Origin of the sequence: Croceibacterium soli, from assembly GCF_009828065.1 — a bacterium.
GTDB lineage: Bacteria > Pseudomonadota > Alphaproteobacteria > Sphingomonadales > Sphingomonadaceae > Croceibacterium_B > Croceibacterium_B soli.
Map to the genome: position 1 here is coordinate 1 of NZ_WTYK01000005.1, position 57,671 is coordinate 57,671.

Annotated in this window: 29 protein-coding genes, 1 pseudogene and 1 riboswitch (1 of these 31 running past the window's edge); of the genes and pseudogenes, 9 read left to right on the top strand and 21 right to left on the bottom strand. The window is 67.2% G+C overall.

What is annotated here, in order from left to right; genetic code table 11:
* Nucleotides 1-283: 283 nt before the first annotated feature.
* Together GRI75_RS09555 and GRI75_RS09560 are read right to left on the bottom strand one after the other, a co-directional pair.
* A complete protein-coding gene (locus GRI75_RS09555) occupies nucleotides 284-2,443 on the bottom strand; it encodes a S46 family peptidase (protein ID WP_160746755.1) in 2,160 nt (719 codons plus the stop codon).
* A 178-nt stretch (nucleotides 2,444-2,621) separates the two neighbouring features.
* Nucleotides 2,622-5,408: a M16 family metallopeptidase gene (locus GRI75_RS09560; protein ID WP_160746756.1), complete on the bottom strand. Its 2,787-nt coding sequence runs from the start codon at nucleotides 5,406-5,408 to the stop codon at nucleotides 2,622-2,624.
* A 337-nt stretch (nucleotides 5,409-5,745) separates the two neighbouring features.
* Between GRI75_RS09560 and glf the strand changes: the two genes are divergently transcribed.
* From glf to GRI75_RS09585, 5 genes are all read left to right on the top strand, one after another.
* The gene (gene glf, locus GRI75_RS09565) at nucleotides 5,746-7,977 is read left to right on the top strand and encodes a UDP-galactopyranose mutase (protein ID WP_160746946.1); all 2,232 of its coding nucleotides are present in this window, start codon (nucleotides 5,746-5,748) and stop codon (nucleotides 7,975-7,977) included.
* Nucleotides 7,967-9,415 carry a glycoside hydrolase 5 family protein gene (locus GRI75_RS09570; protein WP_160746757.1) on the top strand — a complete coding sequence of 483 codons (1,449 nt, stop codon included), beginning with the start codon at nucleotides 7,967-7,969 and terminating at the stop codon, nucleotides 9,413-9,415. The genes glf and GRI75_RS09570 overlap by 11 nt, the downstream gene beginning before the upstream one ends.
* 58 nt (nucleotides 9,416-9,473) lie before the next feature.
* The gene (locus GRI75_RS09575; RefSeq protein ID WP_160746758.1) at nucleotides 9,474-9,710 is read left to right on the top strand and encodes a hypothetical protein; all 237 of its coding nucleotides are present in this window, start codon (nucleotides 9,474-9,476) and stop codon (nucleotides 9,708-9,710) included.
* A gap of 437 nt (nucleotides 9,711-10,147) precedes the next feature.
* Nucleotides 10,148-10,600: a DUF983 domain-containing protein gene (locus GRI75_RS09580; protein WP_160746759.1), complete on the top strand. Its 453-nt coding sequence runs from the start codon at nucleotides 10,148-10,150 to the stop codon at nucleotides 10,598-10,600.
* A 54-nt stretch (nucleotides 10,601-10,654) separates the two neighbouring features.
* On the top strand, nucleotides 10,655-11,962 hold the full coding sequence (locus GRI75_RS09585) for an aminotransferase-like domain-containing protein (RefSeq protein ID WP_328597962.1): 1,308 nt from the start codon (nucleotides 10,655-10,657) through the stop codon (nucleotides 11,960-11,962).
* Between the two features lie 27 nt (nucleotides 11,963-11,989).
* Here GRI75_RS09585 and GRI75_RS09590 read toward each other — a convergent pair whose 3' ends face one another.
* Entirely contained in the window at nucleotides 11,990-13,093 is a 1,104-nt protein-coding gene (locus GRI75_RS09590; protein ID WP_160746761.1) for an NADH:flavin oxidoreductase/NADH oxidase, read from the bottom strand.
* Nucleotides 13,094-13,170: 77 nt separating this feature from the next.
* Nucleotides 13,171-13,638: an Lrp/AsnC family transcriptional regulator gene (locus GRI75_RS09595; RefSeq protein WP_160746762.1), complete on the bottom strand. Its 468-nt coding sequence runs from the start codon at nucleotides 13,636-13,638 to the stop codon at nucleotides 13,171-13,173.
* A 167-nt stretch (nucleotides 13,639-13,805) separates the two neighbouring features.
* On the opposite strand from GRI75_RS09595, the gene GRI75_RS09600 reads away from it, so the two are divergent.
* Nucleotides 13,806-14,822 carry a Leu/Phe/Val dehydrogenase gene (locus GRI75_RS09600; RefSeq protein WP_328597963.1) on the top strand — a complete coding sequence of 339 codons (1,017 nt, stop codon included), beginning with the start codon at nucleotides 13,806-13,808 and terminating at the stop codon, nucleotides 14,820-14,822.
* A gap of 20 nt (nucleotides 14,823-14,842) precedes the next feature.
* On the opposite strand, the gene GRI75_RS09605 is transcribed toward GRI75_RS09600, so the two are convergent.
* From GRI75_RS09605 to GRI75_RS14825, 7 genes and pseudogenes are all read right to left on the bottom strand, one after another.
* On the bottom strand, nucleotides 14,843-15,397 hold the full coding sequence (locus tag GRI75_RS09605) for a MarR family winged helix-turn-helix transcriptional regulator (protein ID WP_160746763.1): 555 nt from the start codon (nucleotides 15,395-15,397) through the stop codon (nucleotides 14,843-14,845).
* 125 nt (nucleotides 15,398-15,522) lie between these two features.
* Nucleotides 15,523-16,323 (bottom strand): hypothetical protein, encoded by an 801-nt coding sequence (locus tag GRI75_RS09610; protein WP_160746764.1) that lies wholly within the window; start codon nucleotides 16,321-16,323, stop codon nucleotides 15,523-15,525.
* A gap of 22 nt (nucleotides 16,324-16,345) precedes the next feature.
* Nucleotides 16,346-16,714 carry a DUF6152 family protein gene (locus GRI75_RS09615; protein WP_160746765.1) on the bottom strand — a complete coding sequence of 123 codons (369 nt, stop codon included), beginning with the start codon at nucleotides 16,712-16,714 and terminating at the stop codon, nucleotides 16,346-16,348.
* Nucleotides 16,715-16,732: 18 nt separating this feature from the next.
* Nucleotides 16,733-17,146 (bottom strand): DUF6152 family protein, encoded by a 414-nt coding sequence (locus GRI75_RS09620; protein WP_160746766.1) that lies wholly within the window; start codon nucleotides 17,144-17,146, stop codon nucleotides 16,733-16,735.
* Nucleotides 17,139-18,029: a hypothetical protein gene (locus GRI75_RS09625; protein WP_160746767.1), complete on the bottom strand. Its 891-nt coding sequence runs from the start codon at nucleotides 18,027-18,029 to the stop codon at nucleotides 17,139-17,141. The genes GRI75_RS09620 and GRI75_RS09625 overlap by 8 nt, the downstream gene beginning before the upstream one ends.
* Before the next feature lie 104 nt (nucleotides 18,030-18,133).
* On the bottom strand, nucleotides 18,134-19,744 hold the full coding sequence (locus GRI75_RS09630) for a TonB-dependent receptor (RefSeq protein ID WP_235911453.1): 1,611 nt from the start codon (nucleotides 19,742-19,744) through the stop codon (nucleotides 18,134-18,136).
* Between the two features lie 379 nt (nucleotides 19,745-20,123).
* Nucleotides 20,124-20,549: pseudogene (locus GRI75_RS14825) on the bottom strand (TonB-dependent receptor plug domain-containing protein); the annotation flags it as partial.
* Between the two features lie 252 nt (nucleotides 20,550-20,801).
* On the opposite strand from GRI75_RS14825, the gene GRI75_RS09640 reads away from it, so the two are divergent.
* Both GRI75_RS09640 and GRI75_RS09645 read left to right on the top strand, forming a co-directional pair.
* Nucleotides 20,802-21,455 carry a helix-turn-helix domain-containing protein gene (locus tag GRI75_RS09640; RefSeq protein ID WP_160746770.1) on the top strand — a complete coding sequence of 218 codons (654 nt, stop codon included), beginning with the start codon at nucleotides 20,802-20,804 and terminating at the stop codon, nucleotides 21,453-21,455.
* A gap of 34 nt (nucleotides 21,456-21,489) precedes the next feature.
* Nucleotides 21,490-22,767: a porin family protein gene (locus GRI75_RS09645; RefSeq protein WP_202389695.1), complete on the top strand. Its 1,278-nt coding sequence runs from the start codon at nucleotides 21,490-21,492 to the stop codon at nucleotides 22,765-22,767.
* 3 nt (nucleotides 22,768-22,770) lie between these two features.
* On the opposite strand, the gene GRI75_RS09650 is transcribed toward GRI75_RS09645, so the two are convergent.
* The 6 genes from GRI75_RS09650 to GRI75_RS09675 form a co-directional block, all read right to left on the bottom strand.
* A complete protein-coding gene (locus tag GRI75_RS09650) occupies nucleotides 22,771-23,319 on the bottom strand; it encodes a hypothetical protein (protein ID WP_160746771.1) in 549 nt (182 codons plus the stop codon).
* Entirely contained in the window at nucleotides 23,319-23,999 is a 681-nt protein-coding gene (locus GRI75_RS09655) for a C39 family peptidase (RefSeq protein ID WP_160746772.1), read from the bottom strand. Before GRI75_RS09655 ends, GRI75_RS09650 begins: the two co-directional genes overlap by 1 nt.
* A gap of 84 nt (nucleotides 24,000-24,083) precedes the next feature.
* Nucleotides 24,084-24,545, bottom strand: a complete 462-nt coding sequence (locus GRI75_RS09660; RefSeq protein ID WP_160746773.1) for a hypothetical protein — start codon at nucleotides 24,543-24,545, stop codon at nucleotides 24,084-24,086.
* A 67-nt stretch (nucleotides 24,546-24,612) separates the two neighbouring features.
* Nucleotides 24,613-25,956 carry a hypothetical protein gene (locus tag GRI75_RS09665; protein ID WP_160746774.1) on the bottom strand — a complete coding sequence of 448 codons (1,344 nt, stop codon included), beginning with the start codon at nucleotides 25,954-25,956 and terminating at the stop codon, nucleotides 24,613-24,615.
* A gap of 219 nt (nucleotides 25,957-26,175) precedes the next feature.
* Complete coding sequence (locus GRI75_RS09670) at nucleotides 26,176-29,046, bottom strand: M16 family metallopeptidase (RefSeq protein WP_328597964.1); 2,871 nt, start codon at nucleotides 29,044-29,046, stop codon at nucleotides 26,176-26,178.
* A 120-nt stretch (nucleotides 29,047-29,166) separates the two neighbouring features.
* Complete coding sequence (locus GRI75_RS09675; protein ID WP_160746776.1) at nucleotides 29,167-43,800, bottom strand: autotransporter-associated beta strand repeat-containing protein; 14,634 nt, start codon at nucleotides 43,798-43,800, stop codon at nucleotides 29,167-29,169.
* Between the two features lie 163 nt (nucleotides 43,801-43,963).
* Nucleotides 43,964-44,038, bottom strand: a riboswitch (cyclic di-GMP riboswitch).
* 352 nt (nucleotides 44,039-44,390) lie between these two features.
* Between GRI75_RS09675 and GRI75_RS09680 the strand changes: the two genes are divergently transcribed.
* Nucleotides 44,391-44,861: a DUF4136 domain-containing protein gene (locus tag GRI75_RS09680; protein WP_160746777.1), complete on the top strand. Its 471-nt coding sequence runs from the start codon at nucleotides 44,391-44,393 to the stop codon at nucleotides 44,859-44,861.
* On the opposite strand, the gene GRI75_RS09685 is transcribed toward GRI75_RS09680, so the two are convergent.
* The 4 genes from GRI75_RS09685 to GRI75_RS09700 form a co-directional block, all read right to left on the bottom strand.
* Nucleotides 44,770-47,142, bottom strand: coding sequence for a CHASE2 domain-containing protein (locus GRI75_RS09685; RefSeq protein ID WP_160746778.1), 2,373 nt, complete (start codon nucleotides 47,140-47,142; stop codon nucleotides 44,770-44,772). The genes GRI75_RS09680 and GRI75_RS09685 overlap by 92 nt on opposite strands.
* Before the next feature lie 16 nt (nucleotides 47,143-47,158).
* Nucleotides 47,159-48,469, bottom strand: coding sequence for a FecR domain-containing protein (locus GRI75_RS09690; RefSeq protein WP_160746779.1), 1,311 nt, complete (start codon nucleotides 48,467-48,469; stop codon nucleotides 47,159-47,161).
* 11 nt (nucleotides 48,470-48,480) lie between these two features.
* Entirely contained in the window at nucleotides 48,481-49,167 is a 687-nt protein-coding gene (locus GRI75_RS09695) for a response regulator transcription factor (RefSeq protein WP_160746780.1), read from the bottom strand.
* Between the two features lie 324 nt (nucleotides 49,168-49,491).
* A protein-coding gene (locus GRI75_RS09700; RefSeq protein WP_160746781.1) for an Ig-like domain-containing protein crosses the window boundary here: on the bottom strand, nucleotides 49,492-57,671 show its 3' portion. It continues 4,474 nt past the right edge of the window; only the last 8,180 of its 12,654 coding nucleotides appear in the window; its start codon lies beyond the right edge, outside the window — the gene reads right to left on this strand; its stop codon occupies nucleotides 49,492-49,494.

The following is a 57,671-nucleotide window of genomic DNA, read 5'->3' on the forward strand; positions in this document are numbered from 1 at the left end:
CCCAAGCAACCTCCGCGCCTCGCCGCCCGATGGACCCTGAAACAAGTTCAGGGTGACGACGAGAGTGGAGCTAGGACTCACACTTAGCGTCATGCTGAACTCGTTTCAGCATCCATCCCGCCACCCGCGCAGGTCGTGCGTAGAGGCAGGACCGCGCGCCCCTCGCCCCCAAGCAACCTCCGCGCCTCGCCGCCCGATGGACCCTGAAACAAGTTCAGGGTGACGACGAGAGTGGAGCTAGGACACACTCTCCGTTCTGCTGGGCTCATGCCCGCCCAGCCGGCTATTCGCCGGCCGGGACGCCCATCTCCCGCAGCAGCCGGTGCGCGCCGTCGACTTTGTCCATGGTCCACAGCATGAAGCGGCTGTCGACATGGATCGTGCGGTTGCGCTCGGCGGCATAGGCCCAGTCCGAGATCACGCCGTCGAGCGTGCCGTCGAAGGCCAGGCCGACGAACTCCCCGCGGGCGTTGAGCGTCGAGGAGCCCGAGTTGCCGTTGGTGATGTCCACGGTCGACAGGAAATCGACCGGCAGGGTGCCGAGCTCCGGCGAGGCGTAGCGCCCGTAGTCCTTGGCCCGGATCGCAGCGACCGCGGCATCCGGCGCGTCGAACTCGCCTTTGCCGGTGTGCTTCGCCAGCAGACCTTCCGCGGTGGTGAACGGCGTCCAGATCTCGCCGTCGCGGGTGCGCCCGGTGACTTTGCCCCAGGTCAGCCGCAGCGATCCGTTGGCATCGGGATAGACCGGCTGGTTCATCGCCGCGCGATAGGCGAGCAGGCCCTGCATGTAGACCGAACGGGCTGCCTGGGTGCGGCCGGAACGCTCCTTGTCCGCCCGCTCGCCGGCCATGTCCCCGGGATAGAGCGCAACCGCGAGCCGCATGAAGGGATCGGCCGAAGCCTCGAGCTCGGCCGCCGGGCGGTCCAGCAAGCCCACGCGCGTGGCGGTGTCGGCCAGCTTGGTGTCGGCGTAGAGCCGGTCGAACCCGATCGTTTCCAGCGCCGCTTCGAACGCCGCGTCGCGGTCGGCGGGATCGAGCTGGCGGTATTCCGCCAGGGCGGCCTTGAACAGCTGGCGGTCGATCGCCGGCAGGAAGCGCCGCTCCACTTGCGTGAGCCGGGCCGCGACTTGCGCGCGGTCGCGATCCTGGAACCCGCTTTCTCGCGCGGCATCGGGTTTCTCGCGCTCCTTCGCCCAGCGATAGAGCGTGCGCGCCGACGACAGCAGCTGCGCCCGATTGAGCAGCGCCGAACGCAGCCCCTTCAGCGCGGCCGCGTTGTTCTCCGCCACGACCGCATCCAGCGCAGCGATCGCGGCGCCATAGCGCGCCTGCCGCGCCGGATCGGCGGCGACCCAGTCGCGGTAAGCCTGCTCCTCCGCCTGCTTGCGCGCGTCGAGCCCGATCGCGTCGGCCCCGGCGATGTCGCCGGCCAGCTTCTTCTCGTAGTTCTCGGCGCCCTGCAGGATCGAGGCGTAGCGGATCTGCGCCTCGCGGTCCCCGGCCGTCGCGCGGTCGATCTGCGTGGCGTAGTCGGACAGCAGGCGCTGCCACAGCGGCTCGTACTCGGCGAAGTTGAAGCGCACTTCCTCCGCCGTGCGCAGGCGGTTGGTGGTGCCGGGGAAGCCCGCCACCATCACGAAATCGCCTTCCTTCACGCCTTCGCTGGCGATCTTCAGCCAGTTCTTCGGCCGGTAGGGGACGTTGTCGGCCGCGAAGGCGCGCGCCGATCCGTCCGGCGCCACATAGGCGCGGTAGAAGCCGAAGTCGCCGGTATGGCGCGGCCACATCCAGTTGTCGGTCTCGCCGCCGAACGTGCCGATCCCCTGGGCCGGCGCATAGACCAGGCGCACGTCCTGGATCTCCAGCTGCTGCTGCAGGAAGTACGATGCGCCGCCGTAGTACGGGCGCACGTCGCAGCGGCGGTTGGGCTGCTTCTCGCACGCGGCGATCAGCGCCTTGCGGTTGGCGTCGAGCCGCTCGTAACGGGCGAGGCCGTCGAGCCGGCTGGTGACGCCTTTCAGCATGGCCGCGGTCACGTCGCGCAAGTCCTCGATCACGTAGATCCGCGATCCGGGGGCCGCGGGCACTTCCCCCGCGAGGTCCTTCGCCAGGAAGCCGTTGGTCAGGTAGTCCTGCCCTTCGCGGCTGTTGTACTGGATCGATCCGAGCACGCAGTGGTGATTGGTCGCGACGAGCCCTTCAGGGCTGAGGAACGCGGCCGAGCACCCGCCGAGCGAGGCGATCGCGTTGAGCGGCGCGGCATCGAGCCGGAGCTGCGACGGATCGAGCTCCAGGCCGTCGGCCCGCATCGCGGCGCCGATCTCGTTCGCCTGGCGCGGCATCCACATTCCCTCTTCGGCGCCGGCGGGAGCGGCGCCCGCAAGCAGCGTCAGGCCGGCCCCGGCGGTAACGGCGAAAAGCATGGCGGACTTGCGGATCATCGGGATTCCTTCTGGATTTGCATTCGCCCGTCTTTGCATGAGCGGGTGCCGGATCGGCAACCCAAAGAAAGCAATTCGGCGGCCTGGCCGCGCGGTGCGGTCACCTGCGGCACCCCCCCCCCAGCCGCGGCTGGTGCCCGGACCGGGAAGGAGAAACCCGGCCCGGACGAGGGGCAGCTCAAGGCAGAAGTTTGCCGTCGGGATCGATGACGCGCAGCTCGCCGAGGCCCAGCGCGCGGATCCCGCTCTCGATCTTCGCGCGGTCCCCGGCCACGATCCAGGTTAGCGGCCGGCCGGCGATCAGCGACGCCGCGGCGGCGTTGACCTGGTCGAGCGTGCTGGAGCCGATCGCGGCGGGGTAACCGGCATAGTAGTCTGCAGGCAGGCCGCTGGCGATCTCATCTGCGAGATACTGCGTCAGGCCATTGGCCGTCGACCAGGCGCTCGACAGGCCGAGCGTCAGCGTATCCTTGGTCCTGGCGAGCTCCTCGTCGGTGATCGGCTGACCGGTCGTTATGCCCTCGAGCAGCGCGGCGATCTCGCTCATCGATTCGGCGCTTTTGTCCGCCTGCACCGAAGCACCCACCGAGAACAGCCGCGCGCCCTTGCCGCCCCCGCCGATGCCACTGCCGGCGCCATAGGCCCAGCCCTTCTCCTCCCGCAGCTTCATGTTGACGCGCGAGGTGAAGGAGCCGCCCAGTGCGGTGTTCATCGCCTCGCGCGCCACTTCGTCCCCTTCCAGCCGTGGAGGCGCGAGGAGCGCGGCCGTGATCACCGTCTGCGGCGTGCCGGGCTTGTCGATCAGGTAGACGACGGGTTGCTGCGGAGCCGAGGCTGTCGGTGCGATCGTCGCCGGCACCGGTCCTGGGCGCCAGGCGGCGAAGGCCGCCTCCACCAGCGGACGGATCTCGGCCAGAGTCGTGTCGCCGGCTACGATCAGCGTCGCGTTGTTCGGCTTGAACCAACGCTGGTGGAACTCCACGAGGGCCTCGCGATCGATCGACTGCAGCGTATCGGCCGTGCTCAACCGGCCATAGGCGCTCTCCGGCCCGAACAGCAACGCCGGCACCACCCGCCCGGCCGCTCGGCCTGGGTCCTGCTTCGCTGCCGCGATCGCCGCGATCGACTGGGCCTTGAGCCGCGCGATGTCGATTTCGGCGAACGCGGGGTTCATCACCACGTCGGCATAGATCGCCAGCGACCGTTCGAGCGCCGGCTTCAGCGCCGAAAGCGATGCGAAGCTCGTCTCCCCGCCACCCCCGGACCCCAGCGTGGCGCCCAGCGAGCCCAACTGCTCGACGAGCTGCTCACCCGTGCGCGACTTCGTTCCTTCGTCGAGCAGGTTCATCGCCAACCCGCCCGTGCCGGGAGCGATACTCGCGAAGTCTTCCGGCACGCCGGTGGGCACCAGCATCGTCATGTTGACCACCGGCACCCCGCTGCGCCGCGCCACCACGAGCTTCATTCCGTTGCCGAGCGTCGCCCGCTCGACCTGCGGGAACTCGGCGGCGACCGCAGCGCCCGGCATCGGCATCGTGCTGCGGTCGGCGCCGCTCGCGGCCGCCGCAAGATCGCCGAACGGCAGGATGTTCAGGATATAGCTCCCGCCGTTCAGCCACCGCGCACCGGCCTCCCGGATCTGCGCAGGCGTAGCATCGCGGAAGCGCTGGAAACCGGCCTTCCACCCATAGGCGTCGCCCAGATAAGTCTGGCTCTCGGCCAGGACGGAAGCCTTAGTCGAAATGCTTTCCAGCGAGCGCACATAGCTGGCCAGAGTCGAGGTGCGGATCCGCGCCATTTCCGCTGCGTTCGGTCCGCTCTTGAGCAGCTTCGTCAGCTCCTCCTCGACAATCGCCTCGATCCGCGCCAGGTCTCCGTCCGGCTTGGCTGTCGCGGTGATCAAGAATTGCCCGCCGATCTGGCGGTTCCAGACGCTCGCATCCACGCCCGTGGCAAGCTGCTCGTCGACCACGAGGCGCTTGTAGAGGCGCGCGTTCTTGTCGCCGGCCAGGATGAGCGAAAGAAACTGCAGATAGTCCGTATCGGTCGACGCATAGTCGGAGATGTTCCACACGCGGTAAAGCCGCGGCTGCGCGACGCGGTCGTAAGCGGTTTCCCGGATCGTCGCCGGCAGCGGCACGATCCAGCTCTTCGGCTGGCTGACCGGCGTGCCTGGAGCGATATCGCCGAAGTACTTCTCGACTTTCGCCCTGGCTTCCTCCGGCGTGATGTCGCCCGAGAGCACGATCACGGCGTTGGACGGACCGTAGTAAGTCCGGAACCACTCCTGCACATCGTCCAGGCTCGCCGCTTCGAGATCCTCCATCGAGCCGATCGTGCTGTGGGCATAAGGGTGCCCGGCCGGCGCCGTGGCCCGGATGATCAGGTCCCAGGCCTTGGCATAAGGCTTGTTATCGCCCTGCCGCTTCTCGTTCTTCACCACCGCGCGCTGCTCGTCGAGCTTGGCCTGGTCGATGGCGCCGAGCAGGTGGCCCATGCGATCGCTCTCGAGCCACAGGATGCTGTCCAGCGCGGCCTTCGGCACGGTCTGGTAATAGTTCGTCCGGTCGACGTCGGTCGTGCCGTTCTGGTCCGAGGCGCCGATCTTCTGGGTCGCCTTGAAGAAGTCGTCGTCGAAGTTCTCCGAGCCGTTGAACATCAGATGCTCGAACAGGTGCGCGAAGCCGGAGCGCCCCGCAGGCTCGTTCTTGGAGCCGACGTGGTACCAGATATGCACCGCGACCAGCGGGGCCGAGCGGTCCTCGTGCACGATCAGCGTCAGCCCGTTGCCGAGCACCATCTTCGTTGCAGGGATGTCCAGCGCCAACGAAGCAGTGGGATCGGCGGCGGCTCTTTGCGCAGTGGCGGCAAGCGCAGGCGCCGCAGGGCCGGACAGGAAAGCCACCGCCAAGGCCGCGCAGGCAAGCACGGCCCGGCAGAAGCGGCCGGCACGGAACGATGACATCGACGGAGATCCCCCAGAACACGTGTGTTGCTGGTATAGACGCGCGGACGCCCCGTTTCCGCATCGCTTCCGAGCGTTTTTCGCACCTGGCCGGAGCCCGCGCGCCAGCCCTTCCGCTCCCCACTTAAGTTAAGCCCGCGAAAGATATGCCGAAATCCCGGGAGCCAACCGCGCCGTCCGCGATTGTGCAAGAGCATCAACTCACCTGAGGTTCCGCCACATGCACACGATGGCCGATCGGCCCCATTCGCTCGCCTACATCGGCCGTCCCGCTCCCGTCCTCCTCTGCCTCAGCCATCTGCGGTGGGACTTCGTCTGGCAGCGCCCGCAGCACCTGATGAGCCGCTTCGCGCGCAATCACACGGTCCTGTTCTGGGAAGAGCCGATCTACGACGGCTCCGGACCGCGCATGGAGCAGCGCGTCTGCCCGCAGACCGGCGTCCACGTCCTGACCCCGCACTTGCCCGGCCCTCACGACATCGCCGGAGAGACCGAAATCCTCCGCAGCCTGCTCGACCAGGCGCTCGGCGGGCAGGCCCCGGCGGTGGCCTGGTACTACACTCCGATGATGCTGCCGCTGGCGCGCCATCTCGGTGCCGAATGCATCGTCTACGACTGCATGGACGAGCTGGCGAACTTCAAGGGCGCTCCGCCCGAGCTCCTGGCGCTGGAGGCCGAGCTGATCGCGGTCGCCGACCTGATCTTCACCGGCGGCTACAGCCTCTATGAGGCGAAGCGGGAACGCCATCCCGAAGTGCACCCCTTCCCCTCCAGCGTCGACGTGCCGCACTTCGCCATTGCCCGCGAGCTCGGCCTGGATCCCGCGGACCAGGCCGATCTTCCGCAGCCGAGGCTCGGCTACTGCGGGGTCATCGACGAGCGCATGGACCTCGACCTCGTCGCAGCCATCGCGGACGCGCAGCCCGACTGGTCGATCGTCATGGTCGGCCCGGTGGTCAAGATCGACTGGAGCACCCTGCCGCAGCGGCCCAACATCCGCTACCTCGGGGGCAAGCAGTACGCCGAGCTACCGGACTACTTGCGCGGCTGGGACGTAGCGCTGATGCCGTTCGCGCTCAACGAATCCACTCGTTTCATCAGCCCGACCAAAACCCCCGAATATCTCGCAGCCGGCTGCTCCGTGGTCTCCACTCCGGTGACCGACGTCGTGCGTCACTATGGCGGCGTGGAAGCCGTGCGAATTGCCGAAGGGCCGGACGCCTTCCTGGAAGCCTGCCGCGAGGCGCTTGCCCTGGCCCGAGGCACCTACAACGGCTGGCGCACGGAGGTCGACGCAATCCTCGCCGGCAACAGCTGGGACAGAACGCATGCCGCAATGGCCGCCCTGATCGGCGAGCTCCGCCTGGAGAAAGCCACCGCCGCCGCCGCAGCGCCCGCCGTCCTCCGCAGCCGGCATTACGATGTCGTGGTCGTCGGCGCAGGTTTCGCGGGCTCGGTCATGGCCGAGCGCCTGGCGCGCGGCTCGGGCAAGCGCGTGCTGGTGGTGGACCGCCGCCCGCACGTCGCGGGCAATGCTTACGATCGGCTCGACGAGGCGGGGATCCTGATCCACCAGTACGGGCCGCACATCTTCCACACCAATTCGCCGGAGATCTTCAGCTACCTCTCCCGCTTCACCGAATGGCGGCCTTACGAGCACCGCGTGCTGGCGGAAGTGCGCGGCCAACTGCTGCCGATCCCGATCAACCGCACCACGCTGAACAAGCTCTACGGGGCGGACCTGGCGGACGACGCAGCGGCGGAAGCCTTCCTCAAGGCGAAAGCCGAACCGGTCGAAACGATCCGCACCTCGAAGGACGTCGTCGTCTCGGCGGTCGGGCGCGAGCTCTACGAGCTGTTCTTCGAAGGCTACACCCGCAAGCAGTGGGGCCTCGACCCCTCGGAACTCGACAAGGCGGTCACCGCGCGTGTGCCCACCCGCACCAACGCCGACGACCGCTACTTCACCGACCGCTTCCAGTTCATGCCGGCCGAAGGCTACACGCGCATGTTCGAACGCATGCTCGACCATCCCAATATCGACCTCCTGCTCGGCGTCGACTGGACGGAGCTCGACGGATCGACCACCTGGGACCATGTCGTGTTCACCGGGCCGATCGACGAGTACTTCGGCCACCGCTTCGGCAAACTGCCCTACCGCTCGCTCGCCTTCCAGCACGAGACCCTGGATCGCGAGTGGCTCCAGCCGGTCGCCGTGGTCAACTACCCGTCGGAGAGCACGCCGCACACCCGCGTGACCGAATACAAGCACCTGACCGGGCAGAGCGCCCCGCGCACCAGCGTGACTTACGAGTACCCGGCGGAGGAAGGCGATCCGTACTACCCGATCCCCCGGCCGGAGAACCAGGCGCTCTACAAGCGCTACGCCGCCCTCGCGGATCAGCAGGAGGACACAACCTTCGTCGGGCGGCTGGCGACTTACCGCTACTACAACATGGACCAGGTCGTCGGGCAGGCGCTGGCGACCTATCGCCGCATGGCCGAGCGCATGGGGACACCCGCGGAGGCCGAGCCGGCAGTTCTCGTGGCGGGCCTGAGTGCCGCCTGAGGCGTCGGCGACCCTGCAGGCGCAGCCGGCGCCCGGCAGTGCCGCGATGCCGTGGATCGCCGCCCGCCCCGGCCTGCCCTACTTCGTGGACGAGCGCGGCGAGAGCTGGACGCCGATCGGTGCCAACGAGGCGATCACCTGGCCCGAGCTCGCCCCGCTGTTCCGGCGCAAGGATCCCGCGGCGGTGGAACGGCATCTGCACGAGCTCCGCGAGCAGGGCGTCACCTGCCTGCGGCTGATGCTGGAGTACTGCCACTTCGAGCACCGCTATCTCGAGCGCCCCGTCGCCCGCTTCGTGCCGAACATGGTGCGGCTATGGGACGATCTCTTCGCCCTGCTCGAGAAGACCGGCCTGCGGGCCCTGCTGACGCCTTACGACACGTTCTTCATGTGGACTCGCTGGCGGCATCATCCCTACAACCGCCGCAACGGCGGGCCGTGCTCGAGCCGCCGCCGCTGGCTCACGTGCCCGCAGACCCGCGAGGCGATCAAGGGCCGGCTGGCGTTTGCGAGCGACCGCTGGGGCGGCAGCCCGGCCCTGTTCGCTTGGGATTTGTGGAACGAGATCCATCCCGCGCACGGCGGCGACGATCCGGGGACGATCGCGCCTTTCGTCACCGACCTGAGCGAGTGGCTTCGGGAGCGAGAAACACTGCGTTACGGCCGGGCCCACCCGCAGACCGTCTCGATCTTCGGCCCGCAGCTGACCGAACAGCCGGCGACCGTCGAGCCGATCTTCAGGCACCCATCGCTCGATTTCGCCTCAACGCACCTCTACGAATTCGGCACGATCGACGATCCTCGCGACACTGTCGCCCCGGCGATCGCCACCGGCCGCCTAATACGCGCTGCGGTGAACGAAGCGCGCGACTTGCGCCCGGTGCTCGACAGCGAGCACGGGCCGATCCACCGCTTCAAGGACAAGCGCGTCACCCTGCCGGAACCGTTCGACGACGAATACTTCCGCCACATCCAGTGGGCCCACCTCGCCAGCGGCGGCGCCGGCGGCGGCATGCGCTGGCCCAACCGCCACCCGCATGTCCTCACCCAAGGCATGCGCCGTGCCCAGGGCGTGCTGGCACGGTTCCTGCCGCTGATCGACTGGACCACCTTCCGGCGGCGGAACATCTCGGAGGAGGTCGCCTGCTCCGATCCAGACGTCCAGGTCTTCGCTTGCGCCGACGACGCCCAGGCTTTGCTCTGGCTCCTCTCGCGAGGACCGCTCGAACGAGACGGGCGCCTGGCTCCGCGTGCTCCCCGGCCGGTCGAGGTGCGCATCCCCGGCCTGTCCGCCGGCAGCTATGCGATCCAGCCGTTCGACACCGTCACCTGTGAGCCCGGTCCATGCTCAAAGGCTCTCTCCGACGGGAAGCACTTGCAGGCCGGGCTCCAACTCGCCGGCGACCTTGCCGTCGCGATACGTCGATCCGACGCATAGGGAACGGCCCTCGGCAAGCCCCGTTGCCCTAGCGAACCCGAACACCCGGAGAGCAGCGATGGCCAGCGACAAGAAACCCACGCAAGCGATGCCGAACGACGGCCTCGCGGGCACCGCCGACGGCACGAACCGGCCGGGTGAGGCACCCCTGGACGCCGACCCGCACCGGGCCGAACGCCCGGGAAAAGGCTTCGCCGGCGGCCAATCGGAAAGAGCCTACCACGGCTCGCATCAGCTCGGCGACAAACACATCGAAGGCAAGGACAACCCGAACGCCGCAGCCAGCGAGGACTGACGGAGCAGAGGCGCAGAGGAAAAGTTTGTCACGCAAAGGCGAAAGACGCAAAGATCTCGCGGCGAAGCCGCGCTAATTCCTACCGCCCGCTTTCAGCGGTTGGAGTGTAGTCCCTCCTGGCGCCTTCTTCTTTGCGCCCTCGCGCCTTTGCGGGAAAACCCTCTGCGCCTCAGCGTCTCTGCGAGCGCATAAGAAGGCTCGGGCTGCGTCCTCGCTCCTCAGGATCGAAGTCTTAGGCTGAGAGCCAAAGGACCCGCATCCCTTATCTGCACCATACAATAGTAGATGTTTGTATGGTATAGCTCTACCACCCCCGGACAACCGCTCGTAGTTTCCGCCTAAGCTAATCTACTGACCTTCAGCCCCTTCAATCCCCACTCCTCAGGTGGACTCTCCCCGACAGCGCACCTATGTATGGCCCAGCATCCCGCCATCGTATGGCCCTCCCCGGAGAACGACCCGTGAAACTCCCCGACGACGAAAAGCTCGGCTGGATACTCAAGACAGGCTGGAAGGGCCTGTGCCCGCACTGCGGGAAAGGGAAGATGTTCCGGAAGTGGCTGAAGATAGCCGATCGGTGCGAGGTCTGCGGGCTCGACTACCGCTTCGCCTCTCCCGACGATGGGCCGGCGTTCTTCTCGCTGTGCATCATCGTCTTCCCGCTGGCCTTCTTCGTAGTCTGGCTCGAATTCGCGCACAGCCCGCCTTACTGGGTCCACCTGCTCACCTCGTTCCCCCTGCTCATGATCGGCAGCATCTTGCCGTTGCAGCCCATCAAGGGCTGGCTGGTCGCCTCGCAGTACGTGAACAAGGCACAGGAAGCGGGAACCGAGAAGCTGTGGGCGCAGATGCACGAACGCGAAGCGAAACGCCGCGACGGGCACAAGTAAGTGGAGGGCTGGTGCCCCGACCTGTCCGGCTTTGCCGGGCCCAAGTATCGGGCAGTGGCCGACGCTCTGGCCGACGCGGTCGATCGCGGCGAGCTGCGACCGGGGGAGCGCCTCCCGCCCCAACGCACGCTGGCAAGCCGCCTTGGCTTCGACCTGACGACGATCACGAAAGCTTACGACCGGGCGCGGCGCAACGGCCTCATCGACACGCGTGGGCGGGCCGGCAGCTTCGTCGTCGAGCCGGCACGCGCTTCCGCGCCGGCCGCGCACCTGGTCGACACCGGCATGAACTGCCCGCCGCTTGCTCCGCAAGGGCTGCTGCAGCGCGCCCTGGCCGAAGCCTTCCAGGAGGCTATCGCCGGCGGTGACACGGCCAGCCTTCAATACCAGCGGCTCGGCGGCGCACCCGAGGTGCGAGCGGCCGGCGCCGCCCTGCTCGGCCGCATCGGCCTTGCATCGGCGGTCGACCAGGTCGTCGTCGCGGCGGGCGGGCAGAACGCGCTGCACGCTGCGCTGCGGGCGGGTCTTCGTTCGGGGGACCGCGTTGCCTGCGGCCGGTTCGTCTATCCGGGCTTCATCGCCCTCGCGCAGCGGCTCTCGCTCGAGCTCGTGCCGCTGCCGCAGATGACGGCAGAGGCCTTGGAGGGCGCCTGCCGCGAGGGCCCGATCCAGGCGCTCTACGTCGTGCCGACCAACAACAATCCGACCACCGAAACCGTGCCTGCCGCGGAGCGCGCCGCCATTGCCGAGGCGGCCCGACGCCAGGACATCCAGATCATCGAGGACGATGCCTACGGCCTGCTGCCCGCGGATCGCCTGCCGCCTATCGCCAGCTTCGCGCCCGAACGGTCCTGGTACATCCTGAGCACTTCGAAGATCGTTTCGCCGGCGTTGCGGGTCGCGTTCACCCGCGCGCCCGGCGTGTCGCAAGCCCTGCGGATCGCCGCCGATGTCCACGAGACAGCTGTCATGGCCCCGCCCATCAACGCGGCGATCGTTGCGAAGTGGCTGCGAGACGGCACTTTCGACCGGCTTGTCGCCGCCACCCGCGACGAAGCGGCTGCGCGCCAGAAGCTCGCGCGGCCGCTGCTGGGCTCATCCCACTATGCAAGCCATGCCCAGGGCTATCACCTTTGGCTGACGCTGCCGGAGCAGGTCAGTGCGGCGGAGCTTTCGCGCGAACTGAACGCTGCCGGGATCGGCAGTGTGCCGTCGGACCGGTTCGCCGCCGGCAAGAGCAGCCTGCAGGCGCTGCGCATATCGCTCGGCGGGCCGATCGACCGTGCTGGACTTTGCACTTCCTTGCGGGTGCTGGAAGGGCACGTGAACGGGTCCGTCCAGCGCTGGGATGCGCTCGTCTGAAGCCGACCCGCTACGAGGCGTAACGGTTCACTGCCCGAAGTCGAAAAGATCGCGAAACCGGCTCGGCTGGGAGCGCAGGTACTGTTCCGGAGCACGCACCCGGCCGCCCAGATGCGTCGCGGCGTGCCACGGCCAGCGCGGGTTGAACAGGATGCCGCGCGCCAGCGCCACGAGGTCCGCATCGCCGGTCGCGACGATGGCCTCCGCCTGGTCGAACCCGGTGATGAGGCCCACGGCCACGACGGGAATGCCGACCGCCTGCTTGACCGCGCGGGCCAGCGGAACCTGGTAGTTCGGCCCTACGGGGATGTTCTGCGCCGGATGGAGCCCGCCGCTGGAAACATGGATGGCCGCGCAGCCCCGCGCCTCCAGCGCGCGCGAAAAGGCGATCGTCTGCTCGATATCCCAGCCGCCTTCGACCCAGTCCGTGGCGGACAGGCGCACGCTGACCGGCCGCTCCGCCGGGAAGGCCGCGCGCACCGCGTCGTAGATCTCCAGCGGGAAGCGCATCCGGTTCTCGAGGCTGCCGCCGTACTCGTCCGTCCGCCGGTTGGACAAAGGCGAGAGGAACTGATGCAGCAAGTAGCCATGCGCCGCGTGGATCTGCACGGCATCGAGCCCCAGGCGGGCGGATCGCTCGGTCGCCTCGGCGAACCCTGTACGGATCCGCGCCAGCCCCTCGGCGTCGAGCTCGACCGGCGGGTTCTCTCCCTCATCCCAGGGGATCGGCGAGGGCGCTACAGTCTGCCAGCCGTTCGGCTGCGACGGCGCGATCTGCCGGCCGCCGTCCCACGGCTTCTGCGTCGAGGCCTTGCGACCGGCGTGGCCGAGTTGGATCGCGACCGGCATGTCAGACCAGCGGCGCACGCTTTCCAGCACGCGCGCCATCGCCGCTTCATTGGCATCGGACCAGAGGCCCACGTCGCCATAGCTGATGCGCCCTTCGGGCGTGACCGCTGTCGCTTCGATCGTCAGCAGCGCGGCGCCCGAATGGGCCAGCTGGCCGAGGTGGATCAGGTGCCAGTCCGTCATGCACCCGTCCTCCGCGGAGTACTGGCACATCGGTGCGATGACGATGCGGTTGTCGAGGTGAAGACCTCCGACGTCCAATGGACTGAACAGTGCTGACATGGCTTCCCCGGTATGGATAACTGCTGCAACGCGGCTGCCGGAGGGAAGGTCCCGCCGGCTGCAGGCTCGCCCCCCGCTTACCTGATCGGCAGCGCAGTGGTCGCCTTGATCTCGGACAGCGCCACGGTCGAGTTGACCTCCTGGACCCCGGGCAATTGCGAGAGCCGGTCGAAGAAGAACCGCTCGTACGCCTCGATGTCCGGAGCGACGATGCGGATCAGGAAATCGACAGGACCCATGAGGACGTAACACTCGAGCACTTCGGGGAAGGCCCGGATCGCCTCAGCAAACTCATCGAGATGGGCCCGGCCATGGGCGTTGAGCCGAACTTGCGCGAACACGTGGGCGTTGAGGCCGACCTTGCGGCGGTCCACCAGCGCGACCTTGCGCTTGATGAACCCGTCCTTCTCCAGCCGGTCGATGCGCCGCCAGCACGGGGACGCCGACAAGCCGACACGTTCGGATATTTCCGCCGTGGAGAGCGACGCATCCTCCTGCAGGAGCTCGAGGATTCGCTTTTCGAACTTGTCGAGGGTTTCGGGCATGTCTTACCTCGCATTCGGTATACGCAGGCATGATCCACCCAATCCGGGTGTGTATCAAGCAAACTTAGACCGACAATACCTCTCCAGCCATGGCATCTCTCACACTCCCAATCAGGAGCCGACCAGTGCGAGAGAGCTGCCCTTCCCGATCCGCCATAGCCTGCGAGGTGGTCCCGATCGAGGACCGCAAGGCCGGCCTGCAGGGCGTCATCGTCATCCATTCCACTCGCCTCGGCCCGGCCGGCGGCGGCTGCCGGCTGTGGAGCTATCCGACGATGGCTGAAGCGACCGATGACGGCATGAGGCTGGCCGCCGGGATGAGCTACAAGAACGCCCTTGCCGGCCTGCCGCTCGGCGGAGGAAAGGCCGTGCTGCGCAAGCCAGACGGGGACTTCTGCCGCCAGGCGCTGTTCGAAGCCTTCGGCCTGGCGGTGGAGCGGCTTGGCGGGCGCTATGTGACCGCCGAAGATGTCGGCACGAGCGTCGCGGACATGGCTTTGGTCTCCCGCCGGACCGGGCACGTGGCGGGGCTTGCCCGCCGCGCGAACCGGCCGGGAGGTGACCCCTCCCCGCACACCGCACGCGGGGTGTTCCTGGCGATGCGCTGCGCCGTCGAGCGCCGGCTCGGGCGGTCGCTCGGCGATGTCACGGTTGCGGTCCAGGGCCTCGGCCACGTCGGCTACGAACTGTGCCGTCTGCTCCATGCGGAAGGGGCGCGCCTGATCGTTGCGGAGCCGCGCTCCGACGTGGCGGCGCGGGCCGCGGTCGAGTTCGGGGCCGAAGTGGCGGGAACCGGCAGCATCGTCGATGCTGCGGCCGACGTCTTCGCGCCCTGCGCCATGGGCGGCGTGCTCGACAGCCGTTCCGTTCCGCGGCTGAAGGCGAGCGTCGTCTGCGGCGCGGCGAACAACCAACTGGCCGATCCGGCGCTCGGCGCCTTACTCGCGGATCGAGGCGTGCTCTACGCCCCCGACTACCTCGTCAACGCCGGCGGCATCATCAACGTCGCCGCGGAATATCTTGGCTGGGCCACCGCCGAAGTGGACGAACGGATCGCCGCCATCCCGGCGCGGCTCGCCGAAGTCCTCGACCGGGCCGAACGGACCGAGCGGCCGACGGGCGACGTCGCCGACGAGATGGCGCGTGAGGTACTGTCCGGCGCCCCGGTCACCGCCTTGCAGTAACGGCAGCCGCGTCGGTTTTCCTAGTCGGCTGCGGAGCCGCTGCGCGCGGCGAGCTCGCGTTCCTCGTCCAGCAGTTCCTCGGCCTTGACGTTCATCCGGTCGATGACCCGTCGAAGCGTCTCCAGGTCTTCCGGCGGGATATCGCCGGTCAAGCGCCGATCACGCTCGAGCGCTCGCTCGACCATACGGGCGTAGAGTGTGCACCCCGTCTTGGAGAGACCGATCTCGACCTCCGGGCCGCCCGGCTTGCGCTCTCTGGTCAGCAAGCCGCGCTCCACCATCCCCTTGACCGCCCGGCTGAGCTGGCCCCGGTCCTGCAGCGTAAGCTCCGACAGGCGGTTGAGAGTCAGCGGGGCATGGCGCCCGACTTGCGTCATGATCCGCCACTCGATCTCCGACAGGTCGAACTGCCGGCGAGACGCCAGGATGCCGCTTCTGCGCAGGACGCTGAAGAAGCCGATCATGCGCATCGTCACCAGCTCTCCGAGCGGGTTCGTGCGCTGGTCCTCGCCGCGGCCGGCGAGCGCCTCCTGCGGGCGTACCGACCGGTCGGCCTGGTGCTTCTGTCTCGTCATCGCGTTCCCCTCCCGCGGTTCGGCGGCCAGCCGATTTTGCGGCATCCGAACGCCATATGACGTCTAAATGCCCTGCGTCAGCAATTTCCTGCGGCCGGGAAGAGGGAGACAAGCGGTGAGGAGGGCTAGAGGTACTCGGTTTCGCCCTGCTCGTTGATCGGATTGCGGTCGTTCTCGGAACACTGGAACTCGAGCAGCTTGCCGTAGCGGTCGCGGCGATAACGAACCGTCACTTCGAACGGCTCCGACAGCGCCTCGGGGTCTTCCATGCGCATCTCGTTGATGAGCACGTCGGGGTTCGCCGGATCGAGCCTGATGCGCTCCGTCAGGCGGAACTGCGACGAGTGCGGAAAGCCGGTGTCGATCTCCAGCTCGTCCGAGATGCCGGTGGTTTCGACCACCAGCGTGCCGCCCTCCCAGCGGCCGATCGAGTCGCCCATGAACGTCGGATCGGGGTCTTCCTCGTGCGTGCGCCCGTCGGTCCAGACGGTCCGCGTCTGCATCCATGCTTCCTGGTTGATGGTCACCCGCCCGGGGGCGAAGATGAACTCGTAGGGGTACTGCCCCAGGCGCATGATGCGCGGCATCCCGGGAGGGCTGCAGTTGGAGCGCGTGCGCCGCACGACGCCGTTGTTCGCGCGGGCATCGGCCAGCCACTTCTCCCGCCGCTCGAGGAATTCGCCCTTGAGCTTCGGCGCGACCGCCGCCTGGTGGTCGGACGCGCCACCGATCACGAACCAGATGCCGCCCCAGTCGGGCAGGGCGTCGACTTCGTGGTACTTGCCCTTGGGGTGCCCGGCGCCTTCGCCCGCGGACAGGCCGGGCGGCGGCGGCGCAGCCGGGCCCGGGGCGACTTGCGCCGGGCCGGGCATGGCCAGAGTCAGGAGCAGGGCCGCGGGAACGGCCCGCACTATGGTCATTCGCATCTGGTTCTCCCCCCGCGCCCTGTCAGCCGACCTGGCCCAAGGTGGACCCGTCCGGCAGCCGCACGCCGGCATAGGAACCGCCCCTCGCGCCGCTGCGGAGCGGGTGGACGTATAGCTTGATCTTGTCGCCGGACTTCAGGCTGGTTCGCTTCCAGCCTTCCTGGACCAGGTTGTTGGGGCTGGTCATCTCGATCGACCAGCGCTCCTTCTTGCCACCGGCCGTCGCGTCGATCTCGATGAAGGCATGCGGGTTCTGCCACTTGAAGCGGACGACCGTGGCGTCGAGCGCCACCGTCTTCTGCATGTCGAACATCGCGTAGGAATGGTGCGCCAGCGTAGGGCCAGGGATCGCCAGGAGGCCAGCCAGTGCGAGCCAGGGAGAAATCTTCATGATGACCTCTTGTGCCAGTTAGAGCCGCGGGACATTCACCGGCGTGCCGTTCTTCGGCAGGCCGGAATCGAGTTGCTGGCCGTTCGCTTTCCTCAGGTCGAGGAACAGCCCGCCGGGCTGGCCATTGCGCAGCGGCGCGATGCGGACGCTGACGGTCTCCCCGCCCTTCAGCGAAGTGCGATGCCACCCCTGGCGCTTCAGGTTGTTCGGGCTGTTCAGCTCGATCGACCAGTGCCGGGTCTTTCCGCCGTTCGCCACGTCCAGTTCGATGAACGCGTGGGGATTGGTCCACTGGAATTCGCGAACCGTGCCGCTCAGGGTTATTACTTTGGTCTGGTCGAACATCGCAAAGCTGTGGTGAGCGACCGCCGGCCCAGCGGCGGCGAGGACCAGCGTGCCGGCAATCAGCGATGCGGCGAGAGCCTTAGTCATTGGCAACCCCTTCGATTTCACTTGTCCCGCGCTCTTCGGCGGTTTCCCGGCCGAGCTCGGTCCCAGGCAGGTTGGCGTTGTAGGCGAGGATGCAGTTCGCCTCGTTGATGTCGGTGTAGTCCTGCCGGCTGTAGCGCTTTGTCGAACGCCATTCCCCTTCCCACATGTTGGGGTCGGTCATGATGTATTCGACTTCCATGACGCGGCCATCCTCCACCAGGCGGATGCGCTCCACGATCTCGAACGCATCGGAGATGGGGATGCCGTAGTCGATGTAGTGCTTGTCGGGCTCGAAGTACTTGGAATGCACGACCAGCGTGTCGCCTTCCCAGCGGCCGATGGATTCCCCGTTATAGCTCGGCACCACCAGGTCGGGATCGCTGTGCTGGCGCCCGTCGAGGAAGATCGTGCGCACGGAGTTGTTGAAGCCCGAGATCATGTAGACCGCGGTCGGCAGCTGGATGAACGCGTGGGGCCAGACCCGGGTCATGATCATCGGCATGCCGGGCGGGAAGCACTGGCCGATGGCATCGCGGTACGTCTCCCCGCGGGCTTGGGCCTTGGGCGCCTCGATCAGCGCTTCGCGCCCTTCGGCGTAGAACTTCGGGTAAGGCGGCCCGAACAGGAACTTCAGGAACCCGGCCGAAAGATCGACGAACCAGGTACCGGTGAGATCGAACGGCGGCGCCGGCCGCTCCTTCGCGAGGTTTGCCGGAGCCAGCGCCCCCAGATAGCCGGGATGCTTCGGCACCATCTGCTCGAGCCGCTCCCCGGTCAAAGGCGTGTACTCGCGCACGACGTCGGGCTGGGCCGGCAGATCGCCTTCTGCCGGATACCCTTGCGCGGCAAGCGACGCCGGGCTCAGCAATGCCGCGAAGGCCAATAGAATGTTCCGCTCTCGCCGCATCATCGCTCCACGTTCCAGCCTCTGATCGGGCGGGTAAGACAACTTACGCCCTTCATTTTGATATAGTCAACAAGGTTCGGTCAGAAGTCATACTGCAAGGTCACTCCAAGCTCACGCGGGCGGCCCCTGACTACCGCGAGGGCGGACCTGTCCGGCCGCGCCAACGGATGGAGCCGCGCGGGCGGCCCGCCCTGGTCCCAATAGCCACCGCCGAACCGCTGCCCATAAGTCGCATAAGTGTTGTCGAGCAGGTTGTTCGCAAACGCCGAGATCCTCACCGGCGAGCCTTCCGGAACGAACTGGATCCTGGCGTTGACCAGTTCGATCGCCGGCAGCGTGAAGGACGAGTCGGTGCCGTTCGTCGGGTGGGTGGCCTGTTCGTCGGTGTAGGAATAGTTCAGGTTCAACGTCAGCTCACCGGCGTCGATGATCGTGTTGTAAGTCGCGCCTATGTTGAAGGTGATTTCCGGGACGTCCGGGTAGAGGTTCGGCCCGCTGTTCGCGACCTCGTCCTTGAGATCGTACTGCGTGATGGCGCCCGCAGCGTCGAGGATGAATTCGTCCGTGACCGCCAGCTGCATGTCGAGCTCGCCGCCGTAAATGTCGACGTCGCCCGAGTTCACGACCTGGATTTCGAAGCCGAGCGGGCACGAGGGACTGGTGACGCAGGCGACCTGCCGAGCCGCCTGCCGGTTGGTCCACTGCATGTAGAACAGCGTCGGATTGAAGCGCAGGCGCCGGTCGAACATGCTCACGCGCATGCCGGCTTCGTAGTTCTTAACCGTTTCGGGCGCGATCGTCTGGATGAAGTCGCCGCTCTGGTCGGGGCCCGGTATCCTGTCGAGCGCCGTAAAGCTGAACTGGCCCGCCTTGTACGCCTTGGAGGCGGTGGCATAAGCCATCACGTCTTCGGCCAGATCGTAGTCTACGGTGGCGCGCCAATCGATCTGGTTCCAGGAATCGTCGCTCGTCACATGCGTGAAGGTCGTGCCGGGAGCAGGCGTGAAGTTCGCGGAAGCGTGCTCGGTCTCCGAGAAGTCCTTCTTGTCGTAGGCGAACCGCAGGCCGCCGGTCAGGTTGAGCCGGTCCGTGGCATGCCAGGTGCCGCTCACGAACACGCCGTAGGAATTCGACACCTGCTCGGTGTAGGCGTCGTTCAGACGGAACAGGCCTGCATCGGCGTTGCCGTTGGCGCGGTTGGGAAAGGCGCTCGTGCCGCGGCGGTTGATGGTCAGGGCCGGGCTTTCGGACTTTTCGTAGAAGTAATTAAGCCCCGTCACCAGATCGACGGCCCCGCCGAACAGCTCCGCGTTGAGCTGCAGTTCCTGATAGAACACCAGGGACTTCAAGTCGGTCGAGCGGTCCTCCGTGCCGAGCAGCTGGTAATCGACGGACGCATCGTGATCGAGCTTGGCCACGCCCGTGACGGAGGAAACCTGCAGCGTGTCGCTGATGTCGTAGGCGGTGCGAAGGTCCGCCTGCCAGTAGCGGTTGTTGTCGAACTGTTCGCAGGCTTTGTCGAAATCGGGATCGAAGTCGTCGAGCAGGCAGATGCTCGGCGCGGTGAAATCGTCTATGACGATGCGCGGATCGTTGTACGGCGCCAGCGGGGCTTGCCCCACCCCCCTGAAAGCATCGTTGAGCCAATCGGCGAAATTGCCTTCGATCACTCCCTCGATGCCCGGGCGCATGTCGAACTCGGTGAAGACAAGCGGATCGGGAAGCCTTCGAATTCGAATAGAGGAAGCCGGCGGTGGCCTCGAACCGGTCCGTGGGCTCGAACCGCACGTTGAGCCGGCCGATCACGTCCTCCGATCCGCCCAGGTCCTGCGTGCCGCGCTCGACGAACCCTCCCTGGCTGAGATAGGCCCCCTGCGCCCGCACGGCCACGGTGTCGCCCAGCGGCACGTTCACCGTTCCGATCACGTCGGCGCGATCCATGTTGCCGGCGGTCACCCGTATGTAGCCGCCGAAATCCTGCAGTTCCGGCTGCTTGGTGAAGATGCGGATCGCGCCGCCGGTGGAGTTCCGCCCGAAGAGGGTTCCCTGCGGCCCGCGCAGGACCTCGATCCGGTCGACGTCGAGCACCAGAAGGACGGAACCGCTCGTGCGCGGCACGAAGACCCCGTCGATGTACAGGCCCACCCCGCGCTCGCCGACCGCTCCGCCCCCGCCCGAGATGCCACGGATGGAGAAGCTCGGGATGGCCCCGCCGTTTCCGCGCGACGGCGTGATGTTGAGGTTGGGAGTGAACGATCCGAGATCGGCGAGGTCGTCGATCCCTTTGGCGGCGACGATCTCGTCGGTCACGGCGACGATCGAGAGCGGTGTGTCCTGCAGGTCCGTGGCGCGGCGCTCGGCGGTGACGATGATGTCCTGGCCGAACCGCGGCGCCTCCTCCGCGGGCTCGGCCTCAACTTGCGCCATTGCTGGTGCTGCCAAGGCGCAAGCCGCCACGCTCGCGAACATTGCCGCCCGTCCGCCCAAAACCGACATCCCGTTCCCCTGCTTTTTTGCTTTTCACGCCCGAGCATACGATTGACTCCGTCAAATGCAACTTGTTTGAGTGAATCAACAAAATAGAGGCAGGAGCGCCCTCGGGGTCTCGCGAAAGCGCATCGAAACACTCGATCAGCCGGCTAGCTGTCCGAAAGGGCTAGGATGATCCTCTTATGGGAGGGTGGCGGACAAGCACCGAATCAGCGATCTTGCGCACGCCGCAGGAACAGATTGTTGCCAGGGACTCCTATGCCTCGCTTTGGAGCGGATAATCCGCAGCACGATGCCGGTCAGGGTCTGTATGTCCGCAAGGACGCGCCGATCTATTTCGAAAACGACACAGCAAATCACTGGTACGAGATCATCAGCGGCGTGGTGCGCACTTGCCGCTTCCAGGTCGACGGGCACCGTCACGTCACCGGCCTCTACTACAAGGGTGACGTGTTCGGGCTGGAGACCGGCCGGTACCAGGACACCGCCGAAGCGGTCACCGAAACCGTGATGATCCCTCATCCCCATTGTACGCGGGAAGCGCCGGCGCAGGACACCTCCCGGGCCTACGAATGGAACCGGGCCCTGCGCAAGGCGCTGGGCAGCGCGCGCAGCTGTATCCGTCTGATGGGCTGCAAGACTGCCGAGGAAAAAGTCGCCGCGTTCCTGCTGGAGACGAGAGAGCGACTGCAGGCGGACGATACAATCGTCGTGCCGATGTCGCGCGGGGATATCGCCGATCACCTCGGGCTGACCATTCATACCGTCAGCCGCACTATTACAGCGCTTGTTCGCCAGAAGCTGATCGCGCTTGACGGTCGCCAGAAAATAAAGATCCTCGACGACAAGGGATTGAGCATGATCGCCGGCGAAGCCGGCGGCAGCCGCGCCTCCGGTCCGGGCGAAGGCTAGTGTCCATATGGGGTTTCACAGGGAGGAAATATTCATGAGCACTGTTCCGATGCCAGACGTGCGCTCCGGTTCTCGCCCGCTGCTTGCCATCCTGGCCGGTTGCACCCTGCTCCCCGCTCCCGTTCTTGCGCAGGATGAAAGCGATCCTTCCAGCTTGTCCGAGCTGCGCTCCGAAGTTGCCCGGCAGAAGGAGTTGATCGAACACCAGGGTGCCCTGCTCCGCCTGCAGCAGGAACAGATCGACGATCTTCGGGACCGCATCGTCGGGGAAGACGTGGCCGTGTCCCTGCGTGGGCGCGGGCCGGCGCAAGGGGGTACGCCAGGCGCATCCCAGGCGAACGAACCGGCAGGCGCTCTCCCCGACCGGCCGGTCGGCGTCGCGCCGCCCGAACCGGAGGCTCGGGTCGAAGTGGCGGCCGTGCCCGAAGGCCAGGGCGTCCTCACCCCCGCCGGGCGGTTCGTGTTCGACCCCTCGGTGGAATACACATTCGCCTCCAACACCCGGCTCGTCTTCCGCGGGATCGAACTCGTCCCCGGCATTCAGATCGGGCTGATAGAGGCGTCCGATGCCGACCGGGAGACGCTGACTTCGACCGTCGCCTTCCGCTACGGGCTCACCAACAGGCTCGAGATCGAAGGGCGGCTGCCATACCTGATCCGGTCGGACCGGATCGAGGTGGTGCAGCAGCGCGACGAGGGCATCACGCGAGAGGTCCGGCTGAAGGAAAACGACTTTGGCGATGCGGAATTCTCGCTCCGCTACCAGTTCAACCGCCCGCTCGGCGAAAGGCCCGTGTGGCTCGGCACTCTGCGCGTGAAAAGCAACACGGGGCGCAGCCCGTTCGAGATCCCGATCGACTCGTTCGGCGTCGCCCAGGGGCTGGCGACCGGATCCGGCTTTTGGGGAGTGCAGCCCGGGGTGAGCTTCCTGCTCCCTTCGGACCCGGCGGTCATCTACGGCGGGATCAACTACCTGTACCACATCCCGGCGAACATCGACCGCGAGGTCGGCGGGATCGAGATCGGCCGCGTCGATCCGGGCGACTCCGTCAGCGCCAATCTCGGGTTCGGCTTCGCCCTGAACCCTCGGTTCTCCTACTCGCTTGGCTATCAGCACAGCTACATTATGTCGACCACGACGGAGATCGAAGGCATCATGCAGAGATCGAACAGCCTGCAGGTGGGGCGGCTCAACCTGGGGCTGTCCTACCAGGCAAACAGGAATACGCTCCTGAACTGGGTCTTCGCCTTTGGAGTTACCTCCGATGCGCCGGACGTCAGCGTTACCTTGCGGATGCCGTTCACGCACTGAGCGTCAGCGCGGGGCTCCGGCCATGGACGCATCGAGGATGCCGAGGAGGTGCGACTGCATCAGGCCTTCGCGGAACCCGTCGTAGCCCACGAGGTCCAGAGTTGCCTTCACTTCCTGCGTGGCGTGCAACGAGTCGGCCGCGTTGAAGAGGAAGTTGTGAATGCCGTCCTCGGTTACGGCGTGGGCCAGCGCGGTGTGGCCGCTGTTGGTCAGATAGACGGTCTGGCCGCCGATCGACATCTTCATGCCGCCGGCGCTCGCGGCGGCCAGTGCGTCCGCCTGCGCCGGCTCCAGCACCGGATTGACGTATCGCGTCAGGGTCGATCCCTCGTCGGTCCACTGCATGACGGTCTGGAGCATCAGCTCGCCGTCGATGAAGGTAAGCAGTTCCGCGCCGAAGCTGATGTCCATGCCGGACCAGGAGAAGCCGCCCCGCAGCTCCGCCAGTTCATCCGGCGGCACGCGCTCCAGCTCGCCGAACGGATCGTGCGGCGGAGAAGCGGCGATAAGAGCCGCACCTGCCGAAAGGGCGAACAGACAGCGCCTGAGCATCAGCTACCTCCGTTGAACTCGAGCAGGAACTCGGGAGTGATCTGGTAGACCGGGGGCAGATGGGTGGTCAGGGCGCCGACCGCCTCGGGGGCCGTGCCCTCCCCGATCGGCGCCCTGGACCATGGCCCCCAGTCCCCCGCCCTGTTGAACTGCGGCGGCATGTCGCCGGGCGTGTCGGTCACGACGAGCGCGATGTTGTTCCACATCGCCTCGAATTCCGCGACCGGGTATTCCGTCAGCCCGAGCGCCGGGTCCCCCAGCAGGATCCGATCGCCGCGCAAGCCCTTGACCACCGCGAAGTGCTTGAAGCCGTTGATGTCTAACAAGACGATCATCGGCAGGGACGTGCGCTGCAAGTCCTCGATCCCCATGCGGAACCCTTCGGCCCGGTAGCCCAGGCTGTCCAGATAGGTCTTCATGTCGAACATGGAGAAGCCGACCTTGCGGATAGCCGCCTGATCGCCGGCCCGCCACATCTCCGCGAAAGCCACCCGCTCGGCGGTCGGTTGGTCGTAATGGTAAGTGAGCAAAGTCGCCACGGCGGCCGAGCCGCAGCTGAAATCGTATTGCTGGCGGACCACCGTGCGGAACGGGATCTCCGCCCAGCTCATCACGCGGACATTGTAAAACCCGCCCGCTTCGCTGCCGAGACGGATCTCCGCTGCTGCAGGCGAGGCCAAGGTAGCGATGCCGAGCGCTCCAAGCGCCAGGATACTGGCGCGTCGCAGCCTCCGGCTTGCGGGATACACACCCGACCGCATGTCTTACAATCCGCCGTCGACGTTGATGACGAGGTTCACCCCGCCCTGCAGCGTCGAGAACGCGCCGGTGTTGACCAGCACGTTGCCCAGCCCATGGAAGTTCGAAAAGGCCTGGTCGCTGATGGCCACGCTTCCGGCGGTATAGCCGCCGTTCAACTCCCCTCCGGCGGTGATGGCGGTAAGCGTCTGCTCTCCGACCACGATGGTGTAGCGCCCGCGCTGCTCCTTCAGATCGGTCGTGGAAAGGGCGCCGGGGGCCGCCGTTGCGGCATCCGTCGTGGGCGGGGTTGCGAACAGGTCCGCAACGTCGGCAGCCTCCGCGGTCGGTTGGATCGGCGGCGAGTCCTCGGCCAACCAGTCGGACCAGTCCGAGACATCTCGCGCGGCGTCAGCGACGGCATCTTGCGCGGCAGCCGGAACCGAAAAGCCCAGAAGCGCGAACCCAAGCCAAGCTGTACGTATCATGGCTCTTCTCCAGGTATCCCAAAGGGGAAAAAGGCGGCCAGGCCAAGTGGCCCGGCCGCCGGTAGGCTTACGGAGTTGCGTTGGTGTACGTGATGTTGCCCTGCACCGCGAGGTTGGTCGCAGCTTGGGCGTTCGCATTCACGCCGGTATTCTGAGCGAGGTTGTTGATGCCGGCGAAAGCCTGGAAGGCGGCGCCATCGATCACGATACCACCGCTGGCATAGCCCGCATCCGCATCGAGAACTTCATCGCCTACGCCGGAGTTGGAGTTCACCGCGACCAGGACCTGGGTCGCGACGACTTCGTTGTTGATCGAGCTGTCGCTGTTGAACGAATCGTCGGTGATCGTGCTGCCATTGTTGGCGGAGCCGTCATCGGCCGAAGAGTCGCTGTTGAACGAGTCCTCGGTATCGTTGACAGTGCTGCCGTTGTTGGCTGAGCCATCCTCGACATCATAGTCGTTGTCGGTCACCGAGCTGCCGTTGTTGGCAGATCCGTCGTTCGCCGAGTTGTCGGTGTTGAACGACTCGTCGTTGACAGTGCCGCCGTTGTTGGCGGAGCCATCCTCGACGTCGTAGTCGTTGTTGGTCAGGTTGGATCCGTTATTGGCAGACCCTTCATCGGCCGAATTGTCGGTGTTGAACGATTCGTCGATGTCGGTCTCAGTGACGGAGCTGCCGTTGTTGGCCGAACCGTCCTCGACGTCGTAGTCGTTGTTGGTCAGGTTGGATCCGTTGTTGGCAGAGCCTTCATCGGCCGAGGCGTCGGTGTTGAACGACTCGTCGATGTCGGTTTCGGTGACGGAGCTGCCGTTGTTGGCGGAGCCATCCTCGACTTCGTACACATTGGAGCCGTTGTTGGCGGAGCCGTCATTGGCCGAATTGTCGGTGTCGTCATCCGTCAAGGTGTTGAACGAGAACAGGTTGTCGTCGTCCGTAACCGTACCGCCGTTGTTCGCGGAGCCGTCATTGGCCGAAGTGTCGGTGTTGAACGAGTTGTCGATATCGTCGTCCGTAACCGTACCGCCGTTGTTGGCGGAACCGTCGTTGGCCGAGTTGTCGGTGTCGTCATCAGTCAACGTGTTGAACGAGAACAGGTTGTCATCGTCCGTCACCGTACCGCCGTTGTTCGCGGAGCCGTCGTTCGCCGAGTTGTCGGTATTGAACGATTCGTCGAAATCCGTGTCGGTGTCGTTGACGGTACTGCCGTTGTTCGCGGAGCCGTCCTCGACGTTGTAGTCGTTTTCCGTCAGCGAGGAACCGTTGTTAGCGGACCCATCCTCGGCGTCGCCGGAAACGCTGCCTGCGTTGGCAGAACCTCCGTCGAGGTCGATGTCTTGCCCTGCTGCCGGAGCGGCCAGTCCGAGCGCGAGCGCAATCGTAGAAGTTGCCGCTAAGTGCCTTAGTTTCATCTTGCTTCTCCAGATCAAGATCAGAACTGCGCAGGCAAATCCTTGCCCCCGCGCTTTCTTCGCACGGACCTATGCCGATCGAAGGAGTGCAAGATACTTTGAATGTGAAGTCTTGTTTTGCGAAATCGCAAATATCCCTTGTTTCCAGGATTAGCTCAAATGGACGAATAGGGGTAAGGTGGTAACACTTAAGAGTGATGCACTTGCTTTCCCTGGCGTCTATGTTTCTGGATGGGACTCCTTGTCCGCTGGGGCGGCCCCCTCCGGCACGACGACGAACTCGACCGCCAGCCCCGGATCGAGGTACCGCGCCGCTGTCGCCTGCAGTTCGGCCGCCGTGATCGCCTCGACGGTATTCGGCGCGCTCAGGAACCGCGCGATCTGCTCCGGCCGGCTTTGTGCCCGGTCGACCAGGTTCATCCAGCCGGCGTTGGTGGAGAGCGCGTTATCGAGTTCCTCCAGCAAAGGCGTACGGGCGCGCAGGAGGATGTCGCTCGGCACGGGCTGCTCCAGCAGTCGCCGCACGGCGCCGAGCATGGCCGTTCGTGCGTCCCCGATCCGCGCAGCATCCACTTGTGCGGCGATGGTGAACGTGCCGTAACCGTCATGGACCTGGGACTGGGAGGCATTGACCCCGGGCGTGTAGGTCTGCCCCAGTTCCTCCCGCAGCGTTTCCATCAGCACGATCCTGACTACCCGCTCGAGCAGTTCCAGGCGCAAGTGCTCTGGGTGGTCGCGGTCATCGGTGGTCCGCCAGGTGAAGCGCAGCAGTGCCTGGTCTGCCGCGCCCTTGTGATGCAGAACGCGCGCGGAGCGGTCCGAAGTGAACGGGCGCCCGCGGTTCTCCGCGTAGGGACGGAACTCCGCCTCGCGCGGCGGCAAGGCGCCGAGCGTGGCCGCGACGGCCCCGATCGCGCGGTCTTCGTCGAAATTGCCGACCAGCCCGATCTCGATCGCGCCGTGCTCCAGCCGGTCACCGATGGCGCGCCGAAGCTGCTCCAGGGTCTTCGCACGGAATGCCTCCTCCGGCGGGATGCTGAAGCGCGGATCGCCGTCCGACAGCACCTCCCCTGCGCGGTTTCTGACGACATTGGCGGGGGTCGCTTCGCGCCTGGCGAAGAAGATGCTGGTATCGCGGCGGAATTGCGCTGCGGCTTGCCTGCGGAAGCCCGGATCGGTCAGCGATGCCGCCAGGAGCTGGAATTGCAGCAGGAGATCGCCGGGCGTCGTGACCGCGGAGATACGGAAGGTCTCCTCGTCCGCCGCCCAGCGATAACCGACGTTGCGGCCGGCAAGCAGCGTCTGCAACTCGTCGTAGTCGTGCGCACCCAGGCCCCCGTAGTGGAGCACCGGGACCATCGCGGTGCGGAGCGGATCGTCTTTCGTGTCGAGCATCTTGCCGCCATCGAGGTTCATCTCGACGCGGACCTGTCCCCGTTCGAGGTCCGTCCGCTTCATGTTGAGCCGGACGCCGTTGGCGAAGCGGACGGTGCGGATCCCCAGAAGCGGTTCCACCGTGTCGCCCACGACCGCGCCCGGCGGCCCGAACTCGGTATAGGCGAAAGACGCGTCCTGGGCAGGCCGGCTCGGCTCGAGCGGTCCGGCCATCGCCTCCTCCCACGCCGCCCGGAGCGCCTCGGCGCCGCCTCCGGGCGCCGTCGCACCCTGGAACCGAATGAGTGGATCGTCGAGCGGCACCAATTCGGCCGCGAGCGCCTTCATCACCGTTTCGGGCGTCACCTCCGCCGCGAAGGCCTCGAACCGGGCCAGGTCGCTCTCCGGAGCGGTCGGAACCCGGCGGTCCTGCAACAATGCCAGGGCCGCAGCGGTCAGGTCCGCATGGGTCCGCGTCTCCGACGCAGCAGCCGCCCTTTGGAGCGCGTTGCGGATGATCGCGAGTTGCTCGTCCACTTCTGCCTGGGTAAACCCGGAGGAGAGCGCGCGCCGGTATTCCCCCGCCGCCGCAAGCAGCGCCTGCCGCCACTTCCCAGAACTGCTTTCGACCGTCAGCCTCGTCGTGCGCGCGGCCTCGAACACGTCTCTCGTGGAGAGGGAGGCTTCCCGGAACGGCGGCCTTTTGCTGCGGGCAAGGCGGAGGAAGCGCCGGTTCACGATGCGGTAGCCGACCGTCCGCTCCAGCTGCGTCCGCCGATTGGCGGCAGTGTCCTGCTCGCCCAACCAGGCGCCGTGACGGGCAATCGTGACGCGCTCCGGCAGGGAGGGATCGAGATAGACATCGGTCTGCCCCGCAAGAGCCGGATCGATCGGCCCCGGCGAAGGCTGCTCGGTCGCCGGGGCCGGTGAGGCCCAATCCCCGAAACGGGCGGCGATCTGCTGCTCGACCTCGGCGGGATCGATGCTGCCCACCACGATCAAGGCCGCGTTGTCGGGCCGATAAGTCCTGCTCCAGAACGCGCGCAGATCTTCCGGACCAGCGCCGGCCACCGTCTCGGCGGAACCGATCGGCAGCCGCTCGGTGAAGCGAGCGCCCGGGTAGAGGAAGGCGAGGTTGTCGATGCTGTTTCTCTGGCGGTAAGTGTCGCGCACCCGGCGCTCGGACAGGATGATCTTCTTCTCCCGCTCGATCGCCTCACCATCGAAGGTCAGCGACCCCGCCGCCTCTCGCAGCACCATCAGGGCATCGTCGATCAGTTCCGGTCTCGCGGTCGGCAGGCGCAGCCGGAAAAGCGTATCCTCATGGCTCGTCGTGGCATTCGCATCCCGTCCGAACGCGATCCCGCCGCGTTCCAGGAGTGCGACCATTTCGCCTTCGGGCAAGTTCTCCGATCCGTTGAACCCCATGTGCTCGATGAAATGGGCGAAGCCGCGCTCGTCCTGCGTCTCGTCGAGCGACCCGGCACGGATCAGCAGCCTTATCTCAGCCTGGTCCTGCGGTGTATCGTTCGACCGGACGATATAGCGCAGGCCGTTCGGCAGCTGCCCGAGGACGAACGCGGGATCCGGCTGCAGATCGCTTCCTTCGGTCGCCCAGTCCACCATCGGCGACTGCGCGGATAGAGCGGAGAAGGCGCTACAGAGCACGGCCAGAACAAGCGCCAGCAAGGCGCGAGGCAGGAGGCTGCGGATCACGACCGAAGTCATTAACGCATCTGGATCGCGTTCACCACCGACGCGCGCGGCACGGCACGTCCTTACAGCCAGGCGCCAGCGGGGGCGGTCGCAGCCCCAAGGCGACCACGCAACCTCGGCTCAGAACCGCATCCGGAACCCTGCGTCGGCCTTGAAGCCGTTGCTGTTGCCGAAGTCCGATACGGCCGTGTTGGCGGACACTTCCGAGAAGAGCGTGAACCGGCCCTCGTTCCAGGTGTGGCTGAGGCCCAGGCCGACTTCGCTCGACAGGCGGCGCTCGCGGCGCAGCAGCGGCGTGCCCGAGACATCGACGATGGTGCTGCCGAGCATCTCGTACTCCAGGTTCACGATGCCGTAGACGTGGTTGCGGACGGTCCCGCCGCTCGGCTGCTCCCAGCTGTTCTCGTGATCGATCGAGAGGCCGACACGCCCGCGCAAGCTCTCGCCGTCGCGCGAGGAAACGGCGGCATCGTGGGGATCGGTGAAGGTGTCGAACCGCACGTTCGAGTAGACGATCTGCGCCTGCGGAGTGACGCTGAGGCGGCCGCCGAGCGGCAGGCGATGCCCGATCTCGAAGCTGAAGGCCTCGCCCGAACCGTCGCTGTCGCTGGCGAGGCTCCCCAGCACCGCCGAGTCGAGGTCGCTTTCGAACCAGCTCAGCTGCGCCTGGGCGTCGGCGTAGAGGCCGTCGCTGCCGTACCAGGTCAGCGTCGCCCCGATGCCATAGCTGTGGGTGTCGATTTCGCCGTTCCCGAACCGCGAGCGGACCCGCGCGTCGGCCGATCCGTGGCGGGCGTTGACCCCGGCGATGAGCGTTCCGGTGCTGCTGTCCCGGAGCGCCTTGTCGAGGCCGACCTGGAGCCCCCAGGTGTCGGTATCGACATCGGTGCCGCTGGTCGAAACCGCCACCGTCGGGCGGAACCGACGGCCTTCCGCGCGGCCCCACATGCCCGCGCCGCCTTGCGTGAAGCCCGACCACCGGCGGTTGCCGACGCGCTCCTGCAGCGTCGCAAGACCGTTCAGCTTCTGCAGCGTGCCGGCGTAGCTTTCGTAGAGCGGCACGCCCGGCTGATAGAGCGGGGCCTGCGGCTCGCCCGGGCCGTCGAGCAGTGCCGAGCGCAAATACCAGTCGCCGTCCGCCGGGGTCGACGCGCCCCCCTGGAACAGCCGGTACCCGAACGCCCCGGCAACGACCGCCGGACTGCCTTCGAACTGGTAGTCGCCGTTGAGCGTGAAGGTCCCCGCCGAGCTGCCTCCGACATCGACGATCTTGATGCCTTCGACCGTCTGGGCGCCGAGCCCGCCGGTGTTGATGACCGTCACCGCGGTCGAGCCGAAAGTGTTGCCGGTCACCACCAGGCGATCGCTCGGCGAAGCGTCGCCGCCAAGCTCGGCCTCGACCTCCAGCGCCCCTCCGGTGCCGGTATAGTCGCCCGCCACCGTTAAGGTGCCGATGGAATTGCCGGTGGCGATGGTTCCGGCGTTGACCGTCGTGCAGATGGTGCCCGTGCCCCCGAGCCGGGCGCCGGCGAGGACGTTCACGTCGCCGCAAAGGCTGCCGTTCACCACCAGCGTGCCCTGCACTTGCGTGCTGCCTGCGTAAGCCGAACTGTCGCCGGTGAGGACCAGGGTCCCACCCGCCGTGGTGAGCGCGCCCGCGCCCGTGATCCTGCCGCTCAGCGTGAACACCGTGCCGCTAGCGGGCGCGATCGTTCCTGCACCGGTGAGCGCAAAGACGCGCGCACTCGTGAGGGTCGCGCTGGTCGCGAGCGTACCGCCGCTCATGGTCACAGCGCCGGCCGCCGCGCCCAGATTGGCGTCGCTGGCGATCTGCAAAGTGCCGCCGTTGATAGCCGTGCCGCCGGTGTAGCTGTTGGTCCCGCCGAGCACGAGCGTGCCGGCGTCGGTCTTGACCAACTGGGTGTCGCCCGAAAGTGCCGCGTCGATCGTCGCGGTGAACCCGGCGCCTGCCGCGCTGCCGTCGCCCACACGGACCATCGCCTGCGGCCCCATCAGCACCAGCTCGTCTCCGGTGAGCCTGTAGCCATCGGCGGCGAACTGCATCCCGGCGGCGGTAACGGCGCCAAGGCTGTCGTCGATCGTCACCGTACCGCCGGCGGCGCCGAACACCGCGAACAGGCCGTCTCTGTAGGCGGCGTTCACAGCCCCTTGGGCGTTGGCCCAGTTGTCGTTGCCGCTGCGGTTCTGCCAGGTGCCGCTGCCTCCTTCGATCGCGCCATTGTTCCTGGGGCCGGCCGCGCCGTCCCAGAAGGCGATGGCGGAATCGACCGCGTTGACCAGATTGACCTGGCCGGCGACCGATGTCTGCACGGCGACATTGCTCCCGGCGGGCAGGATCCCCAGGGCCAGGCCGTTGTCGGTGAGCGCACCGCCGTAGTCGAACACCCGGTAGACGCCGATGTCGAACGCGCCACCGGCCGACACGGTGACGTCGATCGTCCCGTCCAGGATCAGGTTCCCGCCGACATCGACAAGGTCGTTGAGCCCGCCCCCCGCCGCCCCGGCCTGCCCGAATTCGTACGCGAGGGTCGCGCCCGCCGCGAGCGAGAGATCGCCGGCGATGGTGAGCGTGCCCGCGCCGCCGGCACCAGGGGTCAGGGTCGCTCCATCGAGGAGCGCCACATCGCCGCCGATCGTGCCCGTGCCGCCGATGCTCGCGCCCCCAGCGACTGTGGTGGCGCCCACGGCCCCGGCGTAGTTGCCGTTGACCAGCAAAGTGCCCGCACCGACGCTCGTCGCGCCAATGTACGAGCCTGCGCCCGAAAGGATCAGCGTGCCGGCGCCTGTCTTCGCCAACCCTCCGGAGCCGGCGAGTTCGCTCGCCACAGTCGCAGCATAGCCGGCGCTTGCAGCACTGCCGTCACCCACTTGCACGATGGTCTCACTGCCGGTGAGCGTGAGTGCATCGCCCTGCAGGACATAGCCGTCGGTCGCGAACTGCAGTCCCGAGGCAAGGACATCGCCGCCCGCGCTGTCGACTGTGACCGTACCCGGCGCGCCGGCGAAGATCGCGAAGCCGCCTTGGGCGTAATCGGCGTTGAGCGAGCCGGAGGCGCTGGTCCAGTTGGCAGAGCCGCCGCCCACGCGCCAGATGCCGCTGCCGCCGTCGACGGCGCCGTTGTTCTTGGGCCCGGCGTCGCCGTCCCAGAAGTTCAGCGTCTGGCCCGCGGTGTTGACCAGGTTGACCTGGCCCGCGATCGCCGTCTGGACCGATACGTGGCCCGGCGGAAGCGTACCGAGCGCCAGCCCGTTGTCGGTCAGCGTGCCGCCGTAGTCGAACACGCGGTAGAGGCCCGGGCCGAATGTGCCGCCGACGGGAACTGCGACGTTGATCGTGCCGTCCAGCACGAGATCGCCGCCGATAGTGACGAGATCGTTGAGCGCCCCGCCCACCGCGTCCGCCTCTCCGAACTCGAAGTTCAGCACCGATCCGGCCGAGAGCGAAAGGGAGCCGTTGATCGTCAGCGTCCCCGCGCTGATGCCCGGCGCCAGCGTGCCGCCATCGGCCACGACCACGTCGCCGCCGATGATGCCGGTCCCGCCCAGCATCGATCCCGATGCGGCGCTGGTGAGGCCGGTGGCCAGCGACAGGTCGCCGTTGATGAACAGGCTCCCCGCCCGGACGGTCGTCGTGCCGGTGTGGTTGGACGTGCCGTCGAGCGCAAGCGTGCCCGCACCGTCCTTGATCAGATTGCCGGCGCCGGTCAGCGCGCCCGCCAAAGCCAGGCTGGTGTCGGCGTCCGTCACGAAAGTCCCGGTGCCGATCAGGTCGACCGTCCGGCCGGAGCTGAAGCTTGCGGTGGTATGAAGCGTGGCGCCATCCAGGCCGAGAACCCCGGCCGCAGCGCCAAGGCTGGCATCGCTCGCAATCCGCAGGGTGCCGAGATCGATCAGCGTGCCGCCGGTATAGCTGTTGGTGCCGCCGAGCACGAGGGTGCCGAGGTCGGTCTTCACCAGCTGGCTGTCGCCCGTGAGCGCCGCGTCGATCGTGGCGACGAAGCCGGACCCGGCGGCCGTGCCGTCACCCACGCGGATCACCGACTGCGGCCCGACCAGCACGATATCCTGGCCGGCGATCCTGTAGCCGCCGCTCGCGAACTGCATGCCCGCCGCGGCCACCGCGCCGAGGCTGTTGTCCACGGTGACAGTGCCCGCCGCCGCCGAGAAGATTGCGAACTGTCCGTCGCTGAACGGCCCGTTGAACGCGCCCGCGCTGTCGGCCCAGTTGTCGTTGCCGGCGCTGTTCTGCCACAGGCCGTTGCCGCCATCGACGAAGCCGTTCAGCTTGGGCCCCGCCGCGCCGTCCCAGAAGGCGAGCGTGGCGCCGGCGGAATTGACCAGGTTGACCTGGCCCGCGATTGTGGTCTGAACCGCGACGATCGCCCCCGCCGGCATTGTGCCGATCGCCAGGCCGTTGTCGGTCAGCGTGCCGCCATAGCTCATCACCCGGTAGACGCCGACGTCGAAGCTGCCGCCGGGCGACACGGCCACGTCGATCGTCCCGCCGAGCGTCAGGTCGCCGCCGATGCTCACCAGGTCGTTGAGCGGACCGCCCACGACATTCGACTGGCCGAAATCGAACGCGAGCCGGGATCCGGCGGTCAGGCCGAGATCGCCATTGATGGTCAGCGTGCCCGCGCCGATAGCGTCTCCGGGGGTCAGCGTAGCGCCATCATTGACCGACACATTGCCGCCGATGGTGCCGACTCCGCCCAGAGAACCCCCGACGTTCACGATAGTATGGCCGGCCGCCGCCGACTGGTCGCCGTTGATCAACAGCGTGCCGCCCGACACCGTCGTCGCACCCGCATAACTGTTGCTTCCGGTCAGGATCGTGGTGCCACTGCCGGCCTGCTCGAGCGTGCCGGAGCCGGAGATCAGGCCTGCGAACGTCACGGCGTTCGAACGGTCGAACACCAGCGCGCCATCGTTGAGAACGTCGCCGGTGATGCCGCCGGTCGTGCCGCCGGCACCCAGGCGGAGCGTGCCCACATCGATCGTCGTTCCGCCGGTGTAGCTGCTGTCCGCCGTCAGGATGGTGGTGCCGGCGCCGATCTGGTCGACCGCGCCGCCGCCCGTGATCGCCCCGGCGAATGTGAGATCGTTAGAGCGGTTGAAGGCCAGGGCCCCGTTGTTGACCACATCGCCGCCAATGCTGCCGGCCGTGCCGCCGGCGCCGATCTGCAACGTGCCCGCGGCTATGGTGGTGCCGCCGGCGTAACCGTTCGCCGCAGCCAGGACGAGCGTACCCGCACCGTCTTTCGTAAGCGCCCCGCCGCCGGCGACCACGCCGCCGAGCGTGAGCGTCGTCGGGCCGTCCGCCAGGAAAGTTCCGGCGCCGGCAAGCGTGACCGCACGGTTCGAAGTGAGCGTCGCGGTGGTGTTCAGCGTGCCGCCGTCGAGGCTCAGCCCGCCCGCCGCATCGCCCAGGTTGCTATCGGCCGAAATGCGCAGCGTGCCGCCCTCGATCGCCGTGCCGCCGGTGTAGCTGTTGGCGCCGGTCAGCACGAGGGTGCCGGCAAGATCCTTGACCAGCCCGGCGGAGCCCGTGAGCGACGCGCCGATCGTGGTGGTGATGCCGCTGTCGCTTGCGCTGCCGTCACCTACGCGGACGAACGCGTCCGTGCCGGTAAGCGTCAGCATGTCCCCGGCGATCACGTAGCCGTCGGCCGCGAACTGCATGCCCGCCGCCGAAACGGCGCCGCCGGCATCGTCGATCGTGACGGTGCCGCCCGTTCCCTGGAAGATCGCGAAGCTGCCGTCCGCATAGTCGGCGTTCATCGAGCCGCCGAGATCGCTCCAGTTGTTCTCGCCACCGCTGACGCGCCAGGTGCCGCTGCCGCCCTGGATCAGGCCGTCGTTCTTGGGGCCTGCGCCGCCATCCCAGAAATCCAGTGTCAGGCCCGCGGTGTTGACCAGGTTGACCTGCTGCAGGATCGCGGTCTGCACGAACGCGGTGCCGCTCGGCAGCAGGCCCACCGTCATTCCGTTGTCGGTGAGTATGCCGCCATAGTCGAACATCCGGTAGACCCCCGGAGCGAAGCTGCCGCCCGGGGAAACCGCCACATCGACCGTTCCATCCAGCGTCAGGTCGCCGGCGACATCGACCACGTCGTTGAGCGGGCTTCCGGGCGCATTCGCCTCGCCGAACTGGGCCAGGAATCGACTGGACGAGCTCGCGGACCGCAAGTCGCCGCCGATGGTCAGCGCGCCGACCCCGTTGCTGCCGGGCGCCAGCGTAGCGAAGTCCCCCAGGACGACGTCGCCGCCGATCGTGCCGGTGCCGCCGAGGGTTGCGCCGAGGACGGAAGTTCCGGCCGTTACCGCACTGTTGTCGCCGTCGATCAGCAGCGTGCCGCCGCCGCCGACGCTGGTGCCGCCGGCATAGCTGTTCGTCCCCGACAGGATGAGCGTGCCGCCGCCCGCCACGTCGAGACTGCCCGTGCCAACGATATCTCCGGCCAGGGCGAGCGTGGTGCCCGCATCCGGGGCGATACTCGCCAGACCGACGAGGGTGACGCCCCGCGCGCTGGCCATATCCGCGCTGGTCCGCAGCGTGCCGCTGTCCAGCGTCAGCCCGCCCGCAGCGTCGCCTAGGTTGGCATCGCTCGAAACCTGGAGCGTGCCGGTCCGGACGGTCGTGCCCCCCAAGTAGCTGTTGACGCCGGTAAGCGTCAGCGTGCCGGCACCAGCCTGGGTCAGCGATCCGGTGCCGGAAACGAGCCCGCCGAAAGTCACATCGTCGGACCGGTCGAACACCAGTGCGGCATCGTTGACCACATCGCCGAGGATGCTGCCCGACGTGCCGCCGTCGCCGATCCGCAATGTGCCCGCGCCAACCGTGGTCCCGCCGGCGTAATCGTTCGTACCCGTGAGGACGAGTGTGCCCGCGCCCGTCTTGGCGAGCGCACCGGTGCCGGTGATCGTGCCCGACCAGGTGAGGTCGGCATCGGTCTGGATCGTGCCCCCGCCCGCCTCCAGCGTCGCCGCTCGTGAGGTTGCGAACGCCGCCGCGTTCCTCAGCCTACCGCTATCGAAAGTGATCGCGCCGGCCGCGTCGCCGAGGTTCGCGTCGCTGGAGACGACCAGCGTCCCGCCGTCGATCGCCGTGCCGCCGGCATAGTCGTTGGTGCCGGTCAGAAGGAGCGAGCCAGTGCCCGTCTTGGTGAGCAGGCCGGCACCGGTGATCGTGCCCGTCCAGGTGAGCTCGGCATCGGTGTGGATCGTGCCGCCGCCCGCCTCCAGGATCGCGGCGCGGGCGGTTGTGAACGCCGCCGTGTTCCTGAGCAAGCCGCCGTCCAGGGTGAGGGAGCTCGCCACGTCGCCCAGGTTCGCGTCGCTCGAGACCACCAGCGCCGCGCCGCTGATCCTAGTCCCGCCGGTGTAGCTGCTGGCGCCGGTAAACTCGTAGATTGCACCGCCAGTCAGGTTCACGGCGCCGGCGCCGCTGATCGCGCCTCCGTAGCTCAGCGCGCCTGTGCGGTCGAAGGTCAGCGTGCCGTTGTTGACGATATGGCCGGCGATCGAGCCGGTCGCGCCGCCATCGCCGATCCGCATGGTGCCTGCGATGACCGTGCCGCCCGTGTGGGCGGCGTCGCCGGTCAGCGTCAGGGTGCCGGTACCCGTTTTAGTGAGCATCCCCGCACCGGAGAGGGCGCCGGACAGGGTCAGGGTCGTTCCGGGATCGGTCCGCACCGTGCTGCCGCTGTTGATCGCGACGTTGCGCGCGCTGACCATCGTGGCCGTGGTGTGGAGCGTTCCGCCTTCGAGGCTGAGGCCGCCCGATGCTGCGCCGAGGTTGCCGTCGCTCGATATGCGAAGCGTGCCGCTGAAGACCGCGGTGCCGCCGGTGTAGCTGTTGGTGCCCGTGAGCACGAGCGTGCCGCCGTCGGCTTTGGCGAGCTGCCCCGTTCCGCCGAGCGCGGCGCCGATCGTGGCGATGTAGCCGGTCTCGGCCGGAGTGCCGTCACCCACCTGGATGACCGTCTGCGGCTCGACCAGGTTGATCGGATCGCCCTCGATCACATAGCCACTGGTGATGAACTGGAACCCCGAGACATTGATCGCCCCGAGGTCCTCGTCGACAGTCACAGTACCGGCGGCGCCCTGGAACACGGGGATCGAGCTATCGAGATAGCCGCCGTTGGGCGTGCCCAGCTCGTCCGCCCAGTTGTCGTTGCCGCTGCTCGCCTGCCAGGTGCCAGCGCCGCCATCGATCACGCCGTTGTCCTTCGGGCCGGCGCTGCCGTCCCAATAGCGCAGCACGAGGCCCTGGGTGTTGATCAGGTTCACCTGGTTGGCCACCGACGTCTGGATCGTCAGCCCGGCCGGCGCGCCGGCGATGTCGAGCATGTTGTCGGTGAGTGTGCCGGCATAGTTGAACAGGCGGTAGATCCCCCTGCCGAAGGCACCGCCAATGGACTCGGTGATGTTCAGCGTGCCGTCGAGGATCAGGTCGCCGCCGACGTTGACCAGATCGTTGTACGTACCGCCCGCGACATTGGCTTCGCCGAGCTCGAAATCGAGCTGTGCGGCGGGATCGAGGAACAGGTCGCCGGCAATGGTAAGCGTGCCGGGGCTGTTGCCGGGCGACAGGGTTGCCCCGGCGGCCATCACCACGTCGCCGCCGATCGTGCCGCTCCCCCCAAGCGTCGCACCGGCGCTGACGGTCGTGAAGCCCGTCGCCCCCGACTGGTTGCCGTTGATCAGGAGCGTGCCGGCGGCCACGCTCGTCCGGCCGGCATAGCCGTTGTCGCCGGTCAGGATCAGCGTGCCGCCGCCGAACTTCAGTACGCGGCCGGTCCCGGTGATCGTCCCGGCGTAAGTCTGCGTGCCGGGGCTGTTGAAGTGCACTTGCCCGTGGTCGACGATGTCGCTGGTGACCGACCCCGCGGTCACGCCGTCGCCGAGCGCCAGCACGCCGGCCTCGACCGTCGTTCCGCCGGAGAAGTCGTGCGCGCCGGTCAACGTCAGGGTGCCGCCAAGCGTCTTGTGAAGCGCTTCGAACCCATCGACCTGCGCCACGGTCAGCGCGCGATTGGCGGCGTTGTTCACTTGCAGGGTATCGGCCCCGTCGCCGCCGACGACCCCACCGGTCAGCACCGCCGGATCATCGAGGACGAGCCGGTCGTCGCCGGCGCCGAGGGCGAGCGTCCCGCCAACGGTGTCGAGCGTGCCCGCGAGCGCCACCGTGTCGCCGCCGCCCCCGAGATCGCCGTTGCCACGCAGCGTACCGCCACTGTTGACGGTGATCGTGCTCGCGCCGGCATTGCCCGTGAGAGCGGACGACGCTCCGGCGGTCGCACCTTCGACCATGCCGTTGACGGCGAGCGTGCCGTCGCCGTTCATCGCCAGCGTCGCCGTCCGCAGCGTGCCGTCCACCTGCAGCGTGCCGTCGTCGACACGGGCCGCGCCGATGCTGTTGCCGGCCGCGGTCAGCACGGTGGTTCCCGTGCCGATCTGCGCGATCGAACCCAGGCCGCTCAGCGTGCCGGCGAAGCCGAACGCGTCGTTCCGGTTGAACGACAGCGTCGACGTGACCTTGTCGACGATGACGTTGCCCGCCCCGGCGTTCCCGGTGTTGCCGCCGTTGCCGATGACGAGATTGCCGTCGTTGATCACCGTGTTGCCGGTGAACGTGTTGTCGCCGGTCAGCACCCAGGTCCCGCTGTCGTTCTTCGCCAGCGTGGTGATGCCGGTGCCGGCGTTGCGCAGCGATCCCGCAAGCGTGTTGTTGCCGGTGTTCGTGCCGCCCAGCGCGACGACATAGTTGGCATTGTTGGTCTGCAGCGTCACCGGGCCCGTATCGGTGAAGACGATCGCGCCGGTGCCGGAGGATTCGATGATCGTGTTGCCGGCGGACAGGGTGAACAGACGGTTGGTGGTGTCCCCCGCGCCGGTGTAGCGCAGGGTGGAGTTGTTGCCGATGACCAGGTTGGTCGCGGAGGCCGTCGATGCGCCGATACTGCTGGCGAAGCCCCCGTTGGACAGCTTGTCGACGCCGAGCACGCCGCCGCTGATCGTGGTGATGCCGGTGTAGGTGCTGTTCGGATTGGTCAGCACCCAAGTGCCGGCATCGGTCTTTGTGAGCGCAGTCCTGCCGGTGCCGTTGTCGGCGATCAGCCCAGCGAGGAGGTTGTTGCCCGTGTTGGTGCCGCGCAGCGTCAGCGTTCGGGCAGCGTTGGTGCCGGTCAGCGCGATGGGCGCCGTGCTGGTGAAGGCAATCGCGCCGGTTCCCGACGCGTACAGACTGCCTCCGCCGGTCCCGAGCGTGAATTGCCGGTTCGTGCTGCCGCCCGAACCCAGGTATCGTAGCGAGCTGCCGCCGCTGATCACGAGATTGGCCGCCCCGGAACCCGACGCGCCGATCGAGCTGTTGCTGCCGCCATCCGCAAGGCAGTGGACCTGGAGCACGCTCGCGCCGCTGATCGTCGTGGTGCCCGAATAGCTGCTCGCACAGCCGGAGAGGGTCTGCGTGCCGCCCGCACCCCGGACCAGGTTGCCGGTGCCGATGATCGCGCCGGAGTAGACGCCGCCGTTGCTGTCGATCGTCAGCGTGGCGTTGGTGAGATTGACGGTCCTGTTGGCCGGTGCTGCGGCTTCGTGCAGGTAGTCGGCGGTGATGTTGAAGCCGTTGAGGTCGAGCGTCGTATTGGCGCCGTCGAGCCGGATGCCGCTTGTTCCGAATGCGGTGCTCGACCCGGCCCGTACCGTGCCGCCCGCGATGATGGTCGCCCCGCCGTAAGTGTTATTGCCCGACAGGATCAGGGTCCCGGCCCCGCTTTTGGTCACGGAGGTGCCGGCAACCTGCCCCGCGAACCCGAGAACGGTTCCGGCCGTGGAGACGTTGATCGTACCGTTCGTCGTCTGGAAGCCGCGGTTGGTGACCACGTTTCCGCCGGTGTATTGGAGCGTGCCGTTGATCAGGAGGTTGGTGGGCCCGCTGGTCGACGCGCCGATATCGCTGGCAACCCCGCCGTTCCGCAGGCAGGCCACGCTCAAGGTGCTGTCGATCCTGGTCACGCCGGTGTATGCGCTCGTGCAGCCGCTCATCGTCTGCGTGCCGGCAAGGACGGTCAGGCCGCCGGTGCCGCTCACCGTGCCGCTGAACGATCCCGTGCCGTTCGTGGTCAGGGTACCCGAGCCGAGGGTTACGGTGCCGCCGCCGTTGAGCCCGCGCACGGTGTTGCCGAGATTCGCGAGATCGAGGGTCGCGCCCGAATTGACTGTCATGGTCCAGGAGCCGAACGCGCTCGTCGAGCAAGCCCGCAGGGTTCCGGCGGCCACCGTCGTCCCGCCGCTGTAGCTGTTGCTGCCGCACAGGATCAGAGTGCCGGCGCCGTTCTTGGTCAGTGCACCCGCGCCCACGACGCCGCTGCTGCCGATCGTCAGGGCCGTGCCCAGTTGCGTGACGTCGAGGGCCCCGCTGCCCCCGCTCAGCGTGAAGCCGCGGTCGGTGCTGCCCGTAGCGCCGGTGTATTCGAGCTCGCCGCCATTCTGCAGCACCAGGTTCGCGGAAGCCGCGCTCGAAGCACCGATGCCGCTGGCGAGCCCGCCGTTCGCAAGATTGTCGACCGACAACGTGCCGGCGATGGTAGTCACGCCGACATAGTCGTTCCCGCCGTTGGAAAGCGTGAGCCGGCCCGCGCCGGTCTTGGTCAGCCCTTGATCGTCGGTGCTGGTGACCAGGCCCTGGAATTCGACCGTGGTGCCGGAGCTCACCTCGATCGAGGGAACTCCGAGACCGGCGTTCACCAGCGTGAAGCCCCGGTCGGTGATCGCGTCCGTAGCGCCGACATATTGGAGGGCGCCGCCCTGCAGCACGAGGTTGGCGGAGTCGGCGCTGGAGGCGCCGATCGAGCTGGCGGAGCCACCATTGGCCAGGGTGCCGATCAGCAGGTTCCCCTGGCTGAGCGTCGTGACCCCGGTGTAGCTGTTGAGTCCGCCCAGCTGGACCCGGCCCGTGCCGCCCTTGGTGAAGCCCGTGGCGCCGCCATTGTCGACGATAGTGGAGCCGATCGTCAGGACGCTGGTGCTGTTCTGCTGCACGCTCACGGTGCCGCCACCCGCAGCGCCGGTGACCCGGCCGCCCGTGATCGTCAGGAAGCGCCCAGCGACGGAGGGGGTGACCAGGATGGCTCCGTCTATGCCCAGCGTCTGTCCGTTGGCGACGGTAACCGTCGAATGGGCGTTCGCGTTATAGCGCAGGCCGGCGATCTGGACGCTGCTGCCTATGGTGCCGAAGAAAGGCGTGTTGGCAACGTTCTGATCGTCGTTGATGAACTCGGTGGCCGACCAGGTCCCCGCGTCGTCCTTGTTGGTATAGTCGGTGTTGTCGAAAGCAACGATCCGGCCGGCCACGACTTTTGCGAAATTGGCGTTGTCGATCATCGCCCAGTCGCCCAGCTTGCCGTCCGCGTTGGACGTCGTCAGGACAGCATTGCCGCTGCCATCCGGCATCAGGTCGAAATTGACCGTACCGCCCGTGCGGCTGATCGCCCCCAGGTAGAGGTTGAGCGTGCCGCCGGTAAGCACCTCGGCCCTGACCGTGTTGGCGCCCGAGGTGATGTTCAGGCCGCCGATGGTCTGGTTGTTGGTCTCGCCCGCCGCGCCTTTGACGTGCAGCATGCTGCCGTTCGACAAGGTGATCGCCGACGAAGCCGACAGGATGTTGTCGTTGATCGAGCCCGAGAGGCTGAAGTCCGCCTTCAGCGTGCCCGCTTGCACGCTGGTGGGGCCGGTAAAGCTGCTGGCGCCGGTCAGCGTCAGCACGCCGAGCCCCTGCTTGGTGAGCGCACCCGAGCCGGTGAAGGCGCCGCTGTAACTCTGGGCGGCCGCGTTGGTGATGGTGACCGCGCCCGATGGCGTCGGGCTGGCGCCGCTGCCCAGGGAGATCGTGCCGCCATTGCCGGCGATCGTCGTCAGCGCCAGGCTGGCGCCGTTGAGGTCCAAGGTCCCCCCGTCGGTCCTGACCGACGTCGTCCCGCTGAGCGCGGTAGTGCGGGCCGCCCGCAAGGTTCCGTTCTGGACGTTGACCGCCCCGGTGAAGCTGTTGTCGGCGTCCAGTTCCCAGGTTCCGGGACCGTTCATGGTCAGGCCGCCGGTTCCGGTGATGGCCCCTGTGATCCGGTTGGCTCCACCCGTGTAGGACCCGCCGAGCGTCGGGGTGGAGTTGGTGACGGTGACCGGTCCTTCGAGCGTCATCGCGCCCGTGCCGTCGTTTAGGAGCGAGCCGGTCAGGCTCCAGGTGCGATCGGTGCTCGTCGCGCCGCCGGTGTAGCTGAGGACACCGGCGACCCAGATGTCCGAACCCGCTCCCAGGGAGCTCACCACTCCGCTGTTCTGGATCGACGCGGCCTTGACGGTGACGTTCGTGATCAGGGCTGCGCCCGTGAAGCTGTTCTGCGTGCCGAGCGTGATGATGCGGCTGGCGCCCGTTCCCGCGAACTCGACCGTTCGGGCATTGTTGGAGCTGATCACGCCCAGCGCGTCGATGTCGCCCGTTCCGGCCCAGAGGCCCATCGATTCCGGCAGGCGGGTCCCGATGCCCTCGATGTCGCCGGTCAGCGTCAGCTTCGCGCCGTTGCTGCTGGCGTTTCCGATGAAGACGCCTTCTCCGCTGGGACCGCCGTTCGGCGCCCCTGGCTCGATCACCCACTTGCGATCGGTGCTGGCGGGGCCGGCGCCGGTGTAGCTGAAGAAGTCGTCGTCAGCGCGCTCTCCTGCGAAGGCGGCATGGCTCCAGCCCTGGATGTGGATCGTGTCCCCGGCCCCGACGGCGCTTGCGAGGCCGGCATCGGCGATGGACGAGAAACTGGCGGTGGCATCGTTCACGAACACGCGGACGTTGCCGGTGAAGTCGTTGGTGTCGTCGCTCAGCGTCACGCCGCCGTAGACCAGAAGAGAGCCCGCGCCGGTGAAGTGCCCGCTCCCCGCCTGGCCCTGGATCCCCCCTTCGCCGCTCACCAGGTCGATCGTGCGGCCGGCCAGGCTCACGCTGCTGTTGAGCAGCGCATTGGTCGAGAGATTGATCGCGTTGCTCGCGTTCCCCAGCGCAGAGGCATGGCTGACCGTCAGGGTGCCGGTCGTCACGTTGATGTCACCGGTGAAGGTGTTGGCGCCGCCGAGCGTCAAGGACGCTCCCGTGACATCCACGTCCCCGGAGAACGTGTTGCTTCCGGAGAGGACCAGGCTCCCCCCGGTAACGTCGAAGCTGTTGGCGAACGTGTTGTTGCCGGTCAGCGTCAGCGTGCCGGTCCCGGTCTTCGTCAGGCCGGACAGGCCGTTGATCGTGGAAGCTATCGTTGCGTTGCCGGCGCCCCCGATCGTCGGTGTCGTCCCGCCGAGCGTAAGCGTGCCGCCCGTCAGGACGTAATTGTGCGAGTTGAATGTGATGTTGTGAACGGTGATCGGGGTACCAAGCGTCACTGTGCCCGCAGTGCTGCCGAAGATCGCGTTGTCGAGCAGTGAGTTGTCCCAGACGCTATAAGGGCCGCTGATGCCGTTGGTGTTGGGGCTCCAGGTCTGGCTGGCCGGAACCGGATCGGTGCTCCAGGTGCCGGTGCCGCCGTTGCCGCTGTTCGTGCCGTTGGCGTCCCAGTTGCGGTTCGCATCCTGCGCCAGTGCTGCCGTCGGCAGCGCCATCAGCACCGCCGTCAGCGAAGCGCCGCAGAGCAGGCGTGCCGATGTCCTCATCCCGCCGCGGCGGCCGGCATGCTTGCTCTTCAGCCTCATCGGTGATCCCCTTCGGACAGGGCCCATCCGCCCGGCAGTTGCCGGCCATGGGCGTCGGTGCGGTGCGGTAATGTGCAGGAGCGAACGGTCGCGGGGCCGAACGGCGGCGACACGGGGCCGGAACGAAAACTACAGCGCTGCGACCCTCTCATACAGCCCCCTGGCTGGCGGCCCCGCTAACTCGAAGAGTCCGGAGGCTTTGCGTCCCGCCGTCGCCGACGGTTTGCCACGTTTTGATAAGGAGAGGGTTCGCCGCAAGATAGTTTCTGAAACGTAAATTTCACAATTGTTTACATTTCGCGGCAAGCTGAACGCTTGCTCGTTACTGTCGTTAATCATGATGCCTAAAGCGACATCACTTGATAGCTTGCTTAACAGACGGGATTAACGGCAGATGATACAATGGCAGCCACCATTGGCGCACTTTGGTACTTCACCGCGGCGGCCTTCACTTCGGCGAGATTGTCTCGTAGAGCATCCCGCACGCCGAAATGGGCTGCCGAGGGGTGTTGGATGACCGATGGCGGTTGCTGACGTGCATCCGGAATGTCCCCACGTGACCAGCCGCCGCAGCGTGGTAGGAGGGGATCATGACCGGTAAGCTGAATTGGGCATCGTTGCCGGCGGCGCTGGCGCTCGCCGCTTGCGCCGGCTCGCCGGAGCCGCGGGTGGCTTCGACTGGGATCTTGCCCACGGCCGGGGCATATGAAATCGCCGAGACGGGATCGCCCGCGGAACTGCGGGGGCTGGTGGCGCAGCATCTCCAGCATGGCGGCCTGCGGGCGGCGCCGGACGCCGATTTCCTGGTCCAGGTCGGTTCTTATGCGCGGCCCGCCGCCGTGGGGCTGTTCCTCCCGGACGTGAGCGAAGAGCAATGGCACCGCAGCCCTGCCCGCGGCCGCAGGACGCTCCTGCAGGGCGTTATCGTCAGCGTCACCGACAGGCGCAGCGGACGCGAGGTCTACCGCGTCACGGCCGAGCAAACGGTGCGTGGGAGCAAGGGGGCGGATGGACTTCGCCCGCTCCTGGCGGCTGCGTTCGGCCCGGCTCAGGGCAGCTAGGGTCCGCCGGGTCCTCCGCCGCCAGCGGCAACCCGATGGTAAAGGTCGCCCCTTCGCCAGGCCGGCTTTCACAGCGCACCCAGCCGCAGTGGCGGGCCACGACTGCGCGCACGAGGCTGAGCCCCAGGCCGGCGCTCCCAGAGCTGCGGTCTGCCGCAGGCCCCTGCTGGAACCGGTCGAACAGGGTCGCGATGCGGCTCTCCTCGATGCCGGGCCCTTCGTCGGCAATCGTGCAGACGGCGAATGCCTTCCCCTGCTCCTCGATCCGATCGAGGCGGCAGGCAATCCGCCCTGCTTCGGGGCTGTGGCGCACGGCATTCTCGAGAAGATTGATGACTGCGCGGGTCACGAGCGAGCGCTCGCCATGGACAAGGAGCGGCGCATCCTCGCCTTCGGTGTCGAGCGCGATCCTCTTCGCCGTAATGCGCGGCCACACATGGTCCACGGCATCGAGCAGCACGTCGGAAAGCCCGATCGGTTCGGGTTCGTACTCCAGCGTTTCGGCCCGGGCGAGCTGAACGAAGCCGTCCGCAAGCTCCATCGTCCGCTCGGCATAGCCTTCGATCCGGGCAGCCAGTTCGGGGGCGATGCCGCGCCCGCTCCCTTCGGCCAGCACCGCCAGGATCGACGCCTGGGGGGAGCGCATGTCGTGGGAGAGGAACTGGAGCATGTCCTCCCGCTGGCGCTGTGCGGTCCAGACTTCGGTGATGTCGGTCAGGCGCACGATCCAGCCCAGGTGCGCCCCGTCGGCCGAGCGCCTCGGCGCCGCCCGCACATCGAAGCAGCGGCCGTCCGCGCAGAGGTACTGACCGCCCGCGCTCGCCTCGTCCGGCGGCCACGACGGCGCGCGGGCAGGCTCCTGGCCATCGCCGCCCGCGATCTGCTCAAGCGGCTCGAAGCGGGCGAACAGCGCCTGCATGTCGAATTCCGGCGATTGCCGCAGGTCCGGCAGCAGGCTCTCGGCTTCGGCATTGGCGAAGAGGATCCGCCCGTCCCGGTCCGCCACGAACACGCTGTCGGGGATCTGGCGCAGGCTGTCGGCGGTGAAGCGGCGGAGGTCGCGTGCCTGCGCGATGGCCTGATTGAGCAGCAGGATCTGCCGCGAAACCGGGTCCGCAGCGTAGACCTGCGAAGAGCTGGCCGAAAGCGCGTCCGGTTCTGCGTGGAAGCGCTCCAGTTCCTCGATCAAATAGCTATTCGCCCCGGCCAGGCGCCGCCAGCCCCACAGCGGGTAGACCAGGGCCAGGCCGGCCAGGGCGGGAACCGGCGTAAGCCACAGGCGGAACTCCAGCAGCAGTGCCGCCGCCAGGCCCAGGGTTCCGGCCAGGAGCGCCGCGAGAAGAACCAGCGTCGCACCCGGCTGCAGCTTGCGCAGCGCCAGCAGCAGGATCCAGACGGGCAGGAGGGCGAACAGCACGCGCGCGGCGAGGCCGCCTTCCTTGATCATGCTGCCGGAGAGCAGCCCGTCCAGCATTTGGGCCTGGATCTCCACACCCGGCATGACACCGTGCCGGTTCCCTCCCGCCGTGGCGTAGCGGTCTCCCAGCCCGCCGGCCGTGGCCCCGACCAGCACCAGCCGGTCCCGAAGGACCTCCGCCGGCACCTGGCCGCGCAGCACCGAGGAGGCTCCGATGGTCGGGAAAGCCCCTGCCGCGCCCGAAAACGGAATCAGCAGGGGATCGGTCCGTGGCTGCATGTCCTGGCCGCCCACGGCGGCGCGCCTGAGCAACTCGACAAGGTGCGGCCATGCTCGATCGCCGCCTTCCCAAAGCCGCACCCGCCGCACTTTTCCGTCGCCGTCGACGATCAGGTTCACGTGGCCGATCCCGCGCGCGTTCTCAGCGACCGCCGCAACCGGCAGGATCGTATCGAACGGCGCCCCGTTCGCGCCCGGCGCCACCATCAGCAGCGGAACGAACACCGACACGGGCCCCGCCACCGCCCGGCCCAGCGCCGCGTCGCCGCGGCGCGGCTCCGTCAGCAGGACGTCGTAGCCGACGGCTTTCGGGCTGCCTTCCGCTAGCCGCTCGATCAACCGCGCCTGCACTTCGCGCGGCCACGGCCAGGAGCCGACTTCGGCGACGCTCCGGTCGTCGATCGCGACGATCAGGATGCGCGGGTCCGGAGTCCGCTCCTCGAGCCGGAGGACGAGGTCGTAGACCAGCCGGTCGAGGCGCTGCGTGGTCCGATCGTAGACCAGCCCGATCGCCAGCGCCGTGGTGACGAGGGCGACGATCCACCACTCCGCGGCGAGCCGCCCCGACCTGATCGCCTGGATCATGGCTCAGGCGGGCGGGTCATTCGGCGGAGCTGATCGTGAGCCGCTCAGCCGGCGACCATTTCCCATGCACTTGGCCATCGACGAACTGCAACGTCTCGACTCTCCAGTAAAACGTTCCGACAGGCAGATCGGTGAGAATGAAGCGTTTGGCCGACAGGCCCGGCTCGTCCACCAGCAAGTCCTCGAAAGCATCGTCCCGGGCGAGCTGGAACCGGTACTGCCGCTCCCCCTCCCCCTGGACTTCCCAGCGGAACAGGTACTGGCGGTACCGGCCCGCTTGCGTAGCATCGACCGTCGCCTCGATCCGGTTCAGCCGGCGCTGGAAGCTGTAGGTCTCGTACCGGCCTTCGAGCCCGTTCTCGTCGATCGCGGAAATCCTGACGAACCATGTCCCGTCCGGAACCGCGACGAGGCGCACGCCGGGCTCCTGCGCGATCGCCTCGGCCGCCACGTCCAGGAATCCCGCGTCCTGCGCCACTTGGGCCCGGTACTCCGCGGCGCCGGCAAGCGGCTCGATCACGAACACGAGATCGCTCTCGTCCTGCACTTGGCCGGGGTCGGCCAGGCGCGGAGCGGGGAGGAGCGCCACCGGATCGGTCAGCTCCGCCCCCGATGCCGTCGCGCCGAAGCCAGCCTCGAGCCGGGCCGTCTCGTCCCCCCGCGTCATGACCACCTCGCCTGCCAAGGTCTCGGTGCTCGCCCGGCCGGCGGCGGCATCGTACTTCACGCGGAATTCGGTGCCGCGCACGGCTGAGACGGCGATCGGGGTCGATACGTGGAACGCGTCCTCCTTCCCCAGGGGGCTCACGACCGCGCGTGCCCGTCCGCTTTCCACCGCGAACCACCGTTCCACCGCGCCGGTCAGGGTGATCCGCCGCAGCCGGCGGACGGTGACATGGCTTTGCGAGGGCAAGGCGACGGCGGAATCGTCCGGCATTCCCACCGAGACGAAGGAATTGGCCCCGGTGACGATCTCGTCCCCCTGCAGGACGGCCGCACCGGGGGCGATCGCCTCATCCTGCCCCCGCCGGCGCAGCCGCGCATCGCCGCGGAACGAGATGATCCGCGCGGCAACCGGCTCGCTCTTGAGGAGGCTTCGCGGGATCCGGAGGGTGCGTCCCACCGGCATCCGATAGGGATCGCGGACCCGGTTCAGGCGCTGCGCGATGCGCCAGTCGCCCGGCCGGCGGAAATGGCGCTCGGCCAGGCTGTAGAGGCTGTCGCCCTTGCGAACCTGGTACACGACGTCGGGCGCACTCGGCTCCTGGGCTGCCGCGGGCGCCGCCGGCAGCAGCAACAGCAGGAGGGCCAGGAGGACGCCGCGCAACGCCGACACCGTCACCGCTCGGATTGCTCGAGGCGGTATCCGTAGCCGTAGAGCGGAACCACACGGAAGCCGTTGCCCGCGCGAAGGTTCAGCTTGGCCCGCACTTTCGAGATATGCGTGTCGAGCGTCCGCGTCTGGACGTTCGCGCTCTGGCCCCAGACCGATTCCAGAAGGTACGAGCGCGAGAGGCTTCTGTTGAGGTTGCGGAACAGCAGCAGCGCGAGGGCGAACTCCTTGCTGGTCAGCGGGGCGGTCTCCTCCTTGATGCGCACCTCGTTCAGGTGGGTATCGAAGCGGTAGTCGCCGAATTGCTCGACCCGCCCTTTCGGCGGCTCCGAAGTTCGCCGGAAGATCGCGTCCATGCGGGCGAGGAGCGCGGCCGGCTGTAACGGCTTCGTGATGTAATCGTCGGCGCCGGCGCGAAACGCCGCCACCACGTCTTCTTCGAGGGACCTGACGGTGATCATCAGGATGCGCGGCGGGACCTTCAGTTGCTCTGTGACCCACCTGATCACCTCGAGCCCGGAGACGTCGGGCACGTTCCAGTCCAGCAGGATCATGTCCACTGTCTCATAGCGGAGGAACTTCATGAGCTTGTGGCCGCTCTGGAACGGGAAGCAAGTGTGGCCGGCCGATGCGACGATCTCGGTCAGTTGAGTCGCAAGACTGGGCTCATCCTCTAGGATGGCTATGCGCATATCATTCCGTCTGCCCCTTTGAGACTGAACCGGACGGACCTCCGGGTTCGCTGAGCGCAAGGGCGTCATCAGTCATGCTCCCGGGAAGTCCGGGCATGCTCAGGACAACAGGTTGGGTAGATTTCCAAGAATTGTCGGTCCGATTTCACATTTCTTTACAATTCGATGACGTCTCGGACGTGGTTTGCGGCGACCAGAAGCATGGCGGCCCATGGCCTGCACGATGGTTTTCTCGGACGAATCCCGGTGCACAGTCAAGGATACTGTCGCCTTGTTGCGACGAACGGTCGCTGGATGACCGGACGTCATCACAACAAGTTGCGGTTAATCCACGGTTATTCCGCTTTGGACGTGCAGTTCTACATCGGTCATGCCGACCGTGGCCGTATAGATGGCGTATTCGATCCCGCCGATCTGCTGGGTCCCCGCCGCCGCCCATCCGTCGGCCAGCGTCAGGGAGTCCGCGCCGTCGCCCAAGATGCTCAGCACCGAAGTGCTCCCGGCGATTCCCAGCACGTCGGTAGCGGAGAGGCTGTCGACGCTGTTGCCATGGAGATCGAGCACTTCGACGTTGGACAGCCGGCTGTCCAGCTCGCTGCCGGACAGGTCTTCGCCGTGCCGCAGCCGGAGGGTGTCGGTCCCGGCGCCCGCGTCGATCGCGCTGCCCGTCCACAGCAGCGAGTCATTCCCGCTGGTGGCCAATTGCGCGAAGGAGTTAACCGTCAGGAAGGCACTGTCCGAAGCCGATATGCTCGCGTCGTCGCTGGTGAATGCTTCGACCGCGATCTGGATGCCGGACGAAGTGGCGTCCTGGTCCGTCAGGGCATTGCGCGCCTGGAGGAAGCCCAACTGGTCGAGATCGGACTGGGTCAGCCCTGTCAGCGTATACGTGTCGGTCACTGCGTCGTAGCTCAGCCCGGTAACCTTCTGCGCCGCGCCGATGTAGAACGAGGCGAACTCGCCGAGCCCCGTCAGCCGCAGGGTCGTGGTCTCCTGACTGGCGTCGGCGGCGCCGGGCACCGATGCATCGGTCGGGTCAGCCATCGAGGCGTTGAGGTTCAGCGGGATGATCTGGTTTTCGGGGCCGAACGTGTTGGTCGCCGTCAGATCGACGCCGTCGGCGACCGCGGTGATGGTGACATCGCCGAGATCGAAGTTCTGGATGATCCCGTCGCTGAAGGCCGTCTCGCCGCTCTCGACGGTGACCGTCAGGCTGTCGAGGGTGCCGCTCCAGTGCTCGGGCGGCAGGATGGCCACATAGTCCGGGAGAGACCCGTCCGGGTTGGAGATGACCCAGGTGTTGTCACCGCCGGCGTTGCTGGCCAGCGTCGCCGTGCCGACCGTATCGCCGACATAGACGAGGAAGCCGTTCGGCACGTTCGACAGCAGGATCGACTTGATCGTCTCGGACCCGTCGTTGTCGACCAGCGCTACGACGAGACCGGTGATCGAAACCTGGCTGGACTCGGTGCCCGACGATGGCGCACTGCCGACAGTCACGCCGTTGTTGATCATGATGACCTGGGCGGTGCCCGACCCGGTCCCCGTCTGGATGACGGCGGAACCGTTCTCCTGGGTCCTCACCAGCGCGCTGAACGAGACCTCCCCGGCCGTGCTGTTGTCCGGCGTATAGACCAGCTCGACGGGCGTGCCCGCGGTCACGCCGGTGACGACGTAGTAGAGCTCGCCGCCGATCACCTCCGTGGCCATCTCCGCGCCATTGTACGTAAGCGTGCCGTTCTCCAGCCCGTTGGTGCTGCCCGCCGCGTCCACCTTCACATAGAGCGTTCCGCCGACGATCCCGCCGAACGCGCCGTCGGCGTCGTTCGTGACGGTGATGGTGACCGGGATAGTAGCCATGCCTTCGTCGATGGCATCCGCCACGATCGTGATCACGCCCGCGTCCGTCACCGGATCGACCGGCACGGTCATATCGTTGAGATCCGCCCGCGCATTGCCGCCGTTGGGCACGGAGACGGTCAGGCGGGCGTCGAAGTGGAACGATCCCGCGGCATTGTTCTCGTTGCTGTGCTCGGGCGCCGTGATCCCGATGGAATCGAGCAAGTTGCCGAGCGCCGCGTTCGCGTCGCCGCCGGCCGGGACGGTAACGGAAGCGGTCCAGACCTCCACGCCGTTCACCACGGTCATGGTCATGCCATCGATGATCGTGCCGGCTGGCAGATCGGTAAGACTGACCGTGAAGACGTTCGAGACGGTGGCATCCCGGACCGTGACTTGCGCATCGATCACGTCAGACAGCGCGAACACGGTGTCCTCGGCGGCATGCGCCCCGTTATAAGCCCATTGATCGATCAGCCCCGGCAGGGCGCCCTCGCCCGGGGCGAAGTTGGTCGACAGACGCCATGTCACGCTGTCGGAAAGGATTGCGGTTCCCGCGTCCTGGTCTCCGTCCTGGCTCTGCACCTGGATGGTGATCGGAACGTCATCCAGGCCGCCGGCAAACCCGCTGACATCGAACACGATCGGAAGGCTTATGCCGCCTGCATCATCGATGGGCAGGGCCGTCACGTCGTTGTAGATCAGCAGCCACGTCCCAGCCCCGCTGTACTCGGCGCCCTGCACGGAGACGCCGTCCGGCACGCCTTCGATGACGACGCGGATGACCTTCTCGCTGCCGTCGTCGTCGGCCGTTCCCCCGGCACTTCCCGCATCCGGCACCGGCGCGATGTTGAGCGTCACGGTGACGAGGTCCCCGGCGGTCAGGGACGCCGTATCCGGCGCCGCATCGTCGCCGGCATGCTCATCGGTTGTCGTGGTGATCCCGCCCGTGCCGGCAATGGCCGGGATCGAAACGTCGATCGGATCGGTGACCGGGTCGGCGGTGAGCTGGAACACGCCGTCATGCACCGTCGTGGTGGTCGCGCCCGCCGGGGTTCCGCCGAAGCTCTGATCGGTGATCTCGTACTTGAAGTCGAACGAGCCAAGCGAGCCGTCAAGATTGGCGGCGCCCTTGGCCGAGAGCTGTGCGATCTGGCTGCCGGTCAGGACGTAGTAGTTCTGGCCGTCGATATTGGCCGTCGGCAGGCCGGCGCCCCCGAGGAGCGTCGAACCGAGGTACAGTGAGAAGCCAGCGCTGACCGCATCGCTCTCCGCGATCCACACGGTCGTCAGAGTCTCGTCGGTGTCGCCGTTCTGGTGCACGATGGCGAGGCCGAGCGGGGTCAACGTGTCTTCGTCCAGCGTGGCGCTGGTGGTGACGGCGGCTTCGGTCGAAGGCGTCACGACGATCGACACGGTCTGCGGTGCCCCCGTGCGGGAATCGCCGTCGTTCTCCGTAGTCACGGGCGTCACGCTGAAAGTCTGCGTGCCGCTGTAGTTGGCCGGGGTCGAGACCCTGACGGTGGCGAACTGCTGCTGGGTGAGCACCCAGACCCGTTCCGCGCCGGTACCGCCGACCAGCATCGTGCCCTCACTGAGAGAGGAGCCCTGGGGAAGCCCGGTGACGCGCAACGTCAGCACTTCGGACGTGTCGTCGTCGTGCAGGGTCGTGCTTATCAGCTCGCTCAGCAGGACCTGGTCCGATCCGCTGTCGAGCGCGGCTTCGCTATAGCTCGCGCCCAGCACGGTTACGGTCGCCACGTCGGCGACGCCCTTGAGGGAGACGTTCACGCCCAAGGTCTGCGTACCGGAGATGTCGGCTCCGTCGACCGAGAACGCCGAGACGCTGAGCGTGAAATCGGCATTGCTGTTGAGCGGCGGCTGCAGCGTCAGCGGCTTGGTGGAATCGAACTCCTCGATCGTCACGCTGCCCGCGGTCAGCGTCTGCAGCACGCCATCGTAGAAGAGCTGGGCGCCCGCGGGGATATCGGCGATCGTCACCGTGAATGTCTCGGACGGGTCCGAGCTGGTCGGGCGGATATCCAGCGAGATGGCCGTGTCCTCGATCCCGTTGGCCCGGGCGTTGAGCGCCACGGTGACTTCGTCGGCCGCCGGCTCGATAACCAGGTTGGACAGCACCGCAGAGCCCGAGACGGCCTGCACCGTCGCCCCGGTGTCGAGATCGGTATCGCGGGTCAGTGTCTGGACGTCGATCTCGAAAGTGCCGGAAAGATCTTCCGGCGCCTTGAACTGCAGCGTGTTCAGATAGGCGACCGGGATGTCGACCGGAGTGCCTGCGTAAGTGACGGTGACCCACGCCCCGCCCCCTTCGCTGGTGTCGCCGTTCGTGGAATAGCGGAACTGCGCCCCGATGGCGTTATCCGCCCCGCCGTCTCCGGAGATCAGTTCCGGCGTGAGGCGGGCGAATACCTGCTCGTTGATGTCCTGGTTGCTCCAGCCCGTGCCAAGGTTGAAGCCCCCCTCGGTGCCGAGCGTGAACCAGGCGTCCTCCTCCCCGGCGGTCGCATAGACATGGCCGGCTGTCATGGCCGCGTCAGCGTTGCCGTCTCCATCGGAATCGCCCCCGACCAGCTCGGCCACCGGAGTCACGGTGACCGTGACCGGCAGAGTTCTCGTAGTGGTGTCCGTGACGTTTCCGCCATCGATGCTGACGGTATCGGCGGTGGTGACCGCGACGTCGATGGTCACGTCTGCGCTGCTGTGAGCCGGCCCCTCGATCCTGAAGCCGTCCAGCACCGCCTCCCGCTGTGCCTCGGTCAGGCTGCCATCGAACACTATGGTGTAGGTCGTATCGACCAGGCTCGCGGTGTAACCCGTGCCCGCGCCGGTATCCGATACGGTCCAGCCTGCGGGTACCCCAAACTGCACTTGGGTGATCAACTCGGTGCCGTTCCCGCCTTCATCGGTGACCCTGATGCCGGACAGGAACGCAGCCGCCGCGTCCTCCGCGACCGTGACGCCGGACGCGGCGACGTCTCCGCCGACCGGCGTGACATGCAGGTCGAGCACGACGGACTCCTGGACCAGCCCGCCTGTCGTCGCGCCGGAGCCGACACCGTCGGCATCCCCGTCCCGCGCGTTCAGCGTCACGGTGATCGACACGTCGCCGCTGAAGTTGGCCGGCGGCCTGATGGTCATGGCAGGCAGGCCGGTGGACGAAGTACTCAGACCCGGCGCAGCCACTGTCGCGATCGGGTTTCCGGCGGTCACCATTACGCCGTTGACGGTCGTGCCGAGCGGCAGCCCCGCGATCTCGAACCAGCGAACCTCGGAACCGTCGACATCGGCGCCGCCATTGCCGTCGGTGCTCGGGAAGCCGACGGAGAGCAGATCGGCCAGGTCGAAGGTGCTGTCTTCGGCGAACGTGTGATCGGTCGCCGAAGTATCGGGATCGCCCCCGTCGACCAGCGCCAGCGTGATCGGGTCGGTCACCGCCTGCACGTTCACCGTCACGTTCGCCGACGAAGTGGCGCCGGGCACGCCCGCAAGCGGATTGCCGGCATCGTCGACTTCGTAACTGGTCACGCTGACGGCTATCATGAAGTTGGCGTGGCTTTCGGCCGGGGGGAGAACCCTCAGGCCTTCGTAAGTCGCGGCCGTCATCGTGAGATCCGATGTGATGCCCTGGATGTGGGGCCCGTCCGACAGCTGAATCGTGATCGGCGCGCCGGTCGACGTGAACAGCAGGTTCCCCGAACCATCGAGAATCTGCGCATCGTTCGGAATGCCGGTGAGCGTTATGGCGCCGAGCAGTTCGGGATTGTCGCCCGCTCCCGCGCCGTTCTGATCGACCGCATCGGTAACCACCGGCGCATTGAGGCCGAGGCCGACGGCCTCGTCCTCATCGGTCAGGACCGCGCCCGCATCCACCGGCACCTGCGGCGCATCGGAGATCGGGCTCACCGTGATCGTCACCGTCGTCACCACGTTGCTGCCGTCGTCGGCGACGGTTGTATAGGTGAACGTGTCGGTGCCGCTGAAATTGGCATCGGGAACGTAGGTTATCGTCCCGTTGGCATTGACCGTCGCCGTGCCGTTCGCCGGATCGGAAGTCGAGACGTTCGAGCCGGTCGCGTCAGCACTCGTGTTGAAGGTAATCCCGGCGCTGTCCTCGTCCAGTGTGAACTCGCGCTCGGTCTGCGGCTCGTCATCGGTGACGGTGATTGCGAAGTTTCCGTCATCGGTATCGCCGTCCCCGTCGGTAACACCGAAAGCGATGGGTAGCTCGATGGCGCTGCCGCCGGTATGATCCAGCGGACGGGACAGGACGAAGCTGTAGCTGGCGCTGGCCGAGGTCGGATTGACGATGGTCGCGGTGAAGACCGCAGATCCATTGGCGGTCGCCGTCAGCGTGTGGCCGCCAGCGCCGATGGTATAGACCAGAGCCACGCCGCCGGAAGTCAGGGCGAGGTTCTCCAGCGCTGCCTGAACCGCTGCGAAGGTCACGTCGACGCCGTCGGCCGCCTTGGTCACGTCCAGCGAGCCGGTCCGGGTCAGTGCCGGCACGTCCGAATCGCTGCCGCTGGGCAGGTTCGCTTCGCTGACCACCTCCGCTTCGGGACTGCCGATCGAGGGAATCGTGTCATTCACCGTCACCGTCTGGTTCGCCCAGCCGCTGACGTCCCCGTCCCCGTCGATAAGGTTGTAGCTGAAGATCTCGTCCACCGAGAGGTCACTGCCCGGCTGCGGATGGCTTACCGACGTGCCCGAGCTCACCACCGGATCGCTGGTGTAGCTCCAGGTCCCGTCCTGCCTGACGGTCAGGCTGCCGTGGATCGTGTCGAAAGTGCTGCCTCCGGGGCCGGCCGCGACCGTGGCGACGGTCAGCCCGCCCGCCTCGTTGGTGTATTGCACCTGGTAGAGTCGCGCGCCGTCGGCGCCCTGGATGTCGTTTGCGAGCAGAGGGGTGCCGACCACCGTCTGGCCGCCCTCCACCACATTGGCGACGGGGCCCGCTTGCGCCGTCGGCACGTCGTCCACCACCTTGAGCTCGAGCGTGGCGGTGACGCTGGAGTCGGTGTCGTGAAGCGTATAGCCGACCGGAATCGAGAGTGCGTTCTCCCCATTGGCCGCCGGGTGATCCAGCCTGCCGGTGAGCGCCATGGTGATGCTCTGGCTCGCACCCGAGGGGTCCGCGGGGTTGTCGAGCGTCAGCGTGAACACCACCGCCCCGCCCGGGCCTGTCGCCGTGAGCACGTGGCCATCGCCGCTCAGCGTGTACACCAGCGGCGTGCCGCCGGACGTCAGGTTCTGCGCCTCGAGCCCGCTCACCGTGGATGCATCGAACACCACGTCCTCGATCGCGTCGGGCCCTTTCACGATGCCCATGTTTTCCGTCACCGAGTTGGTCGGCGATCCGGCGCTGCCCGCGCCAGGAACGTCCTGCTCGTCGATGCCGAGGCTCACCACGCCGGGCGTCGGGTCGGTATCGGTGACCGTCAGCGGCTGGACCGCCGACGATGTCGAACCGTCGTAATCTTCCACGGTATAGCTGAAGCTTTCCGCCACTCCGGCGGCATTGTCCTCGGTCGCGTCGCTCGTGTAGCTCCACGTGCCGTCTGGGTTCACCGTCAGGGAGCCGTAGCGCGTGTCCACCGTCACGCCGCCGAGGGGCACTGCCGCAGTGGCGCTGCTGCCGCTCTCGTCGGTATAGGTGATCGAGCTCACTTTGGCCGAGCCGTCCGCGCCGGCCGTGTCGTTGCCGAGCAGGTTGGCGCCGCCGCTGGCTGAGCCGACTACCGCGCCGCCTTCCTCCAGGAACAGCCCGGCCTGGTCGACGGCGATCGGCCCGTCATCGAGCACGGTGACCTGGAAGCTGTTCGTGTCGGAATCGCCGTCGGCGTCGGTCACGGTGAAGGCAAACGAGAGGTCGAGAGGCGATGCACCGTGATCGAGCGGGCCAGACAGCACGAAACTGTATGCGGCGGCCGGGGAGTTCGAGTTGGTCAGGGTCGCCGTGAAGACGACCGCGCCGCCGGGACCTGCTGTGGCAGTCAGCGTGTGACCGTCCAGGCTGATCTCGTAGTCGAGCGGGATGCCGTTCGAAGTCAGTCCGGCGAGCCCCGCCTGTGCCGCGTCGAACACCGTGTCGAGGCTGCCGTCATCGGCGCCGGCGCGGATGTCGAGCGAACCCGTGACAGTCAGGGCGCCGGGGTTCGTATCGGTGCCTCCCGTCAGATTGGCCTCGTCCACCGTCGCCGGATCGGGCGCGCCGCTTGTCGGAACATCGTCGACGATGTTGATCGCAAAGTCGGCAGTGTTGGTCCGGCCGGCGGCATCTTCGACCGAGAGTTCGATAACTTCGTTGCTGCCATCCGACGCCGGGTCGGGATTGGTGACGGTGTCCTCGAGGGTATAAGTGTAGCTCAGCGTGCCGCCGGTGGAGACGCCGCCGATCTCGCCGGAAGAGGCATACCCGGTCAGCGTCAGCCGGCCCTGGGGGGTGTCGATCACGATCGGCGAACCGGAGGTGATCGCCTCAAGCTGCGCCAGGGTCAGCGCCGTGGCGCCGATGGCGATGCCGACCAGCCCGTTGCCCGCGGAGATGACGATGCTGCCGCTCGCGTCCGCGGTGTGGCCGATCGGGCCGTCGGCCGTGAGCCCGGCCTCGTAAACGGTGAGCTGACCGGGATCGATGCCGTTGG

Excerpts from the sequence above, each read along its gene's own strand:
- glf (WP_160746946.1), top strand. The coding sequence starts at position 5,746 with ATGAGCCGCTTCGCGCGCAATCACACGGTCCTGTTCTGGGAAGAGCCG.
- GRI75_RS09610 (WP_160746764.1), bottom strand. The coding sequence starts at position 16,323 with ATGCGAATGACCATAGTGCGGGCCGTTCCCGCGGCCCTGCTCCTGACT.
- GRI75_RS09555 (WP_160746755.1), bottom strand. The coding sequence starts at position 2,443 with ATGATCCGCAAGTCCGCCATGCTTTTCGCCGTTACCGCCGGGGCCGGC.
- GRI75_RS09595 (WP_160746762.1), bottom strand. The coding sequence starts at position 13,638 with ATGCCCGAAACCCTCGACAAGTTCGAAAAGCGAATCCTCGAGCTCCTG.
- GRI75_RS09640 (WP_160746770.1), top strand. The coding sequence starts at position 20,802 with ATGCCTCGCTTTGGAGCGGATAATCCGCAGCACGATGCCGGTCAGGGT.
- GRI75_RS09665 (WP_160746774.1), bottom strand. The coding sequence starts at position 25,956 with ATGAAACTAAGGCACTTAGCGGCAACTTCTACGATTGCGCTCGCGCTC.
- GRI75_RS09560 (WP_160746756.1), bottom strand. The coding sequence starts at position 5,408 with ATGTCATCGTTCCGTGCCGGCCGCTTCTGCCGGGCCGTGCTTGCCTGC.
- GRI75_RS09645 (WP_202389695.1), top strand. The coding sequence starts at position 21,490 with ATGAGCACTGTTCCGATGCCAGACGTGCGCTCCGGTTCTCGCCCGCTG.
- GRI75_RS09620 (WP_160746766.1), bottom strand. The coding sequence starts at position 17,146 with ATGACTAAGGCTCTCGCCGCATCGCTGATTGCCGGCACGCTGGTCCTC.
- GRI75_RS09660 (WP_160746773.1), bottom strand. The coding sequence starts at position 24,545 with ATGATACGTACAGCTTGGCTTGGGTTCGCGCTTCTGGGCTTTTCGGTT.
- GRI75_RS09695 (WP_160746780.1), bottom strand. The coding sequence starts at position 49,167 with ATGCGCATAGCCATCCTAGAGGATGAGCCCAGTCTTGCGACTCAACTG.
- GRI75_RS09675 (WP_160746776.1), bottom strand. The coding sequence starts at position 43,800 with ATGAGGCTGAAGAGCAAGCATGCCGGCCGCCGCGGCGGGATGAGGACA.
- GRI75_RS09580 (WP_160746759.1), top strand. The coding sequence starts at position 10,148 with ATGGCCCTCCCCGGAGAACGACCCGTGAAACTCCCCGACGACGAAAAG.
- GRI75_RS09680 (WP_160746777.1), top strand. The coding sequence starts at position 44,391 with ATGACCGGTAAGCTGAATTGGGCATCGTTGCCGGCGGCGCTGGCGCTC.
- GRI75_RS09650 (WP_160746771.1), bottom strand. The coding sequence starts at position 23,319 with ATGCTCAGGCGCTGTCTGTTCGCCCTTTCGGCAGGTGCGGCTCTTATC.
- GRI75_RS09615 (WP_160746765.1), bottom strand. The coding sequence starts at position 16,714 with ATGAAGATTTCTCCCTGGCTCGCACTGGCTGGCCTCCTGGCGATCCCT.
- GRI75_RS09685 (WP_160746778.1), bottom strand. The coding sequence starts at position 47,142 with ATGATCCAGGCGATCAGGTCGGGGCGGCTCGCCGCGGAGTGGTGGATC.
- GRI75_RS09590 (WP_160746761.1), bottom strand. The coding sequence starts at position 13,093 with ATGTCAGCACTGTTCAGTCCATTGGACGTCGGAGGTCTTCACCTCGAC.
- GRI75_RS09575 (WP_160746758.1), top strand. The coding sequence starts at position 9,474 with ATGGCCAGCGACAAGAAACCCACGCAAGCGATGCCGAACGACGGCCTC.
- GRI75_RS09630 (WP_235911453.1), bottom strand. The coding sequence starts at position 19,744 with ATGCGCCCGGGCATCGAGGGAGTGATCGAAGGCAATTTCGCCGATTGG.
- GRI75_RS09605 (WP_160746763.1), bottom strand. The coding sequence starts at position 15,397 with ATGACGAGACAGAAGCACCAGGCCGACCGGTCGGTACGCCCGCAGGAG.